Origin of the sequence: Pseudomonas sp. NBRC 111139 (genome assembly GCF_001753955.1) — a bacterium.
GTDB lineage: Bacteria > Pseudomonadota > Gammaproteobacteria > Pseudomonadales > Pseudomonadaceae > Aquipseudomonas > Aquipseudomonas alloputida.
In genome coordinates, this window is sequence record NZ_BCBP01000057.1 from 1 (window position 1) to 50,591 (window position 50,591).

General features: G+C 58.8%; 40 protein-coding genes and 3 pseudogenes. 19 read left to right on the forward strand and 24 right to left on the reverse strand.

Going from position 1 to position 50,591, the window contains the following annotated elements:
* Nucleotides 1-21: 21 nt before the first annotated feature.
* Together BJQ17_RS21870 and BJQ17_RS21875 are read right to left on the reverse strand one after the other, a co-directional pair.
* Nucleotides 22-327, reverse strand: a complete 306-nt coding sequence (locus BJQ17_RS21870) for a dioxygenase (RefSeq protein ID WP_232732565.1) — start codon at nucleotides 325-327, stop codon at nucleotides 22-24.
* 708 nt (nucleotides 328-1,035) lie between these two features.
* Nucleotides 1,036-1,947 carry a LysR family transcriptional regulator gene (locus tag BJQ17_RS21875; protein WP_070096630.1) on the reverse strand — a complete coding sequence of 304 codons (912 nt, stop codon included), beginning with the start codon at nucleotides 1,945-1,947 and terminating at the stop codon, nucleotides 1,036-1,038.
* 87 nt (nucleotides 1,948-2,034) lie between these two features.
* Between BJQ17_RS21875 and BJQ17_RS21880 the strand changes: the two genes are divergently transcribed.
* Both BJQ17_RS21880 and BJQ17_RS21885 read left to right on the forward strand, forming a co-directional pair.
* Nucleotides 2,035-2,535: a polyketide cyclase gene (locus tag BJQ17_RS21880; RefSeq protein WP_070096631.1), complete on the forward strand. Its 501-nt coding sequence runs from the start codon at nucleotides 2,035-2,037 to the stop codon at nucleotides 2,533-2,535.
* 231 nt (nucleotides 2,536-2,766) lie between these two features.
* A pseudogene (locus BJQ17_RS21885) lies at nucleotides 2,767-3,639 on the forward strand (IS5 family transposase).
* Nucleotides 3,640-3,666: 27 nt separating this feature from the next.
* On the opposite strand, the gene BJQ17_RS31775 reads toward BJQ17_RS21885, so the two are convergent.
* On the reverse strand, nucleotides 3,667-4,029 hold the full coding sequence (locus BJQ17_RS31775) for a hypothetical protein (protein WP_175442750.1): 363 nt from the start codon (nucleotides 4,027-4,029) through the stop codon (nucleotides 3,667-3,669).
* Nucleotides 4,030-4,482: 453 nt separating this feature from the next.
* Nucleotides 4,483-5,487, reverse strand: coding sequence for a GntR family transcriptional regulator (locus tag BJQ17_RS21895; protein WP_070096633.1), 1,005 nt, complete (start codon nucleotides 5,485-5,487; stop codon nucleotides 4,483-4,485).
* Nucleotides 5,488-5,785: 298 nt separating this feature from the next.
* Here BJQ17_RS21895 and BJQ17_RS21900 point away from each other — a divergent pair, with 298 nt between their 5' ends.
* The 8 genes from BJQ17_RS21900 to BJQ17_RS21935 all read left to right on the forward strand — a co-directional run bounded on the left by BJQ17_RS21900 (nucleotide 5,786) and on the right by BJQ17_RS21935 (nucleotide 13,574).
* Entirely contained in the window at nucleotides 5,786-7,144 is a 1,359-nt protein-coding gene (locus BJQ17_RS21900; RefSeq protein WP_070096634.1) for an amidase, read from the forward strand.
* Between the two features lie 64 nt (nucleotides 7,145-7,208).
* Complete coding sequence (locus tag BJQ17_RS21905; RefSeq protein WP_070096635.1) at nucleotides 7,209-8,090, forward strand: polysaccharide deacetylase; 882 nt, start codon at nucleotides 7,209-7,211, stop codon at nucleotides 8,088-8,090.
* A 56-nt stretch (nucleotides 8,091-8,146) separates the two neighbouring features.
* On the forward strand, nucleotides 8,147-9,505 hold the full coding sequence (locus tag BJQ17_RS21910; protein ID WP_003251172.1) for an MFS transporter: 1,359 nt from the start codon (nucleotides 8,147-8,149) through the stop codon (nucleotides 9,503-9,505).
* Nucleotides 9,506-9,520: 15 nt separating this feature from the next.
* Nucleotides 9,521-10,282: an SDR family NAD(P)-dependent oxidoreductase gene (locus BJQ17_RS21915; RefSeq protein ID WP_003251170.1), complete on the forward strand. Its 762-nt coding sequence runs from the start codon at nucleotides 9,521-9,523 to the stop codon at nucleotides 10,280-10,282.
* A 49-nt stretch (nucleotides 10,283-10,331) separates the two neighbouring features.
* Nucleotides 10,332-11,081, forward strand: coding sequence for an SDR family NAD(P)-dependent oxidoreductase (locus BJQ17_RS21920; protein WP_003251169.1), 750 nt, complete (start codon nucleotides 10,332-10,334; stop codon nucleotides 11,079-11,081).
* Between the two features lie 8 nt (nucleotides 11,082-11,089).
* The gene (locus BJQ17_RS21925; RefSeq protein WP_003251167.1) at nucleotides 11,090-11,389 is read left to right on the forward strand and encodes a hypothetical protein; all 300 of its coding nucleotides are present in this window, start codon (nucleotides 11,090-11,092) and stop codon (nucleotides 11,387-11,389) included.
* Nucleotides 11,386-12,375, forward strand: a complete 990-nt coding sequence (locus BJQ17_RS21930; RefSeq protein ID WP_070096636.1) for a GTP-binding protein — start codon at nucleotides 11,386-11,388, stop codon at nucleotides 12,373-12,375. The genes BJQ17_RS21925 and BJQ17_RS21930 overlap by 4 nt, the downstream gene beginning before the upstream one ends.
* Nucleotides 12,372-13,574: a PotD/PotF family extracellular solute-binding protein gene (locus tag BJQ17_RS21935; RefSeq protein ID WP_060537599.1), complete on the forward strand. Its 1,203-nt coding sequence runs from the start codon at nucleotides 12,372-12,374 to the stop codon at nucleotides 13,572-13,574. Before BJQ17_RS21930 ends, BJQ17_RS21935 begins: the two co-directional genes overlap by 4 nt.
* 252 nt (nucleotides 13,575-13,826) lie before the next feature.
* On the opposite strand, the gene BJQ17_RS21940 is transcribed toward BJQ17_RS21935, so the two are convergent.
* From BJQ17_RS21940 to BJQ17_RS21975, 8 genes are all read right to left on the reverse strand, one after another.
* Nucleotides 13,827-14,480: an RraA family protein gene (locus BJQ17_RS21940; RefSeq protein ID WP_004576123.1), complete on the reverse strand. Its 654-nt coding sequence runs from the start codon at nucleotides 14,478-14,480 to the stop codon at nucleotides 13,827-13,829.
* Nucleotides 14,477-14,866, reverse strand: a complete 390-nt coding sequence (locus tag BJQ17_RS21945; protein WP_004576124.1) for a RidA family protein — start codon at nucleotides 14,864-14,866, stop codon at nucleotides 14,477-14,479. Before BJQ17_RS21945 ends, BJQ17_RS21940 begins: the two co-directional genes overlap by 4 nt.
* Nucleotides 14,867-14,924: 58 nt before the next feature.
* A complete protein-coding gene (locus BJQ17_RS21950) occupies nucleotides 14,925-16,232 on the reverse strand; it encodes an OprD family porin (RefSeq protein ID WP_070096637.1) in 1,308 nt (435 codons plus the stop codon).
* Nucleotides 16,233-16,307: 75 nt separating this feature from the next.
* The gene (locus BJQ17_RS21955) at nucleotides 16,308-17,633 is read right to left on the reverse strand and encodes an MFS transporter (protein WP_004576126.1); all 1,326 of its coding nucleotides are present in this window, start codon (nucleotides 17,631-17,633) and stop codon (nucleotides 16,308-16,310) included.
* Between the two features lie 138 nt (nucleotides 17,634-17,771).
* Nucleotides 17,772-18,998 (reverse strand): Zn-dependent hydrolase, encoded by a 1,227-nt coding sequence (locus BJQ17_RS21960; protein WP_060545599.1) that lies wholly within the window; start codon nucleotides 18,996-18,998, stop codon nucleotides 17,772-17,774.
* A gap of 27 nt (nucleotides 18,999-19,025) precedes the next feature.
* Complete coding sequence (locus tag BJQ17_RS21965) at nucleotides 19,026-19,955, reverse strand: glyoxylate/hydroxypyruvate reductase A (RefSeq protein ID WP_004576128.1); 930 nt, start codon at nucleotides 19,953-19,955, stop codon at nucleotides 19,026-19,028.
* Nucleotides 19,952-20,707, reverse strand: coding sequence for a class II aldolase/adducin family protein (locus tag BJQ17_RS21970; protein WP_070096638.1), 756 nt, complete (start codon nucleotides 20,705-20,707; stop codon nucleotides 19,952-19,954). The genes BJQ17_RS21965 and BJQ17_RS21970 overlap by 4 nt, the downstream gene beginning before the upstream one ends.
* A 13-nt stretch (nucleotides 20,708-20,720) precedes the next feature.
* Nucleotides 20,721-22,016: an MFS transporter gene (locus tag BJQ17_RS21975; protein WP_004576130.1), complete on the reverse strand. Its 1,296-nt coding sequence runs from the start codon at nucleotides 22,014-22,016 to the stop codon at nucleotides 20,721-20,723.
* Between the two features lie 154 nt (nucleotides 22,017-22,170).
* Between BJQ17_RS21975 and BJQ17_RS21980 the strand changes: the two genes are divergently transcribed.
* Nucleotides 22,171-23,148, forward strand: coding sequence for a LysR family transcriptional regulator (locus tag BJQ17_RS21980; protein WP_070096639.1), 978 nt, complete (start codon nucleotides 22,171-22,173; stop codon nucleotides 23,146-23,148).
* Between the two features lie 81 nt (nucleotides 23,149-23,229).
* On the opposite strand, the gene BJQ17_RS21985 is transcribed toward BJQ17_RS21980, so the two are convergent.
* From BJQ17_RS21985 to BJQ17_RS21995, 3 genes are all read right to left on the reverse strand, one after another.
* Nucleotides 23,230-23,466, reverse strand: a complete 237-nt coding sequence (locus BJQ17_RS21985) for a hypothetical protein (RefSeq protein WP_004576132.1) — start codon at nucleotides 23,464-23,466, stop codon at nucleotides 23,230-23,232.
* 10 nt (nucleotides 23,467-23,476) lie between these two features.
* Nucleotides 23,477-24,892, reverse strand: coding sequence for an amino acid permease (locus BJQ17_RS21990; protein ID WP_004576133.1), 1,416 nt, complete (start codon nucleotides 24,890-24,892; stop codon nucleotides 23,477-23,479).
* A gap of 372 nt (nucleotides 24,893-25,264) precedes the next feature.
* On the reverse strand, nucleotides 25,265-25,687 hold the full coding sequence (locus BJQ17_RS21995) for an Lrp/AsnC family transcriptional regulator (RefSeq protein ID WP_004576134.1): 423 nt from the start codon (nucleotides 25,685-25,687) through the stop codon (nucleotides 25,265-25,267).
* Between the two features lie 181 nt (nucleotides 25,688-25,868).
* Between BJQ17_RS21995 and BJQ17_RS22000 the strand changes: the two genes are divergently transcribed.
* Together BJQ17_RS22000 and ctlX are read left to right on the forward strand one after the other, a co-directional pair.
* A complete protein-coding gene (locus BJQ17_RS22000) occupies nucleotides 25,869-26,921 on the forward strand; it encodes an ornithine cyclodeaminase (protein WP_004576135.1) in 1,053 nt (350 codons plus the stop codon).
* A gap of 34 nt (nucleotides 26,922-26,955) precedes the next feature.
* Nucleotides 26,956-27,894: a citrulline utilization hydrolase CtlX gene (gene ctlX, locus BJQ17_RS22005; RefSeq protein WP_050562523.1), complete on the forward strand. Its 939-nt coding sequence runs from the start codon at nucleotides 26,956-26,958 to the stop codon at nucleotides 27,892-27,894.
* Between the two features lie 48 nt (nucleotides 27,895-27,942).
* Here ctlX and BJQ17_RS32625 read toward each other — a convergent pair.
* Together BJQ17_RS32625 and BJQ17_RS32225 are read right to left on the reverse strand one after the other, a co-directional pair.
* Nucleotides 27,943-29,148, reverse strand: a pseudogene (locus tag BJQ17_RS32625) (ISL3 family transposase).
* A 216-nt stretch (nucleotides 29,149-29,364) separates the two neighbouring features.
* Nucleotides 29,365-29,480, reverse strand: a pseudogene (locus BJQ17_RS32225) (single-stranded DNA-binding protein); the annotation flags it as partial.
* A gap of 206 nt (nucleotides 29,481-29,686) precedes the next feature.
* Here BJQ17_RS32225 and BJQ17_RS22015 point away from each other — a divergent pair.
* From BJQ17_RS22015 to BJQ17_RS22025, 3 genes are all read left to right on the forward strand, one after another.
* Entirely contained in the window at nucleotides 29,687-31,903 is a 2,217-nt protein-coding gene (locus BJQ17_RS22015; RefSeq protein ID WP_070096640.1) for a TonB-dependent siderophore receptor, read from the forward strand.
* Nucleotides 31,904-32,340: 437 nt separating this feature from the next.
* Complete coding sequence (locus BJQ17_RS22020; RefSeq protein ID WP_070096641.1) at nucleotides 32,341-33,549, forward strand: MFS transporter; 1,209 nt, start codon at nucleotides 32,341-32,343, stop codon at nucleotides 33,547-33,549.
* Between the two features lie 156 nt (nucleotides 33,550-33,705).
* On the forward strand, nucleotides 33,706-34,311 hold the full coding sequence (locus tag BJQ17_RS22025) for a TetR/AcrR family transcriptional regulator (RefSeq protein ID WP_070096642.1): 606 nt from the start codon (nucleotides 33,706-33,708) through the stop codon (nucleotides 34,309-34,311).
* A 101-nt stretch (nucleotides 34,312-34,412) separates the two neighbouring features.
* Here BJQ17_RS22025 and BJQ17_RS22030 read toward each other — a convergent pair whose 3' ends face one another.
* Both BJQ17_RS22030 and nhaA read right to left on the reverse strand, forming a co-directional pair.
* Complete coding sequence (locus BJQ17_RS22030; protein WP_064491892.1) at nucleotides 34,413-35,774, reverse strand: chloride channel protein; 1,362 nt, start codon at nucleotides 35,772-35,774, stop codon at nucleotides 34,413-34,415.
* A gap of 138 nt (nucleotides 35,775-35,912) precedes the next feature.
* Complete coding sequence (nhaA, locus tag BJQ17_RS22035; RefSeq protein ID WP_020191718.1) at nucleotides 35,913-37,274, reverse strand: Na+/H+ antiporter NhaA; 1,362 nt, start codon at nucleotides 37,272-37,274, stop codon at nucleotides 35,913-35,915.
* A gap of 303 nt (nucleotides 37,275-37,577) precedes the next feature.
* On the opposite strand from nhaA, the gene BJQ17_RS22040 reads away from it, so the two are divergent.
* Nucleotides 37,578-39,551 carry a choline BCCT transporter BetT gene (locus tag BJQ17_RS22040; protein WP_010954773.1) on the forward strand — a complete coding sequence of 658 codons (1,974 nt, stop codon included), beginning with the start codon at nucleotides 37,578-37,580 and terminating at the stop codon, nucleotides 39,549-39,551.
* Nucleotides 39,552-39,643: 92 nt separating this feature from the next.
* Here the strand turns inward: BJQ17_RS22040 and BJQ17_RS22045 are convergent, their stop codons facing one another.
* From BJQ17_RS22045 to BJQ17_RS22055, 3 genes are all read right to left on the reverse strand, one after another.
* A complete protein-coding gene (locus BJQ17_RS22045) occupies nucleotides 39,644-41,098 on the reverse strand; it encodes a TrkH family potassium uptake protein (RefSeq protein WP_070096643.1) in 1,455 nt (484 codons plus the stop codon).
* A gap of 368 nt (nucleotides 41,099-41,466) precedes the next feature.
* A complete protein-coding gene (locus tag BJQ17_RS22050) occupies nucleotides 41,467-42,108 on the reverse strand; it encodes a 3-oxoacid CoA-transferase subunit B (RefSeq protein WP_003251131.1) in 642 nt (213 codons plus the stop codon).
* 8 nt (nucleotides 42,109-42,116) lie between these two features.
* Nucleotides 42,117-42,812: a 3-oxoacid CoA-transferase subunit A gene (locus tag BJQ17_RS22055; RefSeq protein WP_003251128.1), complete on the reverse strand. Its 696-nt coding sequence runs from the start codon at nucleotides 42,810-42,812 to the stop codon at nucleotides 42,117-42,119.
* 1,906 nt (nucleotides 42,813-44,718) lie between these two features.
* Here BJQ17_RS22055 and BJQ17_RS32630 point away from each other — a divergent pair.
* Nucleotides 44,719-45,369, forward strand: a complete 651-nt coding sequence (locus BJQ17_RS32630) for a methyl-accepting chemotaxis protein (RefSeq protein ID WP_370626975.1) — start codon at nucleotides 44,719-44,721, stop codon at nucleotides 45,367-45,369.
* A 277-nt stretch (nucleotides 45,370-45,646) separates the two neighbouring features.
* The gene (locus BJQ17_RS22065) at nucleotides 45,647-46,285 is read left to right on the forward strand and encodes a TetR family transcriptional regulator (RefSeq protein WP_014590411.1); all 639 of its coding nucleotides are present in this window, start codon (nucleotides 45,647-45,649) and stop codon (nucleotides 46,283-46,285) included.
* Between the two features lie 3 nt (nucleotides 46,286-46,288).
* On the opposite strand, the gene BJQ17_RS22070 is transcribed toward BJQ17_RS22065, so the two are convergent.
* Nucleotides 46,289-49,852 carry a molybdopterin cofactor-binding domain-containing protein gene (locus BJQ17_RS22070; RefSeq protein ID WP_070096645.1) on the reverse strand — a complete coding sequence of 1,188 codons (3,564 nt, stop codon included), beginning with the start codon at nucleotides 49,850-49,852 and terminating at the stop codon, nucleotides 46,289-46,291.
* Nucleotides 49,849-50,322: a (2Fe-2S)-binding protein gene (locus BJQ17_RS22075; protein ID WP_070096646.1), complete on the reverse strand. Its 474-nt coding sequence runs from the start codon at nucleotides 50,320-50,322 to the stop codon at nucleotides 49,849-49,851. The genes BJQ17_RS22070 and BJQ17_RS22075 overlap by 4 nt, the downstream gene beginning before the upstream one ends.
* Nucleotides 50,323-50,591: the final 269 nt, after the last annotated feature.

The following is a 50,591-nucleotide window of genomic DNA, read 5'->3' on the forward strand; positions in this document are numbered from 1 at the left end:
CATATGCTATGCCAAACCATGCTACCCCTGAGTCAGGAAGACAGCGTTGGGCACTGGGTTGGCATGGATGTCTTTTATAGAGCCACGCACATACCACGGCACGCCCGACAAACCATCGCTGATCTCGGCGCCGAGATCGTGCTGCGGGACATTCTGCACGTAGAATGGGCCGAACACGGTGGCTTCAGTGCAGCCGTCTGGCTTCTTGCGGTTCTGTGCCGTCACGAGGGTGGACAGGCCCAATGTGTCCGAGAGAAGGATGAATTCCTGGCGCGTCGGAGAACAGATCTGGCCTACTGCGGTCAGGAATTCGATGCCTTCTCCCACTCTGGCTCGGTGAGTTTGGTCTCACGAGCGAAAACTTAAATGTGCTGAACCAGGCTGGTCATGATCTCGCCCAGGCGTCCGTCATCAGCGTTGGCGTTCGTGGTGCTCATTCCAATGGCAGTGGGCGATCTATGATGTCGGTGCGATTTTTCGGTGGCTGGCTCAGCGATAAACTCAGCATCAAGCACGTCTTGGTGGTGTTCTACGTAGTGGGAGCTGTTGCACTTACGCTGCTGGGTGCAGCCCTGGAGAGTGCATGTTGTTACAGGTGATATGAGTGCTCGGTAGTCCGCTGCACTCACCGAGGTTGATGACCGTCCGGATGATGACCAGAGTTTTTCTGATCCTCATACCGCCTATTCAAGGTTCGGAGAGGTCATTGTTTTTGAGGTTTTTGGGCATACGGGGTGGAAACAGCATGATGTTTCCATCGCCATCTGAAGGTACCTAGCTTGCGGTTACACAACCTTCAGGGCTGAGCCATGGTCGGAGCTGGTGAATCGAGTGGGCGAGGTTGCCTACCTCTACTCTGGGACGCTCCAGGGATGTTCAGCTCGAACGGCTGTGGAGGGTGCTCATCGCGTCGTGGGCAAAAGAAAGCCCGCTGGGGGCGGGCAAGGGAGCTTCTATCACACGTAGGGATAGCTGGAGTCTCGAATATCGGATGTGAAAAGGATGTGAATAAAGGGCAGTGAATCTCGACCCTAGTCATAGGGCTTCGCGATTGCATGTTTCAAGCAGGATTGACCGTACCCATCGTTGCCCTTCATCTCGATCCGTTCGTCCATGCCAAACCATCGCTTTGGTAAACCCGGGAATTTCAACTGGCGGCTCTCTCACGACAAGGGAGTTATTCGCCGGCGTCAGGCGTTCTGGCACTACCGCGATCAGATCACAGGTGCTGAGCAGTTCGGGGAGTATGAGGAAGCTGGAGACAGAGACGCTGACTCTGCGGTGTCGATGAATCTCCGACAACGCTTCGTCAGTCACTCCGCTGAAGGAACCGCCTGTTGGCGAAACGAGCGCGTGGTCGAGCTCACAGAAGCGATCAAGCGACAATGTGGGGGATCGTGCATCAGGATGGCCTGCCCTCATCACGCACACATAGCGTTCATCGAACAAATTCTGTGATGACACGCCTGGCGGCGTCATCTCTGGCGTGACCAGTGCGATGTCGACCTCGCCCTGCTCCAGTTGAGTTGGCAGGCTGGATAGGTCTACCGCTTGCACGGCTACGCGGATGTTGGGGGCCTGTTTGCGAAGGGCGCCTAGAAAGGGCACAACGACCGCTCGAAGAGCGTAGTCAGTCGCGGCCACCGTAACGAGGATGGTACTTGTCGCCGGATCGAAGGCCTCAGGCCGCAGCAAGGCCTCCAGGTCGCTGATAAGTTGCTTTACCGGAGCTGCAAGCTGTTGTGCTCGCAGCGTTGGCACCATACCACGCTGTGCTCTGACAAAAAGGGGGTCATCGAAGCTATCCCTGAGGCGGGTAAGCATGCCGCTCACGGCGGGTTGGGTCAGTGACAAGCGCTGGGCAGCTTTGGTGACACTGCGTTCGTCCAGGAGCGCGTCCAGGGCCTTGAGCAAATTGAGGTCGAAATTCCTGATATCAGATTTCATGATGCGCTGGATAACTAATGACGATTGGCGTTATTTGACCTTACCATCGAATATCCCTCCATCCCAAATTTAAGAGGGCGTCCGATCATGAATGAGATCATTTGGCCTGAAGGCTACCTACCTGGTTTTACCGACAACTTTGCTTCCAGCGAAGTCATCGTTGCAGGGTTGAAAGCGGAGGACATATGGCCGCTTCTAGCTTCACCGTCCTGCTGGCCGACCTATTACTCCAATTCTGCCAACATCCGGCTCTACGATCACGCAGGCCCGGAGCTCGCGAATGGCGTCCGCTTCTACTTTGAGACCTTTGGATTTCCTGTGGAGGCGCAGTGCAATGAGTTTGAGCCCCCATCGGCAGACCGTCCTGGTCGAATCGCCTGGCATGGCTGGGCCGGGGAGGGTGATACCAAGTTGGACGTTCACCATGCATGGCTGGTAGAGAATCTGGACGGAGGCCGCGTGCGGATCCTTACGCAGGAAACGCAAATCGGCGAGCCGGCTCGAGAGCTGGCGAGAGCCAAGCCCAATCCGATGATCAATGGTCACCAGGATTGGCTGGACGGCTTGATCGGTGCCGCAAAATCTTGATTCTGCAAGGCGGTATTTGCTCTGAGGAGGGACGCATCAGCACGTTTCAGCCGTGGTGCGTCGCTCCATCCCCCTCGAAGTCCAAGCTGGTTCTGCCATGAACCTTAGCGCTCCTGTACTAAAGCATTCGTATGGCGAGCGCTAGGGATTCTCCGATCAAGTCAGCACAGGCTATCTGACCTGTGCTGAAATAGCCCTCCGTCCAACCGCCCTCTGCAAGCCCGTCATCCCATGAGTCTGATGAGCTTTTCCGATTTCGAGTACGCCGGTAAGCGCAAGCAAACCCCACTGGAAACCATGCTGCGTATTCACTGCTGCAGAACTGGTTCTCGTTGAGCGATCCAGCCATGGAAGAGGCGCTGCACGAGATCACTTCGATGCGCCAGTTTGCTCGTCTGACGCTCAGCGCTCCGATCCCCGAAGACACGACGATCATGAATTTCCGGCACCTGCTGGAGAAGCATCAGTTGACGGCGGGCATTCTGGAAACCATCAACAATTACCTGCGAGACAAGGGCCTGTCGTTGCGCCAGGGCACCATTGTCGACGCCACCATCATCCACGCACCCAGTTCGACCAAGAACAAGGAAGGCAAACGCGATCCTGAGATGCATCAGACGAAGAAAGGTAACCAATATTTCTTTGGCATGAAGGCGCATATCGGTGCAGATGCCGAGTCGGGGCTGGTGCACCGCGTCCACGGCACAGCGGCGAATGTGGCCGATGTAACGGAGGTCGCTCAGCTGTTGCATGGCGATGAAAATGTTATCTGTGCCGACGCGGGTTATACCAGCGTGGAGAAGCGGCCGGAGCATGAAGGAAGGCCGGTGATCTGGCAGGTTGCGGCTCGTCGTAGCACCTACAAGCACTTGAGCAAACGCAGCGTGCTCTACAAAGCCAGACGCAATATCGAGAAGGTCAAAGCGCAGGCACGAGCGAAGGGCGAACATCCATTCCGTGTGATCAAGCGCCAATTCGGCTATGTGAAACCCGCTTCCGTGGCTTGGCCAAGAACACGGCGCAACTGACCACGCTATTTGCCCTGTCGAATCTGTGGATGGTGCGCCGGCAATATTGCCTGCTGCGGGAGAGGTGCGCCCGTGAGGGCAGAAAACCAAGGCCGTGCCTTGGTTATCCAATAATCAGCGGCTGAAAATCGGGCTTTTCGGCATATCCAAGCCGTCCATTTCCGGCTGATGGGTAACGTGTTCGGAGTTTCCCTAGCAGCAGGCTGGCGTGGTCGACATCGACGATCTCGGACGCAGCTTTTGGGCGAATGTCGCGGAACTGGAATTGACTGATCCGGCCGGCCAGCACCTGGTCGCCGGCGGCAACTGCTTCCTTCACTGCTTCCTCTCTGGCGTCATCCCGGCGATGGCGCAGTATGGGTGCCGTCACCCGTTTGCCGTTATCGGTCATCAGCAGGTATGGCGATCCATGTGGAGCGTTGCGCTCCTGAATCTTCCTGATGACGGCGCCCAGGCTGCTCTCCACGTCATTGACCTCAAGCAGGGTCCGCAGCGTCTTGTGGACCTCTTCTGCTTCACGCCGAGTGCCTTGGCGATCTCGCGGTTCGCCCTGATGTCGCGATACTTCGCCATGTGTGCAGGGGTAATCCCGTCGTTTGGCGCTTTGTCGAAGTAGTTGCGCAGCTGCCGGAACTCGGCCAAGTTGTCCCTCTGGGTGCGAGGCGCTTTTTCGAGATGATGTCGCGTTCGTACCGGTCGAAGATCGCTCCCTGCGTGATCAGATCCTTGGGTTTCTCTTTCGCTTCCAGTTCTGCCCACTTCAGCCTCGCCAAGCTCAAGTCGGTGCCAAGTGGCAATCCCCGGCATGATAATCAACTGAAGCTGCCCTCATCGCGGATGCGACTGCTAGCGCAAAGCCTAGAGAAGCTAGGTGGGAAGCCATCATGCCAGGGTGGATTTGCTCCCAGGCCGCTTTTGTTCAGGCAAGTCTTTCCAGGTAGCTAGGTGCATCAGGCTCTGGAAGGACTGAGAGCACCTTGAGTCGCTGGAGCGTGCGCTCGCGGGCTTTGGATAGATGATCGCGCAGGCATGAACAGGCAGATTCAACCGTTCCATACAACAATGCTTCGAAGATCAAGCGATGTTCCATCAGCATGGCTTCGTCGTTGCTGGACTGCAGTGCTTCATGCAGTACGCGTCCGACATTCATCGGGATCTGACATTGGCGAATCACTGCTGCCATACGGGTATTACTCACCCCGGCTATGCAGGTGACGTGCAGATCCTGCTCAAGCTGTTCGATGTCTGCGCGCTGAACAAGGCGACCGGCTTCCTGGGCTTTGACGATGCGGCTCAACATTGCTTCAAGATCGCTCCGAGGCATCTGATCGACACCTTGGCGCAGAGCATCGGGCTCCAGGAGCATCCGTAGCTCGTAGTCATGCTTCACGGCCTGGGCTGTTAATGGCCCGGCCAACCAATGTGAGTACGGTTCTTTTTCTACTAGCCCTTTGTCCCGCAGTCGCATCAATGCCTCTCTGACTACGTTCCGGCTTACGTTCAATTCTTCGGCTGCGCTCTGTTCATCGATCCGGTAGTGGCCGAAGACCATGAAACGTATGACCGCCTGGGCGAGGTGGTCGTAAATGCGCTCACCCAGCGGACGGTAATCGATAAGGTCTTCTTGCGGCTCGATTCCCAAGAGCTTGCGAGTCAGGGGGACTCGGAGCGGTGTTTCGGTGGTGCCTTCAGGGTCGATCAGAAAACCCCGCCCATCAAATCGCCGTATCAGTCCTTCCTCATGGAGAAGATTGAGGGCCTGACGAACCGGCACGCGGCTTGTGCCGAAGAGCTCCGCTAACGGCCCCTCTACCAACACGAGTCCAGGGACCGTCTGCCCGCCGAGGATCGCATCGCGCAGCGTATTGCGGATTGTCTCGTAGCGAGAGGCTGGACGTTCTTCCGTTGGCTGTGTGGCAGACATCAAAGGGTTCTCATGAAGCGTGGAGGGTAAGTTTCTCACAAGCGAAGCGAGATGTGATCGAACACCGGTAACACTTCTATGAACGATTTTGGGGCAGGCTGTTACCGAAAAACCCAAAATGGATCATTTATTAAAACATACATTTTCTGGGCCGACCTGACGTGCGGGGTTCTCTCACCCGTCTCCCTCAAGGCCCAGAGCTTTTAGGAGGTCGTAGAATACTCGCCACAAAAACTTGGCACGTTCGATGCTTTGCGAAATGTATGTATTATTAAAATGTACATTTTAGAGGTGTGCCATGCTTGCCGATGCCCATTCCTTAGCTCAGCGATTCGCCGACGGAACGACCGACCCTGTCGCCGCCCTTGAAAATGCGCTTCTAAGGGCGGAGCGGGTGCCCGAAGCATTTATCACCTTGTGCGAGGAGCGAGCGCTACGCGAAGCGGCTGCGGCTAAGGCGCGCTGGCAAGCAGGCCAACCCTTGTCACCTTTTGATGGCGTACCAGTAGCGTGGAAAGACCTCTACGACCTGGCCGGCTGTGTAACGACGGCTGGTGCGAAAGTACGTTTGCACGATCAACCGGCATCACGCGATTGCTCACTGGCGACAATGCTCAGCCGGGCGGGCATGGTGAGCATCGGAAAGACCAACCTCAGCGAACTGGCATACTCGGGGCTGGGCCTTAATCCCCATTTCGGAACGCCAGCCAACATTAGCTTTGTCGGCGAAGTACGTGCACCGGGAGGGTCGTCCTCCGGTTCAGCTATAGCCGTTGCGCAGGGGTGCGCGCCTATCGGTATGTCGACTGATACCGCTGGCTCCATTCGAGTGCCAGCAGCCTTCAATGGACTTGTGGGTTACCGCAGCAGTGCAAAGCGTTACTCGTTCGAAGGTGTCACGCCTCTTGCAAGTTCTCTTGATTCGCTTGGGCCGATCACCCATAGCGTTCGTGATGCCATCGTTGTCGATAACCTTCTGTTAGGTGATCAGAATGGCATGCCGCTGGACACCTCAGGCCTTCCCGTTGCAGGGCTAAAGCTGTGTGTAGATATTGATCTGCTTGATGACTCGCGCATTCAGCCTGAAGTACGCGCAAACCTTCTCGCGGCGCTTGATCGATTGGCTGCGGCGGGAGCAGTGGTCGAGCGAAAAAAAGTTAGAGCATTTGAACAAGCGCTGGACGTCATCGAGCAGATCGGATGGCTCGGGAGTGCGGAGGCTTTTGCCTACTACCAAGCGCTTCTCGATAGCACGGATGCTGAGCAGCTAGACCCGCGTGTTCGCAAGCGGCTTGAGGCCGCGCGAGCGTTTCCAGCCAGTAAGCAGGTTCGCTTGTACCAAGCTGCCGAGGCACTGAAAGCACAGATTGCGCGTGAGTTAGATGGCGCATTCCTGGTGACCCCGACAGTAGGTCACGTAGCTCCGCTTCTGGCACCGCTTGAAGAAGACGCCAACCTTTTCGTTGCTACTAACCTGGCAACGCTGAGGCTGACAATGCCCGGCAGCATGCTGGACATGCCTGGCATTGCGTTGCCAAGTGGAACTGGGGAGGCAGGGCTTCCCACGAGTCTCCTTCTTTCAAGTGTGAGTGGAAATGATAAGGAACTGCTCCGAGCAGGCCTGGCAATCGAGCCTTATGTTCGAGGCGTGAATTAACAGGTCAACCGGAGTGCGGGCAATGTTTGCCTGTGAATAGTTGAATAACAAAGAGGTATTGACCATGAAGAAAGAAATTTTTGTATCAATTGGCGTTGATGTCGATGCGGTAGCCGGTTGGCTCGGTTCCTATGGGGGGGAGGATTCGCCTGACGATATCTCTCGCGGTCTTTTTGCTGGCGAAGTTGGCGCCCCCCGCCTTCTGAGACTCTTCGAAAAATATGACCTGCGCACAACGTGGTTCATCCCTGGCCACTCGGTAGAGACCTTTCCCGAGCAAATGAAAGCTGTGGTTCAGGCAGGCCATGAAATTGGCATTCATGGTTACAGCCATGAGAACCCGATCGCGATGACGCCTGAACAAGAAGAAATCGTCCTGGACAAATCGATTGAAGTCATCACCCAGCTTTCAGGCAAACGGCCGACCGGCTACGTGGCACCTTGGTGGGAATTCAGCAATGTCACCAATGAGCTGCTTCTGAAGAAGGGTATCAAGTACGACCACAGCTTGATGCACAACGACTTCCACCCTTACTACGTCAGGGTGAAGGACAGCTGGAGCAAGATTGACTACAGCCAACATCCCGATACTTGGATGAAGCCGTTAGTTCGTGGCGAAGAAACCGATTTGGTTGAGATTCCAGCCAACTGGTACCTTGATGATCTTCCGCCGATGATGTTTATCAAGAAATCGCCTAATAGCCACGGCTTCGTCAATCCTCGCCACTTGGAAGAAATGTGGCGCGATCAATTTGACTGGGTTTACCGCGAACATGACTACGCAGTGTTTCCAATCACGATTCATCCTGATGTTTCCGGTCGACCTCAAGTACTACTTATGCTTGAGCGCTTTATCGAGCATATGAAGAGTCATGAAGGTGTGAACTTCGTCACGATGGACGAAATCGCTGACGACTTTATCCGGCGTCAACCGCGTAAGGGTTGATTAAATGCTTCGGTTCGCACGTTTATAAGCGGACCAAAAACAAGAGAAATGCCGATATGACCACTACGCAAGCCACCACCACGACGCCAGTTACTGAGTCTGGTACATGGAAACCGGTACAACTGGAATCCAAAGATGTCAAATATGCGACTTGGATTGCCTTCTTTGCTTGGGTTTTTGCAGTTTACGACTTCATCTTGTTTGGCACCCTGCTGCCGGTCATGGGCGGGCATTTCACTTGGAGCGAAACTGAACAGGCGGAAATCGCCACGTGGGTAGCGGTTGGCGGTGCTGTCGTTGCGTTCGTCGTCGGCCCTCTCGTAGATAAGATCGGTCGACGTGGCGGGATCATCTTCACAATCGGCGGTACAGCGCTCTGCTCGGCGCTCACCGCTGTGTGTGCCGGTATGGGGAAGGGGCCGTTGATAGCTGTTCGCTCGGTCGCAGGCCTCGGTTATGCCGAGGAAGGGGTCAACGCGACGTACCTTACTGAGGTGTATGCAGCCTCGACCGATCCAAAGCTGATCAAGCGCCGGGGGTTTGTCTACAGCTTGGTGCAAAGTGGTTGGCCGGTAGGTGCTTTGATTGCTGCAGGCCTTACTGCACTGCTGCTGCCCCACATTGGTTGGCAGGGTTGTTTCATTTTTGCTGCGGTGCCTGCGCTGGTTGTGGCGATTCTGGCTCGAAAACTCAAAGAAAGCCCTCAGTTCCAGGTGCATCAGCGGATCAACCAATTGCGCAAGGCGGGAGATGATTCCGCAGCGCGCAGCCTGGCTCGTGAATACCACGTTGACTATGACGAGCATGCCAAGGCAGGCGTTGCAGCAGCATTTCGTGGTGCAGCACTGCGGCCTACATTGGTTCTGAGCTTGGCGATTCTCCTCAACTGGTCGGCCATTCAAGTCTTCAGCGTTCTGGGCACGTCAGTCATCGTGAGCGTTCACAAGTTGTCGTTCGAGAACTCGTTGTGGATCCTTGTTCTCTCCAACCTGGTTGGGTTCATCGGTTACCTGGTTCACGGTTGGCTGGGCGATCGGATTGGACGCCGCAACACAGTGGCTCTCGGTTGGATGTGTGGTGGATTGGCATTCTTCGCCATGATTCAAGCGCCAAGTGATCTGATCACGGTTGTTGCCTTGTACAGTTTGGGCCTGTTCTTCCTGACCGGCCCGTATTCCGCGATGTTGTTCTTCATGGGCGAAAGCTTCCCCACCAGTATCCGTGCAACAGGGGGCGCAATTGTCCATGCCATGGGCCCTATCGGCGCCATTGTTGCTGGTCTGGGAATCACCAGCGTGCTGTCCACCGGTGGTGAATGGCACAGTGCTGCCCTTTGGTTTGGAGCGCTGCCTTGCTTCCTTTCGGGCTTGATTATGTTCGCCGCCCGGCACGTCGAACCCCATTCAGTCAAATAACAGGGATTTGTAACTATGTCTCAACCCGTAGCGTTGGTTACCGGGGCTGCCAGTGGCATTGGCCAGGCGGTTGCAATTGCGTACGCGAAGAAAGGTGTGCGCGTGATTGGTGGCTATTTGGCAGGTGACCCACATGACCCCTCTCAGACTCAGCGACTCGTAGAGGAGGCAGGTGGCGAGTGTTTAATGGTGGCGATGGACGTGACCAGCAGCGCCTCGATGGACGCCATCGCCGCAGTGGCAGTCGAACACTTCGGTCGGCTCGACTATGCCGTCGCGAACGCTGGGCTTTTGCGCAAAGCTCCGCTGCTTGAGATGTCGGATGAGCAGTGGAATGAAATGCTCAACGTCGACCTTACGGGCGTGATGCGCACTTTCCGAAGCGCGAGCCGTTACATCAGTGAAGGCGGAGCCATGGTTGCCATTTCGTCGATTGCAGGTGGTGTATACGGATGGCAAGACCATTCTCATTACGCAGCTGCCAAGGCCGGCCTTCCAGGGCTCTGCCGCTCTCTTGCGGTGGAATTTGCGCCGAAAGGAATTCGCTGCAACACCATCATTCCCGGTTTGATTGAGACACCTCAATCGCTGGACAGCAAGAATTCGCTAGGGGCTGACGGTCTGGCCAAGGCGGGCAAAGCGATTCCTCTGGGACGGGTAGGGCGAGCAAGTGAAGTGGCTGACCTGGTTTGCTACTTGACCGGTCGTGAGTCGAGCTACATCACGGGACAGAGCATCATCATCGATGGCGGTCTGACCGTACGCTGGCCTGAGTAAAAAATCACAACACCGCAAGGTTTCCTTGCGGCTGCGAGGAGAGATGACAATGAAGCCATTGCAAAACCGACGTGCCGTCATTACCGGTGCAGCTAGCGGTATCGGTGCGGCGATCGCCTATGCGTATGCCGATGCAGGCGCCAAGCTTGTGTTGTGTGATCGAGACGCCGAGCGCTTGGCTGTCGTTGCCAACCACTGTCGTGACCGTGGCGTCTTGGTGATCGAGTGTGTTGCTGATGTCGGTAGCAGGGAAGGGGCTCAAGCTGGCGTAGATGCCTGCGTAGATGCGCTCGGTGGCATCGATGTTCTGGTGAATAATGCCGGTATGCTGACTCAGGCTTCCTGCGTGGATCTTACTCAGGAAATGTGGGATGAGATGCTGCGGGTCGATCTGACCAGCGTATTCGTCGCAAGCCAGCGTGCTCTACCTCATATGCTGGAACAGAAATGGGGCCGCATCATAAACATCGCCTCTCAGCTCGGCATCAAAGGTGGCGCTCAACTGACTCACTATGCTGCCGCGAAAGCAGGTGTAATCGGATTCACCAAGTCCCTGGCTTTGGAAGTGAGCAAGGACAACGTCTTGGTCAATTCTGTTGCTCCTGGGCCGATTGAAACCCCGCTCGTTGAAGGGATCAGTCAGGAGTGGAAGGCTGCAAAGGCCAGAGAGTTGCCATTGGGTCGGTTCGGTAAGGTTGAAGAAGTGGCACCGATCGCGGTGCTGCTTGCCTCTGAGCCTGGCGGAAACTTGTTCGTCGGCCAAACCCTTAACCCGAATGCCGGCGACGTAATGCCTTGAGGTGAGCTATGTGTGGACTTTGTGGCCTGATCGGTGAGGATGTTCACTGGAGCGATCCTATAGACACAAGCCTTCCCGGTCGCCGCGAGCGCTTACGTCGAATTGCCTCAATTAACCAGGTGATAGCCCCCTTCAGGCTCAAAGTCAGTGACGTCCAGGGCGCTTCTTATCTGGTCCAGGGCCCCACGGGAAAGCAAGGTATTGCCTCCGGTTTGGAGCAGCTCTGGCAGACAGCCGAGGAGATTCTGGGGCGCAAGCTTGACCCCCTTGATCCAAGAATTCTCGATCACTTGGAGATGCAGGCATGAGCCTTCAGATCAATGTCCTGACCGGTTTTCTGGGCAGTGGGAAAACTACTTTGTTGCAGCGGGTGCTGGCCAATGAAGAGATGGGCGAGACGGCTCTGCTCATCAATGAATTCGGCGAGGTTGGCATCGATAATCTTCTCGTGCAGGAAATCGCGCCCAACACGGTGCTGCTGCCAAGTGGGTGCGTCTGTTGTTCGGTGCGTGGGGATCTGAAACAAGCGCTCATCGATCTGCATGACAAGCGAAATCGTGGGGAGATCCCTGCTTTCCGTCGAGTGCTTTTGGAAACGACTGGCCTTGCGGATCCTGCACCGATTCTTGCGACTTTGCAGCGGGATCCGCAACTTCGAGGTCGATACCATGTTGGGCTTATGGTGACCGTTGTCGACGCCCTGCACGCCGCTCTTCAGGAACGAATCCACCCCGAGTGGCTGGGCCAGGTAACAGCTGCTGATCGCCTTTTAGTGAGTAAGGGAGATCTGGTTAGCTCAGAGATTCTTGATCTGCTAGTGGATCACCTGAAAACCCTTAACCCGTCTGCCTCGGTCGCGCTGGCAAGTGCCATTGGGGAAGGCGATGAGCAGATGCTTGGCGAAGGGCTCAGAAGCTTGGAGCCTGATGATGAGGTCGCGGTGTGGCAGCTCTTTGCACCCACGAAGCAACCTCGGCACGGGGGCGCACAAGTTTGCGTGCTTGAGTATGAAACGCCGCTGGATTGGCTTGCCTTCGGGGTTTGGCTATCGATGCTGTTAAGATGCCACGGAGAACGTATTCTTCGGGTCAAAGGTATCTTGAGCGTGATCGACTCTGAGCAACCTATCGTGATTCACGGTGTGCAACACTGCCTTCATTCACCGGTGCATCTTGCCAGTTGGCCTGATGGGCAGCGGCGATCACGTCTGGTGATTATCGTGCGCGATTTGGACACCAAGCTTCTAAGTAGATCGTTCGAAGTCTTCTTGAACCGTCTGGGGCGTGCTGTATGAGCGGCCCTGTCACGTTGAGAGTACTGGGTACCTCTGTGACCTTGCTCGAGTCTATTCGCTTGCGCGCGGAGCGAGAGCTGGGCATTCGAATTGAGTACCAAGTCCATGACGTTCAAACGGTTCAGCGCATTGCGTTGATGCACCCCGAGAGCTATGACCTTTACGATCAATGGTTCCATAGCATGGATTTTGTCTGGCCCGCAGGCGCAATCCAGCCCATTGATATCAGGCGCGTTGCTTTGTGGGATGAGATCAATGACCTGGCCAAGCGGGGCCGGCTTCATGCTGGCGATAAGCTAGCGGGCGGTAGCCTGCCTTGCGACCGTTTGTATGTTCAGCATGATCGTAGCTTGGCCAATCACCCAACTGACTCAATCAGTATGTTGCCGCTCACGCACAATGCGGACAGCTTTGCCTACAGGCCAGACCTGCTTCCCCCTGGGTTTGGTATCGAAAACGAAAGTTGGTCCTGGCTTGTTGATCCTGGCTGGTGCGGTCATGTGGCTTTGCAGAGCGATGCAGCTATCGGGGCGCTGGACGCGGCGCTGGCAGTGCAGGCTAAGGGCCTGGCCAAGTTCGACGTAATTGGCAACCTTCGGCTGGATGAGATCGATGAGCTCGCAGATGTGCTCATCAAGCTCCAACGCCAAGGGCATTTTGCGGCTTTCTGGTCGGATGATCGTGATGCCAGTAAGCTAATGCTTGGCCCAAACGTTCACATTGAGAGTGTCTGGTCTCCAGCGCTGATGCAGCTGCATCGCGAAGGCATTCAGTATCGCCAGGCAGTTCCTAAAGAAGGCTACCGGGGCTGGTTCGGCGGCTTATCGTTGTCCCGGGCTGTTGATGGTGCAGTGAAAGATGTGGCTTACGCCTATCTGAACTGGTGGTTGGCAGGTTGGCCAGGCGCGATGATGGCGCGACAGGGCTTCTACATTTCCAATCCACTGCGAGCTCGAGATCACCTGTCGGCTGCGGAATGGGATTACTGGTACGAAGGCAAGCCAGCCAGCGAACAGTTGCTTGGGAGTGATGGTGAACCACTCATTGGGCCTGGAGAAATAAGGGAAGGGGGCTCCTACGCCGAGCGAGTGAGCCGAATCAGCGTCTGGAACTCGGTGATGGATGAGCATAACTACCTTGTCCGCAAATGGGCTGCATTTCTTAGAGCGGGCCGCTCGAAGGAGCTGTCATCCACATAGCGATCCTAGCTGATGGCACTCAGGCTGCCTCTGTCAGGATTTATCCTAATTTGTCGAAGAACGCTTTGACCCGGTAAGGCACCCGCTGCCGTGTGGGGAGAAGGGCGGTTATGGATAAATTTTACCGGGCCGGCGTAGGCTAACTTGATCGCCTGCAGGCAGTCATCTGCCAAGTCGGCGCGAACATCCCAGTAAGAAAGCACCACAATTCCAAGCCGCAACTTTCCAGCCGCCCTCACAGCATCAACACTGTCACGAGCTTGGCAATACTCTGTGTGGTTTCCCCGCTACAAAGCTTGTTGCCAGTACGTCGTCGAGCGGTTCCCCACCGCGTAGGCGCGCCAGTAAGTCGGGTTCAGCGAGATCGGACTGCAGCGCCGTGTCAATCACTGGAGTCAGCTCTTCCGCAGGCAAAATCAGCACACCATTATCGTCGGCCATAACGATATCTCCCGGATGAACCTCTACCCCTGCGCAATTCACCGATACATTCAGCTGGCACTTAGTGCTGTCGATCAGTTTGGTGGTGAGCTGAGTAGTGCCTCGAGCGAACACGGGCAGCTGGCAGGTACGCAGTTCGTTGATGTCGGTTACCACGCCGTCGACGATGATGCCAGCGGCACCCGCGCATCGAGCCGCGAATTGGGTCACTGCCCCTACACAGGCGTGGGCATGGTCACCCACCATGTCGATCACCAAAACGTCTCCTGGCTTGAGTGATACCAACGCTCGGTTGACCGCGATTGCATCGGGCTCAGCCAGACGCAGGGTCACGGCACGGCCCACGATGCGTCCGCCAGGCACCATGGCTCGGACTGCGTAGTTGACGAATCCACGCTCGAGGAAATGGCCGAGTGTGGCGAAGCTGACCTCTAGCAGCTTTGCGATCAAATCGTCGTCCTTCATTTCCCACGCTCCATGTCGATCAGCTCGGCCACACAGTCGATTTCCAAGCTCACTCCCCACAACTGCACGCAGACGGTTGTACGCGCAGGTGGTGCATGGCCAAGGATTTCCTTGTACACCTCGTTAAAGGGCGCGAGTTGATCGGGGGCTGTCAGGTAGGCGTTCACCTTGACCATGTGGGAAAGGCTGGAGCCGGCGGCTTCCAGGATCGCGGCCAGGTTGGCGAAGGTCTGCCTGACCTGATCTTTGAAGCTTTCGGGCTGTTCTTCCAGGCTACCCAGCGATGGGATCTGGCCAGCGGTGAACACCAGGTGGCCACTGACCACGGCTTGGGAGTACGGGCCTACTGGGCTGATGGTGCCAGGGGCGCTGTGGATGCGTTGCATTGAAAACTCCTTGTAGCGAAGGTGTGCCGCCGGCTCGCCGGCAGCACTTGGTCAGAGATTAGAAAAGCGCCAGGGTGTAGCTGACGATGAGTCGGTTCTGTTGTTGGTTGGGGTCGATCTCGGAGTGCAGCAACCCATGGCGCCAAGCCAGGCCGAGCCCTTTCAACGCACCGTCTTGGACGACATAGTCCAGCCCCACATCCCGCTCCCATTCGGAGGCGTCTTTACCGCTGGTGGTGCGAATGTCATCACCCTTCAGGTACATCAGGGAGAACTTCAGGCCAGGCACGGCGGCAGCTGCGAAGTCGTAGCTGTACTGGGCGAACGCGGTACGTTCGCCTGCTCGATTGAAGCTCGCGAGCATCCGGTCGGTGTAGAGATAGACACTGGCACCGCCCGCGCCCTTGCCGCTGAGGGAGCCTTGGTTCGGCTGGACGAAGTTGCTTCCATCCGACACCTGTTGATAGCCGGCCATGAGCGCGTGCCCCTGGACGGAATAGGTCAGTGCGGCGCTCCAGGTGTGGTTATCGATCTTGCCGTCACCCTCTTCGGTGTAACCGCCCACGCGATATCCACTTGCGCGACCAGCCGCGGAGTCGTTGGCCCCCTCGGCAACAGTACGGAAGTAGCGCAGATCAGTCCGCAGCGATTGCCCCTCGGAGAGGGGCTGCGTGTGGGTGAGGCCTACAAAGTGCTGGGTGTAATAGTCCTCAAGGTTGGCAACGTAGTACTGGGCTGTGAGTTGTTTGCCGATCCGGTAGTCGCCACCGGCGAACAGGAACTGGTCGCTCTCACGGGTGCCACCCGCTACCGCCAGTCCAGTGCGGTCACTGGAGGCGCGGCCCGTAGCACGGTTTAGGCGCCCGCCGGTAAGGGTCAGGCCATCCAGGTCGGTTGAGGTGAGCTGGGCACCCTCGAACGTCTGGGGCAGCAGGCGACCATCGTTGTAGGTCAGCACCGGAAGCTTGGGCATCAGCGTGCCGTATCGCAGTTCGGTGTTGGCGACTTTCAGCTTGGGTGTCAGGCCAAGGCGACTCCACTGGTGAGCCCCGCCACTGCCGTCGTCGGGGATCATGCTGCTACCCCGGTGGCGACCATCGCCGCTATCGAGCGTCACACCCATCAAGCCCAGGGCATCCAGGCCAACGCCGATTGGCCCATCGGTAAAGCCGGATTTGAAGTCGAGGACGAAGGCCTGGGCCCACTCTTCGGTTTTGCTTTGGCCGAGGCTACCGGCCTGGTCGCGAAAGTCGTTATTGAAGTAAAAATTGCGCAGGCCAAGGTTCGCGTGGCTGTCGTTCACCAAGTCGGCGTGAGCGATGGGGGACAAGGCGAAAACGCCAGCACTCATCAAGTATTTTTTCATCGGGAAACTCTTCAAACGGAAGTAGAAAACACTCGCCTGTTGGGCGAGAGAAAGCTCAAGGGGGACAGCACGGAATTACTGCCGTGCTTGGTCGATATCCCGTTTGAAGGTTTCGGTGAGTAGCAGCAGCGCAACCAGAGAGACAACTGCTGAGCCGATCATGTACCAGGCAATCGATGAGCCTTTGCCAGTCCACGAAAGCAATGCGGTGGTCACCAGAGGCGTTGCAGCGCTTCCGAGGAGGCCGGAAAGCATGTAGCTGATCGACAGGCCCGAGTAACGCACTCGAGTGCCGAACAACTCGGCGAGGAATGTGGCGATAGGGCCGTAGTTGGCCGCGAACGCCGTCATCATCAGCATGTAGCCGGCAAATGCCAGGCCTAGCACTTTGGAATCCATCAGCCAGAACATCGGGAATGCGACGAGCGCTTCTGCGATGATCCCGCCGATGATGATGGGTTTACGACCAACCTTGTCGGACAGGGCGCCGAAGAACGGCAGCATGGCGATGCAGGCAGCGCAGGAAACCAATACTACCGTGAGCATTTCGCCACGCGTGAAGCCCAAGGTCTGGGTGCCGTAGGTGAGACCAAAGGCTACGATCAGGTTGTAGGAGGTGCCAGTGGACATGGTGGCCACACCACCCAGGACAACCTGTTTCCAGTATTTGCGGAACACCTCGAAGAGCGGCACTTTGACCTGGGTGCCTTTGTTCTCTACGGCTTTGAACGACGGCGTTTCATGAATGTTCAAACGGATGTACAAGCCCAGTCCGATCAGCAGAACACTGAGCAGGAATGGGACACGCCATCCCCAATCCAGCAGCTGTTCGTTGGTCAGCGTTGTGGCGAACATCAGGAACACAAGGTTGGCCAGCATCGTCCCCGCCGGTACGCCGATCTGAACCCACGAGCCGTACAGTCCACGCTGATGTTTGGGAGCATGCTCCACGGCCATCAGTACAGCGCCGCCCCATTCCCCACCCAAGGCCAGGCCCTGGATGATGCGCAGTGTCAGCAACATGATCGGCGCCCAGATGCCCACCGACTCATAACTCGGCAACAGGCCGATTGCGAAGGTGGCCGCACCCATGGTCAGCAGCGAGATGAGCAGCATCGATTTACGGCCCAGGCGGTCACCGAAGTGTCCGAATAGCGCGGCGCCGATCATGCGTGCACCGTAGGCTGAAGCAAACGTGCCGAAAGCGAGGAGGGTGCCGACCAGGGGGTCAAACCCTGGGAAGAAGATTTTGTTGAATACCAAGGCTGAAGCCGTGGCGAAAAGGAACAAGTCATACCACTCAACGGTGGTTCCGATCACACTGGCGACCGCGACTTTTTTCATGTCGGCGGTGCGTTGTGGTTGCGCGCTGGCAACCTCGGTGTACGCAGGACTGGTCATTGCCATTTTCTCCCGAAAGATGGGTTCTCGTTGTTTTTGGCAGCTGAAAGCGAAGCGGCTATTTCTTGTTTTTTGGCAAAGCGTGCCCGTGGCCCCAGCTTTCTTGAATTGGCTGGGCGCCTGGGTATATCTGGCTAGTCAGCGTCTGTCGGCGCGGGTCAGCACGGCGTTGAGCAGTACGTCGCAACCCATGGTCACGTCGTTGGGCAAGGCGTCTTCAGCTTCGTTATGGCTCAGGCCGCCGACGCAGGGGATGAACACCATGGTGGTCGGGCAGTGGCGGGCGAGATGAATTGCGTCATGGCCGGCGCCGCTGATGATTGGCTGGTACGGATAGCCCAGGCCTTCGATGGCTTTGCGTACTGCATCGATGCAGGCCGGGTCGAAAGGCGTGGCCGGGCTCAGCCAGTGGCGGTTGATCTGAACTTCCAAGCCACGCTTGGTGGCGACCTGGTCGATGAGTGCACGCGCGCTGGCTTCCATGTCAGCGATGGCGGCATCTTCGTGGTGGCGAAGATCAAGGGTAAACGCCACGTGGCCAGGGATGGTGTTCCGCGAGGAGCGAGCGATCTGCAGTTGACCAACTGTGACGAGGCCTTTGGGGGCAAAGTCGCGAGACAGTTGTTCCAGTGCAGTGATCATTTCGCCAACGCCAAACAGCGCGTCATGTCGAAGAGGCATTGGAGTGGTGCCAGCATGAGCGGCTTGGCCACGGACTTCGATGTCCAGCCAGCAGATCGCCTGGCCGCCAGTTACCAGTCCAACGGGAAGGCCTGCATCCTCCAGGATTGGGCCCTGTTCGATGTGTGCTTCGAAGTAAGCGTCGAACTCACGGCCCAGTGGCAGATCCCCAGCGTACCCAGTTTGTTCAAGCGCTTCGGCCACACTGATGCCGTCAGCATCACAACTGGCCAGTGCTTTTTCGAGTGGCAGCTCACCTGTGAACACCGCCGAGCCGAGCATGGCAGGGGTGAAGCGGGCGCCTTCCTCATTCGTCCACACTGCAACTTCCAGTGGGCGCTCGAGCTGGATGCCTTTGTCCTGGAGGCTGCGAACTACTTCTAGGCCGGCGAGAACTCCATAGATGCCGTCGAAGCGACCCCCTTTGGGCTGGGTATCCAAATGGCTACCCATGACCACGGGTGGCAGTGTGTCATTGCGACCGGGCAGGCGAGCGAATAGGTTTCCGATGGCATCGACATGAATGCTCATGCCGGCTTCTCGGCACCATCCTGCAAAGAGCTCGCGCCCTTCGCGGTCTTCTTTCGAAAGTGCCAAGCGGCAGTTACCGCCTTTGGCTGTAGGGCCGACCTTGGCCATATCCATAAGGCTGTCCCACAGCCGTGTGCCATTGCATGTATGCATGATGTGAGTCCTCAAACAGACGGTGGGTCAGTATCCGAGCGCGGGGTCTACCCGGTTCAGCAGCGGTTCGGCGCATGCCAGGCGGCGGGCGTTTTCGGCCACCTGCTGGGCGATGCAGTCATGAGAGGCACAAGAGGCCATGTGGGGCGTGACGATGATTCCTGGAGTGCTCCACAGACGGCTGTCCAAAGGCAGAGGCTCCTTCTCGAAAACATCGAGCAGGGCGCCACGAAGCCGTCCACTGTCGACTGCCCTGATCAGGTCATCGATTTGTACATGTTGGCCGCGCCCGCAATTGATGATCGCTGCGTTAGGAGCCAAGGCTTCGAAGGTGTCTTGGCAGAGGATGCCGCGAGTGACATCGGTCAATGGCAACAGATTGATCAACAGGTCGAGGCCTTGCAGGAACTCATCGAACTTTGATGGACCTGCATAGGTACGAACACCATCAAGCTGTCTCGCACTTCTTGACCAGCCTCTAACGGCATAGCCTGCATCTGCCAGCTCGGTAGCGATCGTCCCTCCTAGAGAGCCCAAGCCCATGACACCGATCTGATACTCGGCCGCGGGTCGCTGTGGGTGCCGCAACCACACATGTTGATGCTGTTGGGCCAATGCCCGGTCAAAATCTCGGTGGTAATGAATGACTGCCCAGCGGACATACTCCGCCATGCCTTGCCGGTGAGCGGGGTCAACCACACGACACACGGGTAGGGCGGGTTGGCTCGGATCGTTGGCCAGGTGATCAACACCGGCGGCCACCGAGTGGATCAGCTTCAGGTTGGGTAATGCACTGAGGCTGCCGACGGGAGGGAACCAGCAGGCGGCTACTTGGGCTTCCTGAGCCGCAGGGTCATTGGCCAGCACGACACGCAGTTGGGGAGCGCTACGGGCGAAGGCCGACTGCAGTTGGCTCAAAAGCGCGTTGTCAGTTGATAGCAAAACCAGCGGACTCATGAGCAGTACGACTCACGTTGGTGTTCGATCAGGGTGAGTGCTGCGTCCCAGCTGAGGCTGATGATCTGCGCTGACTCGTCGCGTTGGAATTGTGCGGCGGTATGACGGCAGACTTCTTCACCTGGGTAGACCAGCTTGCTGCCGCCGGACAACGCATGAACTTGTGCTTGGCAGGCGCGCTCCAGGAAGTGAATCTCATGGAAGGCCTCGGCAACACTGGCGCCGCCGGCCAGCAGACCGTGGTTACGGAGGATCATCGCTTTGTGCGTGCCGAGGTCGGCGATCAGGCGTTCGCGTTCGTCCAGCGAGAGAGCGATGCCTTCGTATTGGTGATAGGCCAACTTGCCATAGAACTTCAATGCATGTTGGCTGATCGGCAACAGCCCCTGCTCCTGAGCTGACACTGCGATGCCTGCAGATGTGTGGGTATGGATCACGCATTGCATGTCAGGGCGGGCCATGTGAATTGCAGAGTGGATCACGAAGCCAGCGGCATTCACCCGTCGATCACCAAATGCCTCATCAACAACGTTGCCGTGCTGGTCGATACGCACCAAGTCACTTGCGCGCATTCGATCGAAGATCACCCCGTATTGGTTGATCAGGAAGTGATGCTCTGGCCCTGGGATACGCAGGGTGATGTGGGTATCGATCAAGTCGGTCATGCGGAAGTGCGCCACCATTCGGTACAGCGCGGCCAGTTCGCAGCGTGCTTGCCATTCGGCATCGCTGATGTTGTGCGGCTTGCTCATGGATACTCCTGGTTTAACGTGCGATGGCGGGGGTGGATTCCTGCTGCTCACCACGCAGGCGAGAGAGGCCACAGACGCCGATCAGGGAAAGTGTGGAAAGCGCCGTGAAGAACACTGCAAGTGGCAGCCACTGACCGGCGAAGCGGTCAGCCAGCAGGGTGCCGATGATCGGCGTGCTGCCCCCGGCGATGGCGCATATCAACTGGTAGGCCAGAGAAATCCCGGAGTAGCGCAGGTGAGCGGGGAACGCCTGTGTCATGTAGCCAGCGATTACCGCATAGAGCGCCGAAAGGGTTACCACCGCCAGGGCGATTCCTGCTGTCATCAGAACCAGATTCTGCGTGCCTACCAGCATGAACATGGGGTAGGGCACGGCCATGCACAGCAGGGCTGCCAACTTGAGGAAGCGGCCCTCGCCAATGCGCTCCGCAAGAAGTGCCGCCAATGGCTGGGTCAGGAACTGGAGAATGGTCACCAGGAACAGACAGTCGAGGATGGTAGCCCTGGGGATACCCTGGTAGGTGGTGACGTAGGTGATCATGAAGGTGTTGGTGAAGAAGAAACCGGCGGAGCCGATGGTCACCGCGAGGGCCGCGAACAGGATCTGTCTCCAGCAGTCGCGCACCACTTCTAGCACTGGGTATTTGACGACCTCTTTCTTGGCTTTGGCAGCTTGGAACTCAGGGCTCTCTTCCACGCCAAATCGGATTGCCAGGCCAACCAGCATCAGCACCCCACTGGCCAAGAACGGAAGGCGCCAACCCCAGCTTAGGAACTCTTCAGGTTCCAAAGAAGACACCAGGCGGAATGCGATCAGTGCGAGCAACAGGCCAGCAGGGCTGCCTAATTGAGCAAATGAGGCGTAGAAGACTTTGCGTTTGGCCGGCGCATGCTCACTTGCCATCAGCACAGCACCGCCCCACTCACCGCCGACGGAGATCCCCTGGACAATTCGCAGGGCAATCAGACCGATGGGGGCCCAGATGCCAGCACTGGCGTAGCTGGGTAGCAGGCCGATGCCTGTGGTGGCCAGGCCCATGAGAACCATGGTGACCAGCAGCATTTTTTTACGACCCAGGCGATCGCCCAGATGGCCAAACACCATGCCTGCCATTGGTCGGGCGATGAATCCGACGGCGAAGGTGCCGAATGCCGCCAGGGTGCTAAGCAACGGATTGTTGCTGGGGAAGAACACCTGACCGAGCACAAGCGCAGCCGCCGTGGCGTAGATGTAGAAATCGTAGAACTCGATGGTGGTGCCGACAAATGCGGCAGCCGCCGCTCGACGCGGTTGGTTGGACGTGTGCATGCAAGGCCCTTCTTAGAGTTATAGGCAGGTGGGCAGGTTTGGCTAAGCCGGTCGCGCTCTTTGGCGCTTTCGGGTTTTATCGCCTTGGGGCTATGATTAGTCAATTTGCTAATTCTTATCCGTCGTATTAGCAGCGCTACTAATGAGTGCTCAAATGAACCCGTCAAGCTCTAGATCTGACGCATTGATCAACAAATGGGAGGGACGACGATTCCTCAACGATCGCCTGGACTGGAACCTGCTGCGCACTTACCTCGCCATTGGCCAAGAGGGCAGTATCAGCAGGGCCGCAGCGAGATTGCATGTGACCCAGTCGGCGGTCAGCCAAGCGCTCCGACGACTGGAGGAACAGCTCGGTTGCGCTCTGATTATCAGGGGTGGGCCGCGTTTCGACCTGACTGCTGCGGGAGAAGAGGTGCTGCGTATTGCCATCGATATTTATGGCGATGTATCGCGTATCAGCGCAGCGGTCGAGCAAGAGAGTGACGGCGTAGCTGGCAAGGTGAGGTTGCTGAGCGTCAGCCGAGTTCAGTCACAGGTTTACGATGACTTCCTCGGTGATTTCCATGAGGCGCATCCACGTGTGGAGCTGGAAATCGATGTCATGCGCAGTGCTGACATCATCAGCTCTCTGCTGCAGAAAACGGCCACAGCTGGCGTTGGCTTGTGTCGAATTCCACAGCCCAAGCTGGAGCAGCGCTTGCTGATCAGCCAGCGTTATGCGTTCTTCTGTGGTGTGCGACATCGTTTATTCGGGCGCAGCGATGTGACCCTCGAGTCGCTACGTGGAGAGAATTTCGTGAGTTTCGTCAGTGATCAGTTGGGGGGTAACCTGTCACCGCTTGCGATGTTCCGTGATCAGCATGGGTTCACCGGGCGCATTGTTGCTTCCTCTCCTAGCGTTGAAGAGGTTCAGCGGCTTGTCTGCGCAGGTTTCGGAGTAGGCTGCATGCCTGAGCACCTCCTCCATGAGGATGTTGAGAAGGGGTTGCTATGGCGTTTGCCTCCAGCCGAAGGCATCGTCAACGCGGATTTGCACTTGCTCTGGAACAGGGAGCAGAGGATGACCATGGCGGAGACAGTGTTCCTGGAAAGCTTCCAGCACTGCCTCGCTCAGGCATCGCTGGTTTGAACCCAACACGTTTCGCAATTACGGCTGCTTTTCAGCCCAAATGAAACGACCGCAGTGTTTGGCTGCGGTCGTCATCTTTCATTAGTCAACGTTTAGCAATTGCCGTCGGCTCAGGACGCTGTTCAATCGATCATCGTTGTCTAAGTCGGTCTCGCTCAGCATGTCCGCAACGCCGGCACCGGACTCGACTCTCTCGAGCCAATAGAGCACCGCCTTCTTCATAAACCAGTGAGGAGTGCGATCCAGGAGGCCAGCGGCCTCCTTGATACGCTCCTTGGTCGGCGCGTCGAGTTTGATGCCTGTCGTTGTCGAGCTCACGAGCGCCTCCTTACGATGCAGTCACAGCCACATGGCCTTGCGTTTTGGCGCTTCGTTGATAGGCCAGCAGCAGTCCGATGTACCAGAACGGCATGATGTAAAGGGCCGTCCGAGTATCAGCCTCCAGGGAGAGCAGGCAGAGTACGAACAGGAGGAAGACCAGAGACAGCACCGCTGTGAACTTACCACCAGGCAGCTTGAAGGTTGAGCGTTGGTGAGCTTCTGGGTTTGTCCGTCGGTAAGCCAGGTAAGAGAGCAGGATCAACGACCAGGTTACAACCACCATGACCGCCGAGATTGTCGAGACCAAGGTGAAAACACCCATGACATCTGGAATGACGAACAGCAGCGTCAGCGCGATAGTCATGCACAGACCTGAGAACATCAGTGCCCGGATTGGAGTGCCCGAGCCGGACAAGCGTCCGAAGGCATGTGGTGCCTGTTTGTTGTGAGACAGGCCGTAAAGCATGCGTGAGCCAGAGTAAACGCCGCTATTTGCTGAGGATGCAGCTGAGGTCATGACTACAAAGTTGATCATCCCAGCAGCAGCAGGCAAGCCTCCCAAAAGGAAGAGCTCCACAAAGGGGCTACGGTTTGCTGGCACATGAGACCAGGAAATCACACTGATGATGCATGCGAGAGCGGCCACGTAAAACAGCAGGATCCGCACAGGGATTGTGTTGATCGCTTTGGGCAACGTCTTCTCGGGATTGTGAGCTTCAGCAGCTGCGGTGCCAATCAGCTCAGTCCCCACGAAAGAGAAGATGGCGATCTGGAAGCCCGCGAGGAAGCCGAGCACCCCATGCGGCATCATCACCCCTGGTTCAACCAGGTGGCTGAACGTCGCAGTGACACCATCGGGAGAGGTGTAGGAGGTAGCAATCATGAAGAGGCCGGTCAGTACCAGCGCGACGATTGCAATGATCTTGATCAGACCGAACCAGAACTCAACCTCCCCAAAGGCTTTCACTGCCAGCATGTTGAGCGCTACGAGCAGGAACATGGTTCCGAAGGCTGGTATCCACGTAGGAAGGTCGGGGAACCAGTACTGCAGAAAGCCTGCGACTACCACAACGTCGCCTACGGCAACGACAACCCAGCTTAGCCAGTACGACCAGGCGAGGATGAACCCGGCACGGGGGCCCATGTGGTGGTGGACGAGCTCTGCAAACGAGCCCATTTCCAGGTTGGCGAGGAGCATCTCACCCATCGCCCGCATGATGCAGAAAACAAAGAAACCAATGATTGCGTAGACAAGTAGGATCGAAGATCCAGACAGGGCTATCATTTTTCCCGACCCCATAAAGAGGCCTGTCCCAATAGCACCACTGATGGCAATCAGCTGAATATGTCGATTTTGCAGTCGACGCTTGAGTTCTCGGCCATCGCCGCTATTCGCTTCTTTTGAGTTGCACGTCTGATGCATATATAACCTCTTATTCTTTTTCTGTGAGCAACCGCTACCCGCCCTCTGATTAGAAGGTGCAGTGCTAAGTGGGCTATAGACGTTGAGCCCCTCATAGCGGAGGGTGGGGCAGTACATACGCAGGCGATGAAGAAATAAACTCAGCTGAGTTCCTTCATCAAGCTGGTTAAGTAATTAGAAGTAGTCAAAAACTAGGTGCTCATTCCCCTGTGAGATCCCGCAGCGGCGGTTCAGAAGCGCCATTCTGCCAGTCATAGTTGCCAATCGGAACGCTACAGATTGGTATACCATCAGCTAATAGTTATCAGATTGCTCACAAATCAGAGCAAAATGCCGGTTTGCACTGACATGGTGCAAAACAGGGCGCATTGACTACATCTTGATGCTCGATAGAAGGATGCTGGTCTCGGTGTTCTCGATGTGCTGGATCGAGCGGATGGTATTCAAAGCTTTGTCAAAGGCCTCCAGCGTATCGGCTCTCAGCTCCGCCATCAGATCCCAGCGACCGTTGGTTGTATGTATGGCAAACACGTTGGGATGCCCGCGTAGCGCGTGTTTGACCTCTGCGGCGTGGTGGCCGCTGATGCTGATGCTGGTGATGGCTCTGACCCCTCGGTCTATCTCATCGGACTGGAGGCGGATGGTATAGCCCATGATGATGCCTTGCTCTTCCAGCCTGGCGAGTCGGTTTTGAACCGTGGCGCGGGCCACCTTCAATTTCTTAGCTAGCGTCATCACAGGGGTACGAGCGTTGTCCCGCAGAAGCGCGATGAGTTGCCGATCAGTGTTATCCATGAGCTCCGACCATCCACATTGCTTTGAAGTGTGAGCAGATTGTCTAGAACCTTGCGAAATATGGCAACCTGTACACTTCAATTTGCACCAATATTTCATCAGAATTTCGGAGGTCGAAAATTCACAATTAGCGTTCGCCCATGCACTGGCTTGAGGCGCGCGCACTTTCAAGGTGCATAACATGACGCATTTCATTGATGTCCCTACAATGTCCGATCTGGTTAGCGATATCGGTGTAGTGGATTTCCTGGGTGAGCTCGCGGCCGTCATCCGTGATGATTTCAAACGCTGGCCTGAGTTTGATAAGTCTGCCCGAGTGGCCAGTCACTCCGAGGTCGGTGTGATCGAACTTATGCCTGTGGCTGATACGAGCCAATATGCGTTCAAGTATGTTAATGGTCACCCCTCCAACACCTTCAAGGATCTTCACACCGTGATGGCCTTTGGCGTGCTGGCCGATGTCCAAACGGGGTATCCGGTGCTTCTTTCTGAGCTGACCATCGCGACAGCTCTGCGTACTGCGGCAACATCTCTGATGGCCGCCAAAGCGTTGGCTCGTCCAAATTCGCGCAAAATGGCTCTCATCGGTAACGGCGCCCAGAGTGAGTTCCAGGCCCTTGCGTTCCACAAGCACCTGGGCATCCAGGAAATCGTCGCGTACGACGTCGACCCTCAGGCGACCGCCAAGCTCGTTCGAAACCTGCAGGAATACACCGACCTCAAAATCACCCGTGCCCAAAGCGTTGCTGAGGCAGTACGCGGTGCTGACATCGTGACTACCGTCACCGCCGATAAAGCGTATGCCACGATCATCACTCCGGAAATGCTGGAGCCTGGCATGCACCTGAATGCTGTCGGTGGCGACTGCCCAGGTAAGACCGAACTGCATGCCGACGTGCTGCGCAAGGCGAGGGTCTTCGTTGAGTACGAGCCGCAAACTCGTATCGAAGGTGACATCCAACAACTCGAAGCCGACTCTCCGGTAGTTGATCTGTGGCGTGTCCTGACCGGCGAGCAGGAAGGCCGTCAGAGCGATGAGCAGGTTACCGTCTTTGACTCGGTTGGTTTTGCCTTGGAAGACTACTCGGTGCTGCGTTACGTCCTGGAGAAGGCCGAGAAACGTGGTGTCGGCACCAAGATCGATCTCGTCCCGTGGGTTGAAGATGATCCGAAAGACCTGTTCAGCCACACGCGTGGCCGCTCCGCCAAAAAACGCATTCGACGCGTTGCATAATTCTAAGATCAGCATCCCAAATCGGTATTACTGAATGGCACTTCCTACTCGTTCGATTCAAGCACCTGCAGCAGTGGTGATGGTCAGGCCGCACGCCTTCACCCCTAATCCAGAAACCGCTGCTGACAACTCGTTCCAAAGCTCAAGCCCTGACATTGCAGCGCACACTGTCTCCGAGATTGCTCGAGATGAGGTCACCCAGGCTGTGGGTCGCTTGGAGGCGGAGGGAGTTCGTGTCCATGTGTTTGATGACTTCGGCGACAACGACACCCCTGATTCAGTGTTCCCGAACAACTGGTTCTCTACGCACCCGGGTGGTCACATCGCTATCTACTCCATGTACTCGCCGAACCGTCGACGGGAAAGGCGTACTGACGTGATTGAGATGCTCAAGCAGGAATACCGGGTACAGGATGTGATCGACTACTCTGGCCTCGAGCAGGATGAGCTTTTCCTGGAAGGCACCGGGGCGATGGTGTTTGATCACATGTCTCGTGTGGCCTACACCGCCCGTTCCAACCGTGCCGACCCGATTGCGCTGGAGCGGTTTAGCACCCACTTCAACTTCGAGCCTATGGTCTTCGACACTGCAGACGAGAAGGGGGCCCCGATTTATCACACCAACGTTCTGATGTGCGTAGCCACTGAATTCGCACTGGTGGGTTTTGGCACTTTCACGAACAAGGCCCGTGCTGAAGAGGTTCGCATGCGGCTGGTGGAGTCCGGTCGAGAAGTCATCGATTTGAGCAACAAGCAGATCGCGGAGTTTGCTGGTAATGCCATCGAACTGTCGGGCCGCGATGGCCGGATTCTGGCGCTGTCTCGTCGGGCCTTCAACAGCCTGACGCAAGATCAGCGCGCTCGCATTGAGCGTACCGCCAGACTGGTGCCGTTGGATGTACCTACTATCGAAATGGCAGGTGGCTCGGTACGATGCATGATCGCTGGGATTCACCTGTCTCCTCGCACGTAACGCAGCAACAAGATCCCCACCCAGCAAGGTGGGGATTTCTTTGGTTCTTCACGGATTGCCGGGAAAGTCATTCTTGATCTTCATGAAAAAGAATTCGCTGTCCCGGTAGCCGTAAGCCATCCGCTTGATCACCTTGATCCGGTTGTTGATGCCTTCCAGCTGGCCCGTATGCATTGGCCATCGCACCCTGCTCAAGATGCCGCGCCAGTATCCCTTCAGGCGTTTAGCAAACTGCTTCAGTGCCGGTATAGCGCTTTCATCAGCCAGACGCAGCCACTGCTTCCAGGCTGATCGCCAACCCCAGGCGGTGGTGGGCGACCACAGCGCTTTTAACTCTGCTTTCATCAGATAAACCGTCATCAGCGATTGGTTAGCCGACAGCAGATCCCTCAGGTGCACCTGTTGATCTTCTCGCTTGAGATTTTCCGGATTACGCAGCAGTAGCCAGCGTGCTTGCTTGATCACCCTGCGCGCGGGTTTGTCATGGCGCAGACGGTTGGCTTCGTCGACCCGTACCCGGTCAATCACCTCGCGCCCATACTTGGCGACTACATGAAACAGGTCGTAGACCACGCGTGCCTGAGGGCAGTGTTGGCGTACCTCCAGGTCAAATGCGGTGTTCATGTCCATCGCCACTGCTTCGATCCGCGCACAGCCTTCTGGCCCCAGCTCTTCAAAGAAGGGCCTGACAGCCGCTCTGCTACGTCCTTCGCCAATCCACAGCACCCGGCGGGTATCGGCGTCCAGCACCACGCTGGCGTAGCGATGGCCTTTGAACAGGGCGAACTCGTCCATCACCAGGCGCCTGGGCTGGGCCTTTGGTAGCTTCTCTAGAGCGGCTTATAGAGCTCGTCGCTCCAGCAAGCGCACACTGTCCCAATGCAAGTCAAACAGCTCGGCGACGTGCAGGGTAGGCAGCCGCTGGCAAGCCTGGATCACGGCCTCGGCCAAGCGCTGGGTCATACGCGAATAGCGATCAAGCCAGCTGACTGACTCCATCCGCTTGCCGCATGCGCGACACCCAACGCGCCGCAGTTCCACATTCAACCGTACCGCATGGCCAAGAATGGGGAGATCACGGATCGAGCGCTGGCAGTATTCGTGGATGGCGGTGCTGGGCTGATGGCAGCCGCTGCAGGTGGGGAACCTAGTGGGCTGCGGAATCAGGTCGATCAGCAGATCGTCGCCGTCAGGCCTGATGGCAATGACAGAAAAGCCCTCCCAAAAGGGCAGAAACGTATTAATATCGTGCACAAGAACGCCGGTTTGTTGATGTGTTTGCTCGCACGAACATCATCCATCAAACCGGCGTTCTTGTTTCTGTCTTTCCCGGGATTCCGTGAAGAACCTTTTTTATTGGGTTCAGGTCCACCTGAGTGCGTGGTTCATCCCCCCCTCAAATACTGGCCGTCCTGGCTGACTCACTTCGCGCAGTGCTTGAAAATCACTGCCGTCGAGGTATGCCCCATTGCCCTCGATGTGGCATTGGGCGCCTTTGCGCAGAGACTCGCCGACGATCTCGGCGACCTTCCCGAGCAGCGATACGCGGTGCCACTGGTGTGCTCGACCTTCTCGCCTGAGCGCTTGAACCCGAGTGGAGCAGTAGATCTCACGCGCTTTGGCAACTGACGCCGCGGACGATGGAATCCCTCAACCCTCAAAGAACCCTGCTCCCAAGAGGGGCGATGGGGAATGGCTGCCATCACAAAGATGATACTAATTATCAAATGCAGATGATTTTCATGTAGATTCCTGCGCCAAGGATTTTTCATGAACAAGGAGTCAGCCCGCGATGCCCCCGTCGATCAACCCTTCCATGACACTCACTCTAGGCCTGTGTGCTTCCGTCTTCTGCCCGTTGTCGCTGGCTGAGGCAGAAACCAAATCCGAGGACAGTGTGCTGGAGCTTGGTTCCACTGATGTGGTCGCTACCAGCTTGGGTAGTACCACTGAGAACAGTGGCTCCTACACTACCGGGAGCATGAGTGCAGCCACGCGCTTGAACCTCTCGATCAAGGAAACACCCCAATCGGTCTCGGTGATATCCCGGCAGCAGTTGGACGATTTCCAGCTCAACACGCTGTCCGAGGCCATGGCCCATGTGACGGGGGTAACGGTTCAGCGAAATGACTCGGAGCGACCTAGCTACTACTCACGTGGTTACGCGATCAGTAATTTCCAGATCGATGGAATGCTCAACACGTTCTCCGGGCTTAAGTCCGACTCGGATACCATCATCTACGATCGAATTGAGGTCGTGCGCGGAGCCACTGGGCTGACGACAGGCGCTGGTGATCCCTCGGGCACTATCGCGATGGTGCGCAAGCGGCCAACGCATGAACTGGCGGTCAAGAGCGGTGTCAGTGGGGGCAGCTACGACAACTACTACACCTACCTGGATGTCGGCGGCCCATTAGGCTGGGAGGGGCGGCTGCGCGGTCGCACAGTGTTGGCGTATCGCGACAACAAGTCGTTCATGAATAAATATGCCACCCAGCGTGAGGTGGCGTATGGCGTACTCGAAGCCGACCTGACCGACAGCACGGTCCTGGCGGTGGGATATGACTATCAGAACAAGCACGTCCAAGGTTCCTCATGGGGTACGGTGCCTTTCTGGAATGCCGATGGCAGTAAAGCCAATCTGCCACGCTCGACCAACCTCAGTGCCCCATGGTCTTCCTGGCCATTGAAAGACCAGACGGTATTCGCAACCCTTGATCAGCGCCTGGGTAACGACTGGCTGATGAAGGTGGCCTACACCCATCGGCAAACCGACAGTGACGGCAAGGTGTACTACGGAGGTAATGGTTTCCCGGAAGCTGACCGCAGTGGCATGCGGGCCTGGTACGCGCATTTTGGTGGGGAGGAGAAGATGGATGCGATCGACTTCAACCTCGCTGGCCCCTTCCAATTTATGGGTCGCAGTCATGACTTCATGATCGGCTACGGCGAGTCAGAACGGCGCAATAGTGAGCCATATCGCCTTGGTCTCCCTGTGCCCCAAGACTACGACAAGATTCCTGATTGGAAGTACATGGGGTCTATCCCCAAGTTCTATGACATCGATACCGGACTGGACAGTTCGCGCTCCTACACCCGTCAGAAAGCCGGGTATATCGCGACACGGCTGAACCCGACAGACCGCCTTCACTTCGTGGTTGGCAGCCGCTACGGCAGTTGGGAGACGGAGCGTCGGGAATGGGACTATGACGACGCGCTGAATGTCGCCGGTCAGTCCACTACCAAGCAGACGCAAAACGATCAGTGGACACCCTACGCTGGTGTGCTTTTTGACCTGAATGACCAGTTCACCGCCTACGTCAGTTATACCGACATTTTTAACCCGCAGACCGTGAGAGACGTCAACAAGCAGTACATTGAACCTATCGTTGGCAAAGTCTATGAGGTAGGTCTCAAGGGCAGTATGTTCGAAGAAAGGCTGAACCTGAGTACTGCCGTGTTCCGCAGTAAACAGGACAATGTGGCGGAACAGGATGACTCGGTGCCGCCCAATGGCAATGAAATTTTCTACAACAGCGGCGGTAAAGGTGTAGTCGTTGAAGGTTTCGAAGCTGAAGTCGCGGGCGAGGTGATGACCGATTGGCAGATGAGCCTGGGCTACAGCTACACCCATGCCGCCACAGCCGAGAAAAAGCGAAAGAATACCGAGCAGCCATTGAACCTTGTGCGCTTCTCCAGCACCTACAAGATGACCCCGGCATTGACCGTTGGGGCGAGTCTGGATTGGCAGAGCGACAACTTCAAAATAGCCAACCGCCCAGTGGGGCGCGATGGTGACAGGATCATCACTGCCAAAGACAAGATCGGCCAGAAGGCGTTCTCGGTGGTTGGGCTGATGGCACGCTATCAAATCGATGAACACCTGTCAGCGTCGGTTAACGTGAAGAATCTGTTCGATGAGCATTACTACAACAACGTTGGATTCTACAACGGCGTTTACCAAGGTGAGCCACGGACAATGATGGTCAGCTTGGACTGGAAGTTGTAAGGCTTTGGCGCCGCCGGGCGTGACGCCTGATGCCTTCGCACGTAGGTGTCTGACAGGGCTCATCGAATGATGGGCCTTTCTCATCTCTACTCAATCGCTTGAAATTGGGACGGTACCATCGTTCCGCACTCCTTCCTCTAGTGGGTGACGCAAGCCAAGTCCCGGTGGGATTGTTGCGCAGATTGCCCACCCTTTTGACCCGCGCCTCCTAAGCGCGGAGGGCATCGCCCACACGGTTCAACTCGCGCTCAATGGCGAACGACTGCTCGCGACACGCAAGGCGTCACGGGGGGCAGGGTGGCTGAATAAGGAGGTTCCCGGCGGATCATGAGGGTTTACATTCAGTTCGTATGATAATAAGGTTTTAATCATACGAGCTGCATGTATTTTGCCTTGAGCGTGACTGCCCAAGGGCCTTTCGATAAGGAGAGTCGAGCGTGTTCAATACCTACCGCGAGTTGTTCCAGGCCAAAGGCGCCAAGGGCTTCGCCTTGGCCGGCCTGCTGGCCCGGCTGCCGTTGCCGATGACCGGTATCGGGATCATCACCATGTTGTCTCAGATCACCGGCAGTTACGGCCTGGCCGGTGCGGTGGCGGCCACCTTCGTGCTGACCTATGCACTGATGTCGCCGCAGATCTCGCGCCTGGTCGACCGCCATGGCCAGGGCCGCTTATTGCCGGCCGCCGCCGGGCTCAGCGTGCTGGGCATCCTTCTGCTGTTGGCTTGCAGCTATTGGCGGCTGGCGGACTGGACCCTATTCGTCGGGGCCGCGCTCGCCGGCTTCATGCCCAGCATGTCGGCGATGGTGCGCGCGCGCTGGACCGCGATTTACCGCGGCAAGGCACAACTGAAGACAGCCTACTCGCTGGAAACCGTTCTTGACGAAGTCACCTTCATTGCTGGCCCGCCGATTTCGGTGGGGCTGAGCGTGGCGGTACTTCCGCAGGCCGGTACATTGGCTGCTGCCGTGTTCCTGGCCATCGGCGTGTTCGCCTTGGCGGTGCAGGTCGGCACCGAGCCGCCAGTAGAGGCCGATGCCGCCACCGGGCAAGACAGCATGTCGGTGTTCAGGCTGGCCGACGTACGCCTGCTGACCTTGCTGATGGTCGCTATGGGCTTGATCGTCGGTACGGTCGACATCGTCAGCGTGGCATTCGCCGAGCAGATGGACATGCCGGCTGCGGCCAGCGTGGTGCTGTCCTGTTATGCCATCGGCTCCTGTGTCGCGGGGCTGGTGTTCGGTGTCCTGAAACTCGATACCCCGCTACACAAGCTGCTACTGCTGGGTGGGTTGGCGACGGCGGCGACAACCTTGCCGCTGCTGGTGGTGGGAAACATCATCGGGCTGGCCATCGCCGTGCTGGTTGCGGGCCTGTTCTTCGCCCCGACCATGATCGTGGCGATGTCGCTGGTAGAGCGCATCGTGCCCGAAAGCAAGCTGACCGAAGGGATGACCTGGTTGCTCGCCGGTCTCAACGTTGGAGTTGCCGGCGGTGCCGCAGCATCTGGGCAGGTGGTCGATGTGTGGGGTGCCCAGGCCGGATTCAACGTGGCCTTGGCCGCCGGGGCCGCAGTGTTGTTGGTCGCGCTTTGGGGCTACCAGCGCATGCGCGACCGAGCCCGACAGGCGTCGTATTCGCTTTGAACGGCTTCAGGGCTGGCCGCCAGGCTTGGAGGCTCGGTCACCGCGCGACGATACGACAGGCTTGTCAGTGCGCCTCGCGCCCAAGACAATGCGTGCAAGCAGTATGAATACTCGTATACGCCTACCCCATGCCGCCAGAACACAAGGAATAGCTGGATGGTTCGCCGCACCCGCGCCGCAATGCAAGAAACCCGAGCCCTGTTACTGGCCACCGCCCGCCAGATGTTCAGCGAGCAGGGGTTTGCGCACGCCTCGATGGATGATCTGACCGCCCGGGCGGGCTTGACGCGGGGGGCGTTGTACCACCACTTTGGCGACAAGAAGGGCTTGCTGGCAGCCGTCGTTGAGCAGCTCGACGCTGAAATGGACGAGCGCCTGCGTGCTATTACCGAGACCGCCGATAACGCTTTGGACGGCTTCCGCCAACGCTGCCACGCCTACCTGGAGATGGCGCTGGAGCCCGAGATCCAGCGTATCGTGCTGCGCGACGCCAGAGCGGTGTTGGGGGGCGGCTCGCCCGAGGCCCAGCGGTATTGCATAGAGTCGCTGCGCCAGTTGATCGACAACCTGGTACTACAGGGCGTTTTCGTCAACGCGCACGCTCAAGCGCTGGCTGCGTTGATCTACGGCAGCTTGGCTGAAGCGGCTGTGTGGATCGCGGAGGCCGAAGACGGCAATGCACGCTTGGCGCAGGCTGGCAAGGCGTTCGACCTGCTGTTGCTCGGGGTGCTAAAGCGGCCAACAGACTCTACGGAGGCGTGAATGCGCGCGACAGTTCCGCCCTGTTGGGAGCCCCGTCCCCCTCAGGGCAGTTCCGCTACCTGACTACCCGTTAACGTCTGGCAGGGCAGGCTTGGTGCTGCTCAAGGTTTTTCGGTAGCGCTCGTTTGGCGAGCGGCGGGTTCTGTGGAGGAAGACGCGGCAGCATGAAGCTTGTCGGTAATCTGCTTGGCCAAGGCATGGTAAAGCGAGACCGGAGACACCCATCCAGAGATGGCCGCCGCCATCAGTGTCGCGGCCAACATGGGAATGGCCAGGTCCGGGCTATGTGTCAGTTCAAGCACGATGACCGAGGCGGTCAGTGGCGAGCGTGTCACACCGGCCAGGTATGCGCCCATGCCGAGTAGTGCGCCTGCCTGAGGGTCAACATCGGGCAGCAAGCTCAACAGCGGCGCAAAGGCGGCGCCGATGCTCAGCGAAGGCGAAAAGAGCCCGCCTGGAATCCCGGAAAGATAGGACGCGACGTTGGCCAGAAACTTCCACAGGAGAAAGCTTGTGTCCGTGATCGGCTGCCCCTCCAGCAACGCACGCGTTTCTTCATACCCGGTGCCGAATACATGATTGCCAGAGACGAGCCCCAAGGTGGCCAGCAGCAACCCACAGGTGGCAGCAAAGCGCACTGGATAGCGTCCGCGTAACGTACAGACCTGGCCGAGTATGCCCTTGTCGGTGGGCAGCACAAGCTTGGCGTAAAAACCACCCAGCAGCCCGCCCAGCACTGCACAGGCAGGAACGACGCTCCAGCCCCAGCCCACCGGCATCCGACCGCTGATCTCGCCAAAGTAGGCGTAATGCCCCATCAGCCCCAGCGTCACGACCCCGCCGATCAGCACCGCAGTGAGCACCAAGCCACTGAAACGTTGCTCGAACGTGCGGCTCAACTCCTCAATGGCAAAGACTACCCCCGCTAACGGTGTATTGAAGGCTGCGGCAATACCCGCGGCGCCTCCGGCGAGCACCAGGCCAGCGATGGTGCGCCGGCCGTGCAGGCCTAAGCGTCGGCCAAAGGAATAGAGCACTGCGGCGCCGATGTGGACGGTCGGGCCTTCCCGGCCAACCGAACCGCCGACCAGCAGGGCGCCCAGCGTCAGGCTCATGCGTGCTGCAGCCACAGGGAGCGAGAGTAATCGGGCGCGCAGCCGGCGAGAGGGCATTTCCAGGGCGGCGATGACTTGGGGGATGCCGCTACCCTTGGCATTCTCAAACCATCGTTGCGTCAGATAAGCCAGGAGCGCGAAACCCAGCGGAGTGATGAGAAGAGGTGACCAGGGTGCCCATTCCAGCAAGCGCTTGAAAGAAGCGAACGCCGCGTCGGCTAGCCAGGCGAATGCCAGCGCAACGAGCCCCACCAGCAATGCCCCGATCCAGAACGCCAGTCGCTGGCGCCATTCTCGCCAGCGTGAACGGCGGGGGAGTGAAGGTGCAGGGCGGGTAGGGTCGGACATTGTCCACACATGGCTGACTTGAAAAGCCGTGAGTATGGCGTGTTTTCCCGCACAGGCCTACCCGACACAGGTTGTAGCCGCACCGGGAGTGGCGATCCGCTTGCCCAAATGCAAGGGATCGCCAGTCCCGGAATGTGGCTAGGTGGGCGAACCGGCTTTGGTAGCAGACGCTGCGCTACGCATGCTCCACACCCCCCAGGTCAACCCCAGCACGGCTGCGATCAACGACGCGGATAGCACACCGAGTTTCGCTGCCCCGAGTGAGCCAGGGTCGACGAACGCGAGGTTGGCGATGAAGATCGACATGGTGAAACCGATGCCGGCCAGCAGCCCGACCAGCATGATGCTACGCCAGTTGACCTCGGCGGGAAGCACGCACCAGCCCAGGCGGACCATCAGCCAACTGACGCTGACGATGCCCAAGGGCTTTCCTGCAACCAGGGCGACAGCGACGGCGATCATGACCCACTGGGGGCCTTCTGCGGACAGGTCGACGCCCGAAAGGCTGACCCCGGCGTTGGCCAAGGCAAACACCGGCATGATGCCGAAGGCTACCCAGGGGTGCAGGGTGCCTTGCATGCGCACTACCGGCGGCAGCAGTTCGCGCTGGGCCAGGCGCAGTCGTTTCAACGGGTCCATGAGGTCGCTGGCATCTTGCTCAGGCGCCTTGGCGCGCCCCAGCAATTCGCCGGTGAAGCGGGTAATGGCGTCCAGTGGGCGCTCACGCATCGGCATTGCGGTGACAGGTGTCATCAGGCCCAGCACGACGCCGGCGAGGGTCGGGTGGGCGCCGGTCAACAAGATGCCCAGCCAGACGATCGCACCGGGAATGACATAGGCGTAGGCTGAACCCACTCCGATCTTCTGAAGCCCGATCACCATTAGCAGGCCGATCACTGCAACGCCGAAGCCGGTGTAATCAAGACCGCCTGAGTAGAAGAACGCGATGATCAGGACTGCGATGATGTCATCGATGATTGCCAGGGCGAGGAGGAATACACGTACGTTGGACGGGATCGACTTGCCGAGCAGGGCCAATACGCCCACCGCAAAGGCGATATCCGTTGCCGTTGGGACTGCCCAACCTTGTTGGTCTGCCGACGCGTGCCCAAAACTCAGGTAGAGGAGTGCAGGTACCGCTACGCCGCCGACAGCGGCTGCCATGGGAAGCGTGGCTTGACGCAGGCTGGACAGTGCACCTTCGTGGATCTCGCGGCGGATCTCCATGCCCACGACCAGGAAAAAGATGGTCATCAGGCCATCATTGATCCAGAAATGCAGGGACTGCGAATAGACATGCGAGCCCACGCCGAACGTCAACGGGGTATGCCAAAGGGCTTCATAACTGTCGGCAGCCGGGGAATTCGCCCAGATCAGGGCAGCGACTGCGGCAATCAACAGAACGATGCCGCTGACCGCTTCAATGTGCAAAAAGCGTTCAAGGTTGGCGAAGGCGCGCTCGGCCAGTTTCTGGGCGCGAGGTAATTCTTGTTTATGCATAGGCACAGGTGCTCCCGCATGGCGGCCCGACCTGCGCTGTTCTTTAACCTGCCTCACTGCACCGTGCAGCTGGCACCCGTGCGGTAGTCTACCGAATAACCACTCGCAGATGAACAAAAAGCGCCAAACCATTCACTCCAATGAGGCGTCGGTTTGAGATTTTTTCCTGCAGACGTTAGGGTTTGTGGTTGTTTTCGAGCACACTGAGCTTGGCAAACGAGAGTTTATCCAGCTGCTAGCCTTGGTAAATGTCGTCGTGCCCAGGCACGCTGTGCTCATCGCCTTGCAAGGAGAACTGCCGCTATGACTGCAGCCCCCAAACCCAGGAGCACCCTCAATCCACCTGTCTTCTACACCAGTGCGATACTTGTTTTTCTGCTGGTCTTGTACGCCACGGCATTTCAGGAGCACGCCCAAACGCTGTTCGAGCAAGTCCAGCGATGGATCATCACCAATGCCAGCTGGTTCTACATTCTTGTTGTAGCGTTGGTGTTGATCAGCGTGGTGTTTCTGGCCGTCAGCCGCTATGGCGACATCAAGCTAGGCCCTGACCACAGTGAGCCGGATTACCGAAAGAGCAGTTGGTTCGCCATGCTGTTCTCGGCAGGAATGGGGATTGGCCTCATGTTCTTCGGCGTGGCCGAACCGGTCATGCATTTCTCCACGCCGCCCGTGGGCGATCCCGGCACCGTTGCCGCGGCGCGCGAAGCCATGAAAATCACCTTTTTCCACTGGGGCCTGCATGCCTGGGCGATCTATGCCATCGTCGCGCTGATCCTGGCCTACTTCAGCTTCCGCAATGGCCTTCCGTTAACCTTGCGTTCGGCACTCTATCCGCTGATCGGTGAGCGAATCTATGGCCCTATAGGGCATGCCGTGGATGTCTTCGCCATCCTCGGCACGGTGTTTGGTGTGGCCACCTCGCTGGGTTATGGGGTATTGCAGATCAACAGCGGGTTTCATCATGTGTTCGGTTTGCCGGTAAACACCACCGTGCAAGTCATCCTCATCACCGCCACCTGCGCATTGGCGACGCTTTCGGTGGCTAGCGGCCTGGATAAAGGTATTCGCATCCTGTCCGAACTCAACCTGAGCCTGGCGGTGATCCTGATGCTGTTCGTGCTGCTGCTTGGGCCTACGGTGTTCCTGCTGCAGACCTATGTACAGAATACCGGCGCCTACCTTTCGGACATCGTCAATAAAACCTTCAATCTCTACGCTTACGAGCCCACCGACTGGATCGGCGGCTGGACCTTGCTGTACTGGGGCTGGTGGTTGTCCTGGTCGCCCTTCGTGGGTCTGTTCATCGCACGTATTTCGCGAGGGCGGACCATCCGGGAATTCGTCTGCGGCGTACTGTTCGTGCCTGCGGGTTTCACCTTGCTGTGGATGACCGTGTTCGGCGACTCGGCAATCCATATGATCCTCAACGATGGCGTGAAGGATCTGGCTGCTGTGGTCAGTGAGGACAGTTCCCTCGCGTTGTTTGCTTTCCTGGAGCATTTTCCGTTCTCCAGCATCATTTCGCTGGTCGCGGTGCTGATGGTGGTCGTGTTCTTTGTGACCTCGGCGGACTCTGGTGCGCTGGTCGTGGATATGCTCGCCTCCTCCGGACAAGGTCACTCACCCCTGTGGCAACGTATCTTCTGGTCAGTCTGCATAGGCGCAGTCGCGATCGCGTTGCTGCTGGCGAACGGTCTGAAGGCGCTGCAGACCGCGACCATTGCGAGCGCTTTGCCGTTCGCGGTCATCCTGCTGGTTGCGATTTGGGGCTTGTTCAAGGCGCTGAGTCTTGATGCGACTCGCCGCGGGTTGCGCAATCAAGCCTTGCCGGGCCCACGCCATACCCGCCACCCACACGGCGGCTGGCAGAGGAGGCTGCGCAATATTGCATTGATGCCTCGCCGGGTTCATGTCACGCGCTTTATCGCCGAGGTGGTGAGGCCGGCCTGTGAAGAGGTCGCCCAGGAGTTGCGCAAGCAAGGCTACGAGGTGAGCGTGAATGAGCGCGATGATGGGCGGGTATCTCTGGAACTCTCCCATGCCGGTGAAGGACGTTTCCTCTACGAGGTGCGGCCACGGGCCTTCAATACGCCAAGCTTCGTCATGCGGGACACCGAAGACGGTGCCGATTCCCGCAAGTATTTCCGCGCGGAAGTGCATCTGCGAGAAGGGGGGCAGGACTACGACATCATGGGGTGGAGCCGTGACGATGTGATTGGCGACATCCTGGATCAGTACGAACGCCACCTGCATTACTTGCACGTGGTGGGCTGAAGTGGATTCGGTCCTGCCCTGGCGTAGTCAGGGCAGGGCGGATTACCTACAGTCCAGAGGTTTTCTGGCTGATTGGTTGTATGACTCCAGGCCTAGAATCGCCAGAAGGCCGGCGAGACCAGTACCAGTACGGTGAGGATCTCGAGCCGTCCAAGCAACATGCCAATCGTCAGTAACCATTTCGCTGCGTCCGGCAACGAGGCGAAATTACCTGCTGGACCGATAAGCGTCCCCAAGCCTGGACCGACGTTGCACACGGCGGTGGCAGCCCCGCTCAACGCCGTCATCCAGTCGAGCCCTATCAGAGAGAGGCCGAGGGCGATGACTGCGATGGTGACGGAGAAGAAGAACGAGAACGTCAGCAGTGACCGTACGATCTCCTCATCGATGGGGTGGCCATTATATTTCTTCGAGATCGTTGCCCGTGGATGGATCAACTGCTTCAGGCTGCTGACAAGCAAGGCAGCGGCCACCTGGAAACGGAATATTTTCAAACCGCCGGCGGTGGAGCCCGAGCACCCGCCGACGAACGTCAGGTAAAAGAACAGCATGATGGCGAAGCTGCCCCAGAGCGTGTAATCACCCAAGGCAACGCCTGTGGTGGTCACCACCGAGGTCACATTGACCGCAACGATACGAAACGCATCCCACCAAGCCAGGTCGCTGTGCAGGCAGAGCCAGGTTCCGACGGTGAGCCAGACGAAGACGAGAAAACCAATGAAACCGCGAACTTGATGGTCCGTGAGCAGGATGCGTCGATGGCCACGCAGCGTGGCGACATAGAGTGTGAAGGGCAGGCTGCCGAGTATCATGATGACCACAGCTACCCAATGCACCGCAGGCTGTGGCCAATGAGCCAGCGAGGCATCCGAGGTCGAGTAACCACCGGTTGAAATCAGCGACATCGAATGATTGATGGCTTCGAACGGGGTCATGCCGGCAGCCCACAACGCCCCTGTTCCCAATGCTGTCAGGGCCAGGTAGACCAGCAGTATCATCTTGGCAGCCACATGCGAACGTGGCGTCACTTTGTCAGACCAATCCGAAGACTCGGTCTGGAACAGGCGCATGCCGCCCACGCGCAGCAGTGGCAGGATCGCCACGGCCATGCCGATAAATCCAATGCCTCCCAGCCAGTGCAGCAGGGAACGCCATATCAGTAGCCCCGGTGATGCACTGTCCAGGCCTGTCAGCACGGTCGAGCCGGTGGTGGTAATTCCCGACATGGTTTCGAAGAACGCGTCCGTGTAACTGATGTCGCGAATTAACACCATCGGCAGCGCCGCAAATGCACACACGATGACCCAGCTTGCCGTCGTGAGGAAATACATGTCCCTGGTCCGCAGTTGCGGTATGTCGGGGACGCCCCGGGCTACCGGAAGCAGGCCGACGCACAGAACGATCAGGCTCGACCAGACGAATGCGCCGAGGTCGTCGCTGCGGTCGTACCACAGCAACGTCAGCATCGGAATCACCATGCTGACGGCCAATGTGATCAGGAATACGCCAATAATGAAGGCAATGAAACGCAATGCAGGCAGCGGCATTGAGGGAGCTCGTTGGGACAGTGCCGGCAGTATTGCTTGCTTTACGGTAATGTCGAGTAAAAAAGGCGTAAAGTCGCGGCCGGGGATTTTGCACGCCGCTGTCTGGCTCTCGCTCGATGGCTCATTGGGCTGATCTCTACGCGTGTTCCCGTCTGTCAGCTCCCAAACGGTTGGAAGAGAGGCCTCAACGCCGCGCCCCCCCTTCGCGGGTTGGCGAAAACAGCGCAAGCCTTGTGTCGCGAAAGGGCTGCGGAGCAGCCCCCGGATTTCAGCGTGGATACACGAATTGCCGGGGCTGCCGTGCAGCGCTTGTGCGGCACTGTTGAGAGTGCCGCAGCGGGCATGGAAAGCCCCGCTGGCTTTCTGGATTACTTGATCAGCGGTACGCCACTGAGCTTCTGCAGCTCGTCAAAATCGATGTCCGCGCAGATTTCGACCACTTTCAGCCCTTCAGGTGTCACTTCCAGTACGGCCAGGTCGGTGTAGATGCGGCTGACGCAAGCGATACCGGTCAGCGGGTAGGTGCACTCGGGCACCAGCTTGCTTTCGCCGGTCTTGGTCAGATGGTCCATCATCACGAACACCTGGCGGGCGCCGGTGGCCAGGTCCATTGCACCGCCTACGGCCGGGATCGAACCTTCGGCGCCCGTGTGCCAGTTGGCCAGGTCGCCCTTGACCGACACCTGGAAGGCGCCCAGTACAGCGATGTCCAGGTGGCCACCACGCATCATCGAGAACGAATCGGCATGGTGGAAGAAGGCACCACCGGTCAGCAGGGTGACGTGCTGCTTGCCGGCGTTGATCAGGTCATCGTCTTCCTCGCCCGGCGCAGGGCTTGGGCCCATGCCCAGCAGGCCGTTCTCGCTGTGCAGGAACACTTCCTTGTCGCCCAGGTAGTTGGCCACCAGGGTCGGTGCGCCGATACCCAGGTTTACATACGCGCCTTCCTGGATGTCTGCGGCCACGCGTTGGGCCATCTCGGTGCGGGAGAGCTTTTTGGTGATGGTCATGGCAGGCCTCAGACAGCTTTGGCAATCGAAGAAGCGGCAGCACCGGTGACGGCGACCACGCGCTGGACGAAGATACCCGGGGTGATGATGTGTTCCGGGTCCAGTTCACCAAGTTCGACGACTTGGTCGACCTGGGCGATGGCGGTCTTGGCAGCCATGGCCATGATCGGGCCGAAGTTGCGGGCGGCCTTGCGGTAGGTCAGGTTGCCCCAACGGTCACCCTTGTGCGCCTTGATCAGTGCGAAGTCGGCGTGCAGCGGCATTTCCAGCACGTACATGCGGCCGTCGATCTCACGGGTTTCCTTGCCCTCGGCCAACAGGGTGCCGTAGCCGGTCGGTGAGAAGAACGCACCAATGCCGGAGCCTGCGGCGCGGATACGCTCGGCCAGGTTGCCCTGCGGGACCACTTCCAGTTCGATCTTGCCGGCGCGGTACAGTTCGTCGAACACGTAGGAGTCGGACTGGCGCGGGAACGAGCAGATCACCTTGCGCACGCTGCCTGCCATGAGCAGGGCGGCCAGGCCGATCTCGCCGTTGCCGGCGTTGTTGCTGATGATGGTCAGGTCGCGGGCACCGGTGGCAATGAGGCCATCGATCAGCTCGGACGGCATGCCAGCCGTGCCGAAGCCACCGACCATGATGGTCGAACCGTCGGTGATCCCTTCCACCGCGCTGGCGATGGACTCGTACGTTTTATTGATCAAGGCGAGCTCCTGGTTGTTCCTGGAGTTGTGGTTGTCGGGCTGGCCGGAGCGCGTGAAGCGATGGGGCCTGTCAGCACTTGAAATGGCTTGCTGACTTTCGCTATAGCGTGCCGCAAGATAGGGCAACAGTAGAGAGGGTTTGGCTGAATTTGTGCGATTATCGAACTGTTGTGCGATCTGCGAGCAGTTCTGGAGGCTATTTGTCTCATTTCAGTTGAATGCTTAAACCCCTCATTTTTGCCCCTGTCTGGTGCGCTCCGGGGTTTACCTGTCGGCACCTTGCACTGATGAAGTGCATCCACTCCGCGGGATGGCCGATTAATCACGCCTCCCGCCGTTGGCGTGCGACTTGCTATCAGATTGCCATTCGATGTCGCGTATGGTGAAGATAATGTCGCTTTCCAGTGGTTCGATGCAGTTATCGTCGAGTGAAAAGGGTTGGCTGCCGTGGTTTGGCAAAACCGGCAAATTCAGCATGGGCTGGGCGTGCCGCCTTAATCGGGCCAGTTACCCGCAGGTCGAGCAAACGTTCGAAGCCATCGCCCAGACCCGCGTGCAGTTGCTGCATGAGTGGGTGCGCGAGCAGTGGGAACACCTGGCCGACCTGGCCGAGCAGGTGGCGCCCGGGCTCGCTCAAGTCGATAGCGCAATGTTGCGCAACACGCTGGCCCAGGCTGAGGACTTTTCCGAGCTGTTTGTCGTCGATGCCCACGGCATCGTCATCGCTTCGACCTGGCCCCAGCGTGGCACGCCACGCATCGAGCACTTGGCAGCCCTGGCGCAAGGGCTGAAAGCACAGTTTCTGCACGGGCCCTACAGCGACCCGCTGACCTTGCAGGTCGGCCCGTCTTCCTCGCGCTTCCACGACGAAGTCACGTTGATGTTCTACCAGCCCCTGATGCACGAGAGCAAAGTGCTAGGTTGTTTGTGTGGGCGGGTGCCCAACGATGTGCTGGGTGACCTGATCCAGCGCGAGGCAGGGCACATTTACCCCGAGTCGGGCGACAACTACCTGTTCATGGCGCAATCGCGCTTCGACCCTGGCATACAGCCCGGTACCGCGTTGTCCCGCTCGCGCTTCGAGGACGCCACCTTCACCCATGGCGAAAACCTCAAGAACGGTGTGCACACCCCCTGGACCACCGTGCAGGTCCAGCGTCATACCGAGCTGGAGCTTCGTTTCACCGACCCTTCCACGCGGGAACTGCACCCAGGCGTGAGGGAGACGATCAGGCGGGGTGCCAACCTGTTCGTGACCTACCCCGGCTATTCCGACTACCGTCATGTGCCAGTGGTGGGCAAGGGGGTGACCTTCCAGTTGCCAGGCTCACCCGACCGCTGGGGCATGATGTGCGAGGCAGACCTGGAGGAGGTCTATCGCCGGCGTTCGCTGAGCTACGGGTTGATGAAACCCTATGTGGCGATCATGGCGGGGCTGTTCGGCTGCAATTACTGGGTGCAGCACTATGCAGGCCTGCCGCAAGGGCTGACTGACGCGATCGAGGCCTTGAGCATGCTGGGCGCCACCTTGTTGTTCGGCGTGCTCGGGCCCGAGCGCCTGGCCGCCAGGTTGAATGGCATGAGCAGTGTGCTGTGCACCATCGCCGAGGGTGAAGGCAACCTGCGCCAGCGCCTGGATACCAGTACCTTGGCCAATGATGAGAGCGGCGACATGGCGCGCTGGATCAACAGCTTCATCGACCGCCTGGACACGGTGGTCGGGCAGGTGGTCAAGGCCAGTCGCACGGTTGGCAGCACCAACCAGATGATGCTCGGGCGCAGCCAGGAGGCCAGCGTAAGCTCCGCCGACGTGGCCGACGCCGTGCACCAGATGATGATCATCATGGAAGAGCAACTCGGCGAACTGCAGCAGGCCTCGGTCAGCGCCGAGCAGATGAAACAGGCCATGGACGAAGTGGTCAGCCGCGCACGCGCGCAGTACCAGGCGGTGCAGGCGGGCACCCAGTCGATCCGCGATGTGGTGGCGCGCTCATCATCCAGCGTGCAGCGGCTCGACAGCCGCATGGTCGAGATCGACAACATCACCGGGTTGATCAGCGAAATCACCAACCAGACCAACCTGCTGGCGCTCAATGCCGCTATCGAGGCGGCACGGGCCGGGGAGCATGGTCGTGGCTTCGCGGTGGTGGCCGACGAGGTACGCAGCCTGGCCGCACGCACCTCGCGTGCCGCCGACGACATTCGCCATATGGTCGAGAGCCTGCAGGGCGAAACCCGGCAGGCGGTAAGCTTCATGGAGCAGGGCGTGCAGGATGTCGACAACAGCCTGCGCCTGGCGGAGGACGCGTCTTCCGAAAATGTGCAACTGCACCAGGCGGTGGAGGGCATGTTCGCCATCATCCAGCAGCTCAACCGTCGCAGCGTGGAATACGGCAAGACGATCGAGCAGGTCAACCAGTCCTCCAGCGAGATGCGCCAGACCGCCCTGGTGCTGCAAAGCAGTGCGCAGAAGGTGAAGGTGGATGCTGGCAAGTTGCAGAAGCTGGTGGGGCAGTTCGAAGTCAGCGATGATGGCGAACGAGGCGTCGCTGCTTGAGTAACGCACCTGTCCGGTAACCCGGGAGTCCGTCATGATCCGGCTGGCTGTACGTGCCACTCATCAGGTGCAAGCCAGCCCCGATGGCTGCTGACTTCCAGGCCGGTAGCGGACGAAGGGCGGGTTTGCCCGCGAAGAAAGCAAAACGATCAATGGTAGCGGCTCTGCTGGTGTGAGCCGGTCCGCCATCTCCGCCATCAGCCCAGCCGAAAAAGCCGCGCAATGGCTCAAGGTCTGTGGCAGTGTTGGCTATCTGGCCAGCCCCACAGGGACCGACATGCAAACTCGCAAAACCGGTGTTCGCGCCCAGCAGGCCGACCGCACCCGGGACAATATTCTCAAGGCCGCAGTGAAGGTCTTCAGCAAGGAAGGCTTCACTGGTGGGCGCATCGAGCAGATCTCCACACTGGCCAAGTCCAACGACCGGATGATCTATTACTACTTCGGCAGCAAGGAAAAGCTGTTCATCAGTGTGCTGGAGCACATCTATGCCAGCTTCAACCAGGCCGAAGCGAAGCTGCGCCTCGACCTCGCCGACCCTGAGCAGGCCCTGCGCGAACTGGTGGCATTCATCTGGGACTATTATGTGCGCCACCCCGAATTCGTCACCATCCTCGCCACCGAAAACCTTCACCAGGGCTTGCACGCGCGCAAGTCGCAAAACCTCAGGGCGCTGTCCGGCGAGGCGGTCGGCGTGCTGCGGCCGATCATCGAGGCCGGACAAGTAAAGGGCCTGTTCCGCGACGATATCTGCATTACCCACGCCTACCTGATGATTGCCTCGCTCTGCTATTTCTATAACTCCAACCGCCATACGCTCAGCTCGTTCCTGGCCGTGGACCTGGCGGACAAGCAGGCCAAGGCCGATTGGCTGGCCTTCATCAGTGACCTTGCGCTGCGCGGCTTGCGCCGCTGAGCCTCAGTGGCTGCCAGGGTTGGCGCGTACCTGCGCAGCCTTGGACGCCAGCCCTTGCCAGGCCGGTTTGTCGGCGGCAAAACGATGGCGCAGGTAGGCCGCGAGGTCGGCTACCTGGCGGTCCGACAGGCTGTCCTTGAAACCGGGCATGTAGCCCAGGTCGCGGGTTGCCGGGGTCGGAATGCCGTGCAGCACCACGCGCAGCAGGTTGTCCGGCAGGTCACTATGGACGTTGCTGTTGACCGCCATCGACGGGCTGACGCCAAACAGCTTCGGCCCCAGCCCATCACTGTGGCAGGCCAGGCATGCACCTTTGAATACCCGCTCGCCGTTGCTCAGCGACACTGGCGAGTCCACCTGAGGCGCGGCATTGGCCGCCAGTGCCTGCGGCTCGCCATCCAGGGAGCTGAGGTAGTGGGCGATGGCGCGCACGTCGCTTTTTGGCAGGGTGGCAAGCTCACTGACCACCGGGCCCATGGGGCCGGCCGCCACGCCGTGTTTTTCGGAGAAGCCGGTGCTGAGGTAGTTGAACAACTCGTCTTCGCTCCACGGCGTCGATGACTTGCCCAGGGCATTCAAGGCCGGGGCCTCCCAGCCATCGACCATGCCGCCAGCAAGGTAGCTGCTACCGCCTTTTTCTGCGCCCATCAGGTTGCGCGGCGAATGGCAGGCCGTGCAGTGGCCCAGGCCGTCGACCAGGTAGGCACCGCGGTTCCACTGTGCGCTGCGCTGCGGGTCGGGCTGGTATTCGCCGCGTTGCAAAAACAGCGCATTCCAGCCGGCCATCAGCGGCCGCTGGTTGAACGGGAAGCGCATCTGGTTGGCGGGCGCTTCCTGGCGTACCGGGGTTTGCGACATCAGGTAGGCATACAGCGCTTGCAGGTCGGCGTCGTTGATGTTGCGAAACGAGGTGTAGGGAAACGCCGGGTACAGGTGCCGGCCATCGCGGCTGATACCTTCGCGCATGGCCCGCTCGAAGGCAGCGAAGGACCAGCGGCCGATACCGGTTTCTGGGTCGGGGGTAATATTGGTGCTGTACAACGTGCCAAAAGGCGTATCCATTGCCAGCCCCCCGGCATTGAACTTGCCGCCGCCGACCGTATGGCACACGGCGCAGTCGCCGGCCGCCGCCACCTGGCGCCCGCGCTCGAGCATGGCGGCGCTCCAGCTGCCGACACCAGGTGGCGTTACCGGGGCGATTTCAGCGCGCCAGGGCAAGGCGGTGGCAAGCATGCCCAATGCGGCGCCGAACACCCCGGCCAGCGAGCCGAACCACCACTTCGAACGCTTGGTTGACGGCTGCGCTGGCGCGGGTGCATCTGGCCCTTGGCCTTCGCCACCGAGCGCAGCGCGCACGCGTTCGGCAGTGATCGGCAGCTCGCGAAAACGAATGCCGGTGGCGTCGAAAATGGCATTGGCGATGGCCGCTGCGCTGGGTACCGAGGCTGACTCGCCACTGCCCATTGGCGGCTCGTGCTGGCGCGGCAGCATCATTACGTCGATAGCTGGCACCTCGGGGAAGGTCAGGATCGGGTAGCCGCCCCATTCCTTGCTCGCCACCGTCGACTCTTCGAAGCTGACCTGCTCCTTGAGCGCCCGGCTGGTGGACTGGATGACGTTGCCGTGGATCTGGTGACGCACGCCCTCGGGGTTGACCATCATGCCGGCATCGTGGCCGATCACCACGCGGGTGACGGCCACTTCGCCCGTGCGCCGGTCCACTGCGACATCAGCCACCCAGGCTGCCCAGGCCGCGCCGAAGCCGGGGAATTTACTGTGGATATAGCGCGCATAGGCAAAACCCCGGCCGCGCAGCACATCACCTTCGGCCTGTGTCTGCATGGGCCGGGTATGTGGCTGCCATTGCGCGCGTTCAGCGGTGGCTTTGACCAGGTCGATGGCGCGCGGGTCGGACAGGTGCTTGAGGCGATATTCGACCGGGTCGACGCCAGCGGCGAAGGCCAGCTCATCAATGTACGACTCGTGGGCGAAGCTGTTGGGCATGGCCGACACCCCCCGCATCCATGAGGCACGCACCAGTGGCGTCATGTCATTGATGGTGACGCGCATGTGTTCGTAATCGTAAGGCGGGATCGACGTGCGATCGCCCATCTCGAACAGCGCCGGCACCGGTTCCACGGCACCGGTCAGCAGCAGGGCCAGGGTGGGCGCGCCATTGGACGGGTAGCTGGTCTGGAAGTCATAGGCAGCCACGCTGCCATCGGCGTTCAGGCCACCGTCGATTTCCATCAACTGCGCGGTGCCCTTGGGCTCCCACACGTGTTCCTGTTCGCGGGTCAGCTGCACCCGCACCGGGCGCTGCACCGCACGCGACAGCAGCACCGCGTCGGCGCACACGTCATCGGCGCAGTTGCGGCCATAACAGCCGGCTGCCTCCATGCGAATGATCTCGATGCGTGCTTCGTCGCACGCCAGCAGCCAGGCCAGGTCTGCGCGCAGCAGGTGCGGGTTCTGCGTACCTGACCACACGCGGATCTGCCCTGCGGTGAAGTCGGCCAGCGCACATGATGGGCCGATCGATGCGTGCAGCTGGTACGGCCACAGGTAGCTGCGGCTCAGGCGCTGGCTGGCATTGGCGATGCCGCCGTCGACATCGCCCTGGTCCAGCACGGTGCGCTGCACGCGCGGGTTGTCGCGGATGGCCTGGGCGACATCGCTAAGGTCGGGCAGCTTGCCTGTGAATGGCTTCCAGCTGATTTTCAGCTCATGGGCTGCACGGATGGCTTGCTCTTCGCGCTCTGCCACCACGCCGACGAAGTCGCGGATGACCACCACGGCGACCACGCCGGGTAGATGGGCGATGGAGGATTCATCCACCGCCAGCAGGCTGTTGCCGACAAAGTCGCCGCTGTCATGGCCGGCATAGGGCGGGCGGATGACCCGACCGTGAAGCATGTCGGGCAGGCGCATGTCGTGCACATAGGTCAGCTCGCCGGTGGCCTTGCCTGGGATGTCTACCCGTGGGGCGCTGCGCCCGACCAGCCGGTAGTCCTCGACGGCTTTCAGTGGGGCATCGTCGGCGATGCGCAGTGGCTGGTTATCACCTTGCACCAGTTCGGCGAAGCTCAGGGTGTTGCCGTTGCCGTCGACCACAGTGCCTTCTTCAATGCGCAGGGCCTGGACCTCGCAGCCAAGCCGTTGTGCAGCCTGTTGCAAAAGGTAGCGCCGCGCGGTGGCCGCAGCCTTGCGCAAGGGCACGGCGGAAATCTGCAGGGTGGCGCTGGCAATGGTCGCGCCCTGGTTGGGTGCCCGCTCGGTGTCGCCCAGCACCATGTGCACCTGGTCCATGCGCAGGTCCAGCTCTTCGGCGACGATCTGCGCCAGCGAGGTGCGGATGCCAGTGCCCAGGTCGACATGACCATTGAAGGCGTAGACCATGCCGTCGTCGCTGACCGCGATGAACAACGCCAGCTCACGTTCCTTGGCTGGAGGTGTCACGCCCTTGGCCACTGGGCCTGAGGGTGGGGTGATCTGGTCGACGATCAGCAACACGCCGGTCTTGGCCAGCAGTTGGTCGCGGCTGGGCACCTGTTGTGAGTGGTTCATGACTTTCTCCGGGTCTCGGCAGCGCGGCGCACGGCGCGCAGGATTTCGACGTGGGTGCCACAGCGGCACAGGTTGCCGGACAGCTCATTGCGAATCTGTTCGTCACTGGGCTCGGGAATGCGGTCGAGCAGGGCCTTGGCAGTCATGATCATGCCGTTCATGCAGTAACCACACTGGGCCGCTTGCTCATCGATGAACGCCTTTTGCACCGGGTGCGGCGCGGCCTTGCAGCCCAGCCCTTCGAGGGTGGTGATATCGCGGCCGGCGGCGCCGGCCAAGGGGATGACGCAGGAGCGGGCGGCCACGCCATCGATGATCACCGTACACGCCCCACACTCGCCCAGGCCGCAGCCGTACTTGGGGCCGTTCAGGCACAGGTCGTTGCGCAGGATCAGCAGCAGCGGGGTGTCAGGCATCGCGCTGACTTCGACGGGCTGGCCGTTGACCTGCAGGGAGATGGTTGTTTGCATTATTGGCTCATCTCTGGAGGTTGCTTGCGCTACCAAAGGACTCAAATGACGCGAGCGTTTCGGTAAGTACTCACTACATGAAATGAGTGAGCAAGAAGCAGGCCAGAGATGAATTTGCAGAGCGCTGTGGTGGGGGGCAGGGAGGAAGATTGTCGGCGTCTGGGAAATCGAGCGCCGCCCGCGCGGCGCATCGCGCTGTGCCGAACCCCCCGATGCGTGTGTGTAGGAGCGGGTTTACCCGCGAATACGGTAGCGGCGGCAACGGTGAT

Bases quoted from the DNA above. Each gene is read 5' to 3' on its own strand.
- BJQ17_RS21875 (WP_070096630.1), bottom strand. From the start codon at position 1,947: ATGAAATCTGATATCAGGAATTTCGACCTCAATTTGCTCAAGGCCCTG.
- BJQ17_RS21880 (WP_070096631.1), top strand. From the start codon at position 2,035: ATGAATGAGATCATTTGGCCTGAAGGCTACCTACCTGGTTTTACCGAC.
- BJQ17_RS21895 (WP_070096633.1), bottom strand. From the start codon at position 5,487: ATGTCTGCCACACAGCCAACGGAAGAACGTCCAGCCTCTCGCTACGAG.
- BJQ17_RS21900 (WP_070096634.1), top strand. From the start codon at position 5,786: ATGCTTGCCGATGCCCATTCCTTAGCTCAGCGATTCGCCGACGGAACG.
- BJQ17_RS21905 (WP_070096635.1), top strand. From the start codon at position 7,209: ATGAAGAAAGAAATTTTTGTATCAATTGGCGTTGATGTCGATGCGGTA.
- BJQ17_RS21910 (WP_003251172.1), top strand. From the start codon at position 8,147: ATGACCACTACGCAAGCCACCACCACGACGCCAGTTACTGAGTCTGGT.
- BJQ17_RS21915 (WP_003251170.1), top strand. From the start codon at position 9,521: ATGTCTCAACCCGTAGCGTTGGTTACCGGGGCTGCCAGTGGCATTGGC.
- BJQ17_RS21920 (WP_003251169.1), top strand. From the start codon at position 10,332: ATGAAGCCATTGCAAAACCGACGTGCCGTCATTACCGGTGCAGCTAGC.
- BJQ17_RS21925 (WP_003251167.1), top strand. From the start codon at position 11,090: ATGTGTGGACTTTGTGGCCTGATCGGTGAGGATGTTCACTGGAGCGAT.
- BJQ17_RS21930 (WP_070096636.1), top strand. From the start codon at position 11,386: ATGAGCCTTCAGATCAATGTCCTGACCGGTTTTCTGGGCAGTGGGAAA.
- BJQ17_RS21935 (WP_060537599.1), top strand. From the start codon at position 12,372: ATGAGCGGCCCTGTCACGTTGAGAGTACTGGGTACCTCTGTGACCTTG.
- BJQ17_RS21940 (WP_004576123.1), bottom strand. From the start codon at position 14,480: ATGAAGGACGACGATTTGATCGCAAAGCTGCTAGAGGTCAGCTTCGCC.
- BJQ17_RS21945 (WP_004576124.1), bottom strand. From the start codon at position 14,866: ATGCAACGCATCCACAGCGCCCCTGGCACCATCAGCCCAGTAGGCCCG.
- BJQ17_RS21950 (WP_070096637.1), bottom strand. From the start codon at position 16,232: ATGAAAAAATACTTGATGAGTGCTGGCGTTTTCGCCTTGTCCCCCATC.
- BJQ17_RS21955 (WP_004576126.1), bottom strand. From the start codon at position 17,633: ATGACCAGTCCTGCGTACACCGAGGTTGCCAGCGCGCAACCACAACGC.
- BJQ17_RS21960 (WP_060545599.1), bottom strand. From the start codon at position 18,998: ATGCATACATGCAATGGCACACGGCTGTGGGACAGCCTTATGGATATG.
- BJQ17_RS21965 (WP_004576128.1), bottom strand. From the start codon at position 19,955: ATGAGTCCGCTGGTTTTGCTATCAACTGACAACGCGCTTTTGAGCCAA.
- BJQ17_RS21970 (WP_070096638.1), bottom strand. From the start codon at position 20,707: ATGAGCAAGCCGCACAACATCAGCGATGCCGAATGGCAAGCACGCTGC.
- BJQ17_RS21975 (WP_004576130.1), bottom strand. From the start codon at position 22,016: ATGCACACGTCCAACCAACCGCGTCGAGCGGCGGCTGCCGCATTTGTC.
- BJQ17_RS21980 (WP_070096639.1), top strand. From the start codon at position 22,171: ATGAACCCGTCAAGCTCTAGATCTGACGCATTGATCAACAAATGGGAG.
- BJQ17_RS21990 (WP_004576133.1), bottom strand. From the start codon at position 24,892: ATGCATCAGACGTGCAACTCAAAAGAAGCGAATAGCGGCGATGGCCGA.
- BJQ17_RS21995 (WP_004576134.1), bottom strand. From the start codon at position 25,687: ATGGATAACACTGATCGGCAACTCATCGCGCTTCTGCGGGACAACGCT.
- BJQ17_RS22000 (WP_004576135.1), top strand. From the start codon at position 25,869: ATGACGCATTTCATTGATGTCCCTACAATGTCCGATCTGGTTAGCGAT.
- ctlX (WP_050562523.1), top strand. From the start codon at position 26,956: ATGGCACTTCCTACTCGTTCGATTCAAGCACCTGCAGCAGTGGTGATG.
- BJQ17_RS22015 (WP_070096640.1), top strand. From the start codon at position 29,687: ATGCCCCCGTCGATCAACCCTTCCATGACACTCACTCTAGGCCTGTGT.
- BJQ17_RS22025 (WP_070096642.1), top strand. From the start codon at position 33,706: ATGGTTCGCCGCACCCGCGCCGCAATGCAAGAAACCCGAGCCCTGTTA.
- BJQ17_RS22030 (WP_064491892.1), bottom strand. From the start codon at position 35,774: ATGTCCGACCCTACCCGCCCTGCACCTTCACTCCCCCGCCGTTCACGC.
- nhaA (WP_020191718.1), bottom strand. From the start codon at position 37,274: ATGCATAAACAAGAATTACCTCGCGCCCAGAAACTGGCCGAGCGCGCC.
- BJQ17_RS22040 (WP_010954773.1), top strand. From the start codon at position 37,578: ATGACTGCAGCCCCCAAACCCAGGAGCACCCTCAATCCACCTGTCTTC.
- BJQ17_RS22045 (WP_070096643.1), bottom strand. From the start codon at position 41,098: ATGCCGCTGCCTGCATTGCGTTTCATTGCCTTCATTATTGGCGTATTC.
- BJQ17_RS22050 (WP_003251131.1), bottom strand. From the start codon at position 42,108: ATGACCATCACCAAAAAGCTCTCCCGCACCGAGATGGCCCAACGCGTG.
- BJQ17_RS32630 (WP_370626975.1), top strand. From the start codon at position 44,719: ATGGACGAAGTGGTCAGCCGCGCACGCGCGCAGTACCAGGCGGTGCAG.
- BJQ17_RS22065 (WP_014590411.1), top strand. From the start codon at position 45,647: ATGCAAACTCGCAAAACCGGTGTTCGCGCCCAGCAGGCCGACCGCACC.
- BJQ17_RS22070 (WP_070096645.1), bottom strand. From the start codon at position 49,852: ATGAACCACTCACAACAGGTGCCCAGCCGCGACCAACTGCTGGCCAAG.
- BJQ17_RS22075 (WP_070096646.1), bottom strand. From the start codon at position 50,322: ATGCAAACAACCATCTCCCTGCAGGTCAACGGCCAGCCCGTCGAAGTC.